At 63.0% G+C, this 56,583-nt stretch carries 53 protein-coding genes and 2 tRNA genes (1 of these 55 only partly in view); 22 read left to right on the top strand and 33 right to left on the bottom strand.

Annotation, left to right across the window (positions count from 1 at the left end):
- The 4 genes from AC72UB_RS00275 to AC72UB_RS00260 all read left to right on the top strand — a co-directional run.
- Positions 1-972 carry the 3' portion of a DegT/DnrJ/EryC1/StrS family aminotransferase gene (locus AC72UB_RS00275; RefSeq protein ID WP_505188008.1) on the top strand. Its footprint begins 195 nt before the window's first position, so 972 of the gene's 1,167 nt are visible here — the last part of the coding sequence; its start codon lies beyond the left edge, outside the window; the stop codon is at positions 970-972.
- A gap of 35 nt (positions 973-1,007) precedes the next feature.
- The gene (locus AC72UB_RS00270) at positions 1,008-1,685 is read left to right on the top strand and encodes a sugar transferase (protein ID WP_505188007.1); all 678 of its coding nucleotides are present in this window, start codon (positions 1,008-1,010) and stop codon (positions 1,683-1,685) included.
- Positions 1,686-1,952: 267 nt separating this feature from the next.
- On the top strand, positions 1,953-2,930 hold the full coding sequence (mbfA, locus tag AC72UB_RS00265) for an iron exporter MbfA (protein WP_505188006.1): 978 nt from the start codon (positions 1,953-1,955) through the stop codon (positions 2,928-2,930).
- Positions 2,930-3,622, top strand: a complete 693-nt coding sequence (locus AC72UB_RS00260; protein WP_505188005.1) for a nitroreductase family protein — start codon at positions 2,930-2,932, stop codon at positions 3,620-3,622. Before mbfA ends, AC72UB_RS00260 begins: the two co-directional genes overlap by 1 nt.
- 3 nt (positions 3,623-3,625) lie before the next feature.
- Here AC72UB_RS00260 and AC72UB_RS00255 read toward each other — a convergent pair whose 3' ends face one another.
- Genes AC72UB_RS00255 through AC72UB_RS00245 form a run of 3 tightly spaced genes read right to left on the bottom strand, consistent with a single transcriptional unit; the run spans position 3,626 to position 5,862 of the window.
- Positions 3,626-4,084: a YaiI/YqxD family protein gene (locus AC72UB_RS00255; RefSeq protein WP_505188004.1), complete on the bottom strand. Its 459-nt coding sequence runs from the start codon at positions 4,082-4,084 to the stop codon at positions 3,626-3,628.
- Positions 4,085-4,093: 9 nt separating this feature from the next.
- Positions 4,094-4,924 carry an S-formylglutathione hydrolase gene (fghA, locus tag AC72UB_RS00250; protein WP_505188003.1) on the bottom strand — a complete coding sequence of 277 codons (831 nt, stop codon included), beginning with the start codon at positions 4,922-4,924 and terminating at the stop codon, positions 4,094-4,096.
- Positions 4,921-5,862: an AEC family transporter gene (locus tag AC72UB_RS00245; protein ID WP_505188002.1), complete on the bottom strand. Its 942-nt coding sequence runs from the start codon at positions 5,860-5,862 to the stop codon at positions 4,921-4,923. The genes fghA and AC72UB_RS00245 overlap by 4 nt, the downstream gene beginning before the upstream one ends.
- 191 nt (positions 5,863-6,053) lie before the next feature.
- Here AC72UB_RS00245 and AC72UB_RS00240 point away from each other — a divergent pair, with 191 nt between their 5' ends.
- From AC72UB_RS00240 to AC72UB_RS00230, 3 genes are read left to right on the top strand one after another with little or no spacing between them, the layout of a single operon-like run.
- A complete protein-coding gene (locus AC72UB_RS00240; protein WP_505188001.1) occupies positions 6,054-7,325 on the top strand; it encodes a flavin-containing monooxygenase in 1,272 nt (423 codons plus the stop codon).
- A gap of 29 nt (positions 7,326-7,354) precedes the next feature.
- A complete protein-coding gene (locus AC72UB_RS00235; RefSeq protein WP_505188000.1) occupies positions 7,355-7,771 on the top strand; it encodes a RidA family protein in 417 nt (138 codons plus the stop codon).
- A gap of 4 nt (positions 7,772-7,775) precedes the next feature.
- Positions 7,776-8,450, top strand: a complete 675-nt coding sequence (locus AC72UB_RS00230; RefSeq protein WP_505187999.1) for a DUF1028 domain-containing protein — start codon at positions 7,776-7,778, stop codon at positions 8,448-8,450.
- Between the two features lie 6 nt (positions 8,451-8,456).
- On the opposite strand, the gene AC72UB_RS00225 is transcribed toward AC72UB_RS00230, so the two are convergent.
- The 11 genes from AC72UB_RS00225 to AC72UB_RS00175 form a co-directional block, all read right to left on the bottom strand.
- Entirely contained in the window at positions 8,457-10,142 is a 1,686-nt protein-coding gene (locus AC72UB_RS00225; RefSeq protein WP_505187998.1) for an amidase, read from the bottom strand.
- The gene (locus AC72UB_RS00220; protein ID WP_505187997.1) at positions 10,139-11,170 is read right to left on the bottom strand and encodes an agmatine deiminase family protein; all 1,032 of its coding nucleotides are present in this window, start codon (positions 11,168-11,170) and stop codon (positions 10,139-10,141) included. Before AC72UB_RS00220 ends, AC72UB_RS00225 begins: the two co-directional genes overlap by 4 nt.
- A 104-nt stretch (positions 11,171-11,274) precedes the next feature.
- Positions 11,275-12,636: a chromate efflux transporter gene (gene chrA / locus AC72UB_RS00215; protein WP_505187996.1), complete on the bottom strand. Its 1,362-nt coding sequence runs from the start codon at positions 12,634-12,636 to the stop codon at positions 11,275-11,277.
- Between the two features lie 145 nt (positions 12,637-12,781).
- Positions 12,782-12,858: transfer RNA gene (locus tag AC72UB_RS00210), tRNA-Pro, on the bottom strand.
- A 55-nt stretch (positions 12,859-12,913) separates the two neighbouring features.
- Positions 12,914-13,780 (bottom strand): DMT family transporter, encoded by an 867-nt coding sequence (locus AC72UB_RS00205; RefSeq protein WP_505187995.1) that lies wholly within the window; start codon positions 13,778-13,780, stop codon positions 12,914-12,916.
- 47 nt (positions 13,781-13,827) lie between these two features.
- Positions 13,828-14,934 carry a 3-isopropylmalate dehydrogenase gene (gene leuB, locus AC72UB_RS00200; protein WP_505187994.1) on the bottom strand — a complete coding sequence of 369 codons (1,107 nt, stop codon included), beginning with the start codon at positions 14,932-14,934 and terminating at the stop codon, positions 13,828-13,830.
- A 61-nt stretch (positions 14,935-14,995) separates the two neighbouring features.
- Positions 14,996-16,030 (bottom strand): endonuclease/exonuclease/phosphatase family protein, encoded by a 1,035-nt coding sequence (locus AC72UB_RS00195; protein WP_505188387.1) that lies wholly within the window; start codon positions 16,028-16,030, stop codon positions 14,996-14,998.
- An 8-nt stretch (positions 16,031-16,038) separates the two neighbouring features.
- Entirely contained in the window at positions 16,039-16,977 is a 939-nt protein-coding gene (locus AC72UB_RS00190) for a hypothetical protein (RefSeq protein ID WP_505187993.1), read from the bottom strand.
- A 168-nt stretch (positions 16,978-17,145) separates the two neighbouring features.
- Positions 17,146-17,751, bottom strand: a complete 606-nt coding sequence (gene leuD, locus AC72UB_RS00185) for a 3-isopropylmalate dehydratase small subunit (RefSeq protein WP_463289895.1) — start codon at positions 17,749-17,751, stop codon at positions 17,146-17,148.
- 10 nt (positions 17,752-17,761) lie between these two features.
- Positions 17,762-19,177 (bottom strand): 3-isopropylmalate dehydratase large subunit, encoded by a 1,416-nt coding sequence (gene leuC, locus AC72UB_RS00180; RefSeq protein WP_505187992.1) that lies wholly within the window; start codon positions 19,175-19,177, stop codon positions 17,762-17,764.
- 210 nt (positions 19,178-19,387) lie between these two features.
- Positions 19,388-19,528 (bottom strand): DUF3563 family protein, encoded by a 141-nt coding sequence (locus AC72UB_RS00175; RefSeq protein ID WP_505187991.1) that lies wholly within the window; start codon positions 19,526-19,528, stop codon positions 19,388-19,390.
- Positions 19,529-19,738: 210 nt separating this feature from the next.
- On the opposite strand from AC72UB_RS00175, the gene rsfS reads away from it, so the two are divergent.
- Both rsfS and rlmH read left to right on the top strand, forming a co-directional pair.
- Entirely contained in the window at positions 19,739-20,161 is a 423-nt protein-coding gene (gene rsfS, locus AC72UB_RS00170; protein WP_463289892.1) for a ribosome silencing factor, read from the top strand.
- Positions 20,162-20,164: 3 nt separating this feature from the next.
- Positions 20,165-20,638: a 23S rRNA (pseudouridine(1915)-N(3))-methyltransferase RlmH gene (gene rlmH / locus AC72UB_RS00165; protein WP_505187990.1), complete on the top strand. Its 474-nt coding sequence runs from the start codon at positions 20,165-20,167 to the stop codon at positions 20,636-20,638.
- A gap of 119 nt (positions 20,639-20,757) precedes the next feature.
- Here the strand turns inward: rlmH and AC72UB_RS00160 are convergent, their stop codons facing one another.
- The 4 genes from AC72UB_RS00160 to AC72UB_RS00145 all read right to left on the bottom strand — a co-directional run bounded on the left by AC72UB_RS00160 (position 20,758) and on the right by AC72UB_RS00145 (position 22,973).
- Entirely contained in the window at positions 20,758-21,876 is a 1,119-nt protein-coding gene (locus AC72UB_RS00160; protein WP_505187989.1) for a pyridoxal phosphate-dependent decarboxylase family protein, read from the bottom strand.
- Between the two features lie 124 nt (positions 21,877-22,000).
- Complete coding sequence (locus tag AC72UB_RS00155) at positions 22,001-22,630, bottom strand: FMN-binding negative transcriptional regulator (protein ID WP_505187988.1); 630 nt, start codon at positions 22,628-22,630, stop codon at positions 22,001-22,003.
- A gap of 73 nt (positions 22,631-22,703) precedes the next feature.
- On the bottom strand, positions 22,704-22,829 hold the full coding sequence (gene ykgO / locus AC72UB_RS00150; RefSeq protein ID WP_100196728.1) for a type B 50S ribosomal protein L36: 126 nt from the start codon (positions 22,827-22,829) through the stop codon (positions 22,704-22,706).
- Between the two features lie 69 nt (positions 22,830-22,898).
- A tRNA-Val gene (locus AC72UB_RS00145) sits at positions 22,899-22,973 on the bottom strand.
- A gap of 161 nt (positions 22,974-23,134) precedes the next feature.
- On the opposite strand from AC72UB_RS00145, the gene AC72UB_RS00140 reads away from it, so the two are divergent.
- Complete coding sequence (locus AC72UB_RS00140; protein WP_505187987.1) at positions 23,135-23,995, top strand: N-formylglutamate amidohydrolase; 861 nt, start codon at positions 23,135-23,137, stop codon at positions 23,993-23,995.
- Here the strand turns inward: AC72UB_RS00140 and AC72UB_RS00135 are convergent, their stop codons facing one another.
- The gene (locus AC72UB_RS00135) at positions 23,996-25,249 is read right to left on the bottom strand and encodes a DNA polymerase IV (protein WP_505187986.1); all 1,254 of its coding nucleotides are present in this window, start codon (positions 25,247-25,249) and stop codon (positions 23,996-23,998) included.
- Positions 25,250-25,355: 106 nt separating this feature from the next.
- Here AC72UB_RS00135 and AC72UB_RS00130 point away from each other — a divergent pair, with 106 nt between their 5' ends.
- The 3 genes from AC72UB_RS00130 to AC72UB_RS00120 are packed head-to-tail and all read left to right on the top strand — an operon-like array spanning position 25,356 to position 26,915.
- Entirely contained in the window at positions 25,356-26,237 is an 882-nt protein-coding gene (locus AC72UB_RS00130) for an SPFH domain-containing protein (protein WP_463289887.1), read from the top strand.
- Entirely contained in the window at positions 26,234-26,503 is a 270-nt protein-coding gene (locus AC72UB_RS00125) for an NfeD family protein (RefSeq protein WP_505187985.1), read from the top strand. Before AC72UB_RS00130 ends, AC72UB_RS00125 begins: the two co-directional genes overlap by 4 nt.
- Positions 26,496-26,915, top strand: a complete 420-nt coding sequence (locus AC72UB_RS00120; protein ID WP_505187984.1) for an NUDIX hydrolase — start codon at positions 26,496-26,498, stop codon at positions 26,913-26,915. The genes AC72UB_RS00125 and AC72UB_RS00120 overlap by 8 nt, the downstream gene beginning before the upstream one ends.
- Here the strand turns inward: AC72UB_RS00120 and serB are convergent.
- Entirely contained in the window at positions 26,912-27,787 is an 876-nt protein-coding gene (gene serB / locus AC72UB_RS00115; protein WP_505187983.1) for a phosphoserine phosphatase SerB, read from the bottom strand. The genes AC72UB_RS00120 and serB overlap by 4 nt on opposite strands.
- Positions 27,788-27,939: 152 nt before the next feature.
- On the opposite strand from serB, the gene AC72UB_RS00110 reads away from it, so the two are divergent.
- From AC72UB_RS00110 to AC72UB_RS00095, 4 genes are all read left to right on the top strand, one after another.
- Complete coding sequence (locus AC72UB_RS00110; protein ID WP_505187982.1) at positions 27,940-29,097, top strand: phosphoserine transaminase; 1,158 nt, start codon at positions 27,940-27,942, stop codon at positions 29,095-29,097.
- A 98-nt stretch (positions 29,098-29,195) separates the two neighbouring features.
- Positions 29,196-30,791 (top strand): phosphoglycerate dehydrogenase, encoded by a 1,596-nt coding sequence (gene serA / locus AC72UB_RS00105; RefSeq protein WP_505187981.1) that lies wholly within the window; start codon positions 29,196-29,198, stop codon positions 30,789-30,791.
- A gap of 62 nt (positions 30,792-30,853) precedes the next feature.
- On the top strand, positions 30,854-31,459 hold the full coding sequence (locus AC72UB_RS00100) for a dimethylsulfonioproprionate lyase family protein (RefSeq protein ID WP_505187980.1): 606 nt from the start codon (positions 30,854-30,856) through the stop codon (positions 31,457-31,459).
- 89 nt (positions 31,460-31,548) lie between these two features.
- Positions 31,549-32,298 (top strand): metallophosphoesterase, encoded by a 750-nt coding sequence (locus AC72UB_RS00095; RefSeq protein ID WP_505187979.1) that lies wholly within the window; start codon positions 31,549-31,551, stop codon positions 32,296-32,298.
- On the opposite strand, the gene AC72UB_RS00090 is transcribed toward AC72UB_RS00095, so the two are convergent.
- From AC72UB_RS00090 to AC72UB_RS00060, 7 genes are all read right to left on the bottom strand, one after another.
- A complete protein-coding gene (locus AC72UB_RS00090; protein ID WP_505187978.1) occupies positions 32,295-32,486 on the bottom strand; it encodes a DUF2783 domain-containing protein in 192 nt (63 codons plus the stop codon). The genes AC72UB_RS00095 and AC72UB_RS00090 overlap by 4 nt on opposite strands.
- 1 nt (position 32,487) lies before the next feature.
- Positions 32,488-34,029, bottom strand: a complete 1,542-nt coding sequence (locus tag AC72UB_RS00085) for an FAD-dependent oxidoreductase (protein WP_505187977.1) — start codon at positions 34,027-34,029, stop codon at positions 32,488-32,490.
- On the bottom strand, positions 34,029-34,238 hold the full coding sequence (locus tag AC72UB_RS00080) for a hypothetical protein (RefSeq protein WP_505187976.1): 210 nt from the start codon (positions 34,236-34,238) through the stop codon (positions 34,029-34,031). The genes AC72UB_RS00085 and AC72UB_RS00080 overlap by 1 nt, the downstream gene beginning before the upstream one ends.
- Positions 34,235-35,185, bottom strand: a complete 951-nt coding sequence (locus AC72UB_RS00075) for an MBL fold metallo-hydrolase (protein WP_505187975.1) — start codon at positions 35,183-35,185, stop codon at positions 34,235-34,237. The genes AC72UB_RS00080 and AC72UB_RS00075 overlap by 4 nt, the downstream gene beginning before the upstream one ends.
- Before the next feature lies 1 nt (position 35,186).
- Positions 35,187-36,446, bottom strand: a complete 1,260-nt coding sequence (fahA, locus tag AC72UB_RS00070) for a fumarylacetoacetase (RefSeq protein WP_505187974.1) — start codon at positions 36,444-36,446, stop codon at positions 35,187-35,189.
- 92 nt (positions 36,447-36,538) lie between these two features.
- On the bottom strand, positions 36,539-37,900 hold the full coding sequence (hmgA, locus tag AC72UB_RS00065; RefSeq protein ID WP_463290254.1) for a homogentisate 1,2-dioxygenase: 1,362 nt from the start codon (positions 37,898-37,900) through the stop codon (positions 36,539-36,541).
- 177 nt (positions 37,901-38,077) lie between these two features.
- Entirely contained in the window at positions 38,078-39,178 is a 1,101-nt protein-coding gene (locus AC72UB_RS00060) for an MFS transporter (RefSeq protein WP_505187973.1), read from the bottom strand.
- Positions 39,179-39,315: 137 nt separating this feature from the next.
- On the opposite strand from AC72UB_RS00060, the gene AC72UB_RS00055 reads away from it, so the two are divergent.
- The 3 genes from AC72UB_RS00055 to bktB are packed head-to-tail and all read left to right on the top strand — an operon-like array spanning position 39,316 to position 41,524.
- A complete protein-coding gene (locus AC72UB_RS00055; protein WP_505187972.1) occupies positions 39,316-39,738 on the top strand; it encodes a MarR family winged helix-turn-helix transcriptional regulator in 423 nt (140 codons plus the stop codon).
- The gene (gene maiA, locus AC72UB_RS00050; RefSeq protein ID WP_505187971.1) at positions 39,735-40,358 is read left to right on the top strand and encodes a maleylacetoacetate isomerase; all 624 of its coding nucleotides are present in this window, start codon (positions 39,735-39,737) and stop codon (positions 40,356-40,358) included. Before AC72UB_RS00055 ends, maiA begins: the two co-directional genes overlap by 4 nt.
- Positions 40,355-41,524: a beta-ketothiolase BktB gene (bktB, locus tag AC72UB_RS00045; protein ID WP_505187970.1), complete on the top strand. Its 1,170-nt coding sequence runs from the start codon at positions 40,355-40,357 to the stop codon at positions 41,522-41,524. Before maiA ends, bktB begins: the two co-directional genes overlap by 4 nt.
- Before the next feature lie 3 nt (positions 41,525-41,527).
- On the opposite strand, the gene pbpC is transcribed toward bktB, so the two are convergent.
- Both pbpC and AC72UB_RS00035 read right to left on the bottom strand, forming a co-directional pair.
- Positions 41,528-43,570, bottom strand: a complete 2,043-nt coding sequence (gene pbpC / locus AC72UB_RS00040; protein WP_505187969.1) for a penicillin-binding protein 1C — start codon at positions 43,568-43,570, stop codon at positions 41,528-41,530.
- Positions 43,567-49,014 (bottom strand): alpha-2-macroglobulin family protein, encoded by a 5,448-nt coding sequence (locus AC72UB_RS00035; protein WP_505187968.1) that lies wholly within the window; start codon positions 49,012-49,014, stop codon positions 43,567-43,569. The genes pbpC and AC72UB_RS00035 overlap by 4 nt, the downstream gene beginning before the upstream one ends.
- A gap of 171 nt (positions 49,015-49,185) precedes the next feature.
- On the opposite strand from AC72UB_RS00035, the gene AC72UB_RS00030 reads away from it, so the two are divergent.
- Positions 49,186-51,735, top strand: a complete 2,550-nt coding sequence (locus AC72UB_RS00030; protein WP_505187967.1) for a hybrid sensor histidine kinase/response regulator — start codon at positions 49,186-49,188, stop codon at positions 51,733-51,735.
- Between the two features lie 7 nt (positions 51,736-51,742).
- Here the strand turns inward: AC72UB_RS00030 and yaaA are convergent, their stop codons facing one another.
- Both yaaA and recQ read right to left on the bottom strand, forming a co-directional pair.
- Entirely contained in the window at positions 51,743-52,528 is a 786-nt protein-coding gene (gene yaaA / locus AC72UB_RS00025) for a peroxide stress protein YaaA (RefSeq protein WP_505187966.1), read from the bottom strand.
- 34 nt (positions 52,529-52,562) lie between these two features.
- A complete protein-coding gene (recQ, locus tag AC72UB_RS00020) occupies positions 52,563-54,611 on the bottom strand; it encodes a DNA helicase RecQ (RefSeq protein ID WP_505187965.1) in 2,049 nt (682 codons plus the stop codon).
- Positions 54,612-55,166: 555 nt separating this feature from the next.
- On the opposite strand from recQ, the gene AC72UB_RS00015 reads away from it, so the two are divergent.
- Positions 55,167-55,496: a hypothetical protein gene (locus AC72UB_RS00015; protein WP_505187964.1), complete on the top strand. Its 330-nt coding sequence runs from the start codon at positions 55,167-55,169 to the stop codon at positions 55,494-55,496.
- A 148-nt stretch (positions 55,497-55,644) separates the two neighbouring features.
- Here AC72UB_RS00015 and AC72UB_RS00010 read toward each other — a convergent pair whose 3' ends face one another.
- Both AC72UB_RS00010 and AC72UB_RS00005 read right to left on the bottom strand, forming a co-directional pair.
- Positions 55,645-56,037 (bottom strand): recombinase family protein, encoded by a 393-nt coding sequence (locus tag AC72UB_RS00010; RefSeq protein WP_505187963.1) that lies wholly within the window; start codon positions 56,035-56,037, stop codon positions 55,645-55,647.
- 24 nt (positions 56,038-56,061) lie between these two features.
- Positions 56,062-56,583, bottom strand: a 522-nt coding sequence (locus tag AC72UB_RS00005) for an IS3 family transposase (protein WP_505187962.1), incomplete at its 5' end; no start/stop codon positions are given.

Raw genomic sequence — 56,583 nt, 5'->3', positions numbered from 1 at the left:
GCAACTGCCGCGCTGCACCTCGGTCTTGAGGCACTTGGCATCGGGCCGGGAGACGAGGTGATCGTCCCAACGCTCACCTTCACCGCGACCGCCGAGGTGGTGCGTTACCTTGGTGCCAAGCCTGTTCTGGTTGATATCGACCCCGACACGCTCTGCATTGACCCGAATGCCGTCGAAGCCGCGATCACAGACGCGACCAAGGCGATCATGCCTGTCCATTTTGCAGGCCGTCCCTGCGACATGACCCGGCTGCGCGCCATCGCAGACCGGCACGGCCTTTATATCCTTGACGATGCCGCCCATGCGCTGCCCGCCTTCCATGCGGGCCACCACATCGGCACCGCCTTTGCCGATGCCACGGCCTTCAGCTTCTACGCCAATAAGACCATGACAACGGGTGAGGGCGGTATGCTGGTCACGCGTGACCCGAAGATTGCCGAACGGGCACGCATCATGCGGCTCCACGGGATCGACCGCGACGTGTTCAACCGCTTCACAGACAACAAGGCCTCCTATCTCTATGACGTCGTGGCGCCCGGTTTCAAATACAACCTCACCGACCTCGCCGCCGCCATGGGGCGCGTGCAGCTGGACCGGCTGGAGGAGTTTCTGCACAAGCGCGAAGCCGTCAAAGCCCGCTACTTTGAACGGCTAGCCCACTTGCCGCTGATCCTTCCGCCCGAGGCCGCAAGGGGTGATGTCCATTCGTGGCACCTCTTTGTCATTCAGCTTGCACTGGCGGCCAAGGTGACGCGTGACGAACTCGCGCGGGCACTTCAGACCCGCAACATTGGCATTTCGCTGCATTACCGCCCGCTGCACCGCATGACCTATTGGGCAGCGTTCACCCACGCGCGCTTCCCTGCCGCGGACGCCTATTTCGACCGCTGTCTGACCCTGCCGCTCTTCATGGATATGTCGGAAGCCGAGGTCGACTATGTCGTGGCTGCGCTGACCGAGATTCTGTCATGATGGTCCGTCTTTTCGACACGCTCTTCGCGTTCGCGGTGCTGGTGCTGACCGCGCCGCTGCTGCTGGCCACGGCAGTGGCGATCAAGCTGTCCTCTCCGGGACCGGTCCTTTACATGGCCAACCGCGTCGGAAAGGATGAAAAGCCGTTCCGTATGTACAAGTTCCGGTCGATGCATGTCGACAGCGGCGGGTCCGAGATCACGGCAACCCATGACAACCGCATCTTCGCCGCTGGAAAGATCATCCGTGACCTCAAGCTTGATGAGCTTCCCCAGATGCTGAACGTTATCATGGGCGAGATGTCTATCGTCGGCCCGCGCCCGGAATCGCCCGCGATCGTTGCCGCACATTACGCCCCTTGGATGCACGAGTCGCTAAAGGTCTTGCCCGGTGTCACCTCACCTGGCGCGATCTTTTATTACACCCATGGCGACGACCTTCTGGATGGGGATGACCCCGAAGCCGCTTATGTGGCGAACCTCCTTCAACCCAAGCTGGCGATTGACATCGCCTATTCAAACCGCGCTTCGTTTTGGTCGAATGTTTTTGTGATTTTCCATACAGTTGTCACCATCATTGCGAAGTTTTTTGGTTTAAAGGTTGGTCCGCTCGCCCGTGATTTGGTGGCAAGCAAGCAATTGCTCCACAGGTCAGCGGCGTTGCAAACACCTGAGCCGAAGTCGAACCCAGATGCGCAGAAACAGATGCCTTAGACGCACGCCACGGCCAAGTCGCGACTGGCTGATGAGGGGCGCAGCCAACCCCTGACTATCACACGGGGGTCCGCCCCGAAGACTGCCACTTGCACGGCTGCCCTCTACCGCCTGGCCCGCAAGGCAAGGCTGGACCTTTGGATCATCTTCCGCACCCTCATCCGCCGCAAAGGCCGCCATTGATCCCCATCGCCTGCGGCGTCGCAGCCCTTTTCATTTCCGCCGCCGGGGTCTTTACTGCACCAAGGTCGTTTCAGGAGACCTTCCATGCTGTCTGCCATTTCCTCCCGCCGCCGGTTTGCTGATCTGTCCGAACAGGAAATCCTCGCGCTTGCGATTTCCTCGGAAGAGGATGACGCCAGCATCTACCGCACCTATGCCGAACGCCTGCGCCCCGATTATCCCGCCTCTGCGGCGGTGTTTGACGGCATGGCCGCCGAAGAAGACACTCACCGCCGTAAATTGATTGACCTGCATCAGGTGCGGTTCGGTCAGGTCATCCCCCTGATCCGCCGCGAACATGTTGCGGGCTTTTACGCGCGCAAACCCGTCTGGCTTAACGAAACGCTGGGCCTTGACGCGATGCGCGCCGAGGCTCGGGCGATGGAGGAACAGGCGGCGAATTTCTACAAACGCGCGGCGGGGCATACCTCGGACGCGGCCACCCGCAAACTCTTGGGCGATCTCGCAGCGGCGGAAACCAGCCATGCCAGCCACGCCCGCGCGCTGGAAGCCACCCATCTTTCCGGCTCTGAAAAGGACGATGAAGACGCTGGCGCGCGGCGGCAGTTCATTCTGACATGGGTGCAACCCGGCCTTGCGGGGCTGATGGATGGATCTGTCTCAACCCTTGCCCCCATCTTCGCCACCGCCTTTGCCACCCAAGACACCTGGACCACCTTTCTGGTCGGCACAGCCGCCTCGGTTGGCGCTGGCATCTCGATGGGCTTCACCGAAGCCGCGCATGATGATGGCGTTTTGTCGGGCCGCGGCAGCCCGTGGAAACGCGGCCTTGCCTCGGGCGTGATGACCACCATCGGCGGCATGGGCCACGCGCTGCCCTACCTGATCCCCGATTTCTGGACCGCCACCATCATCGCCATGATCGTGGTGTTTGTGGAGCTTTGGGCCATCGCATGGATCCAGAACAAGTTCATGGAAACCCCCTTCGTCCGCGCCGCCTTGCAAGTGGTTCTGGGCGGTGCTTTGGTCTTTGCCGCCGGGGCGTTGATCGGAGGGGGCTGATGTATCGCAAGGGAGAGGTTCGCTATCAGGCTTTGGCGCTGCCCGACCGGGTGCAAAAGCCCAACGATCAGGCGCTGGCCGATGCGCTGGCCTTCCGCGACTACATGAAAAAACGCCACTCGGTGCGCCAGTACTCCACCCAACCCGTGCCGCAAGACATCATCACCGCCTGTATCGAGGCGGCCTGCACCGCCCCTTCCGGCGCCAATCACCAGCCGTGGCATTTCGTGGCCATCTCAAACCCGGCGATGAAGACCCAGATCCGCGAAGCCGCCGAAGAGGAAGAGCGCGCCTTTTACTCTGGCGGTGCGGGCGATGAATGGCTTGCCGCGCTGGAACCCATCGGCACCGGCGTTGACAAACCCCACCTGACCGAAGCCCCGTGGCTGATCGTGGTCTTTGCCCAACGCTTCGGGCTGACCGAGGACGGCACGCGCTACAAGAACTATTACGTGCCGGAAAGCGTGGGCATCGCCACGGGCATGCTCATCACCGCGCTGCATCAGGCGGGGCTGTGCTGTCTGGAACACACGCCGAACCCGATGAAGTTTCTGCCCGCGCTGTGTGGTCGGCCAGACCAAGAAAAGGCCGTGATGATCCTGCCGGTCGGCTGGCCCGCCGCAGATGCCACAGTGCCCGCCGTGGCCAAACGCAAAAAGCCGCGCGATCAGGTGCTGTCGGTGTTCGAATAGTCTCTATTCGGCCTGTCGTGCCTTGGACGCCCTGACCTCACGCTCCAGCACATCAAGAAACCGCGACCGATCCGCCTTGGAAAACGGCCGCCCGCCGCCTTGGCGGAAGGGGTCTGCCGACCGCAGGTCTTGCATCAAATCGCGGGTTGCCAGCGCCATGCCGATGTTGGTGCCATGCAGCACCTCGCCATTGTGCTTCACCACCCGCGCACCCTTTTCCACGCATTTCGCGGCCAAGGGGATGTCCCCCGTCACCACCACATCGCCCGGCACGCAGGCCTCGGCAATGTGCTTGTCGGCCTCATCCGGCCCGGCAGTCACATAGACGCTTTCCACCAGCGGGTTCAGACTGGGCCGGATGCCACCATTCGACACCAGCACCATCCGCACCCCATGCCGGGTTGCCACCCGCTCGGCCTCTTCCTTGACCGGGCAGGCGTCAGCGTCGATCCAGATTACCACGCGCGCGCCTCAGGCATGCAATGCCGCCCCGTGAAAGGCCATATGCTCTTCCATAAAGGTCGAGACGAAGAAATAGCTGTGATCATAGCCCTTTTGCATGCGGAACGTGCCACCCTGCCGCCGCTCGGCCATGGCCCCGGCCAAGGCCTCGGGGCGCAACAGGTCAATGAACTGATCCGCCGTGCCCTGATCAATCAGCATCGGCCCGTCAAAGCCGCGCTTTTTCATCAACAGTGTCGCATCATGCGCGGCCCAAGTGGTCTCATCCGTGCCGAGATAGGCCGTGAACTGCTTGCGGCCCCAATCGCTGGCCGTCGGATTGCAGATCGGCGCAAAGGCCGAGACCGACCGGAACCGCCCCGGAAAGCTCATCGCAATCGTCAGCGCCCCGTGACCCCCCATTGAATGCCCGGTGATGGCCTGAGAGTCCTCTGCCAAGGGAAAGGCGTTGAACAACAGGCGCGGCAGCTCATCCGTCACATAATCCCACATGCGGAAATGCGGCTTCCACGGCGCTTCGGTGGCGTTGACGTAAAAGCCCGCCCCTTGGCCCAGATCATAGGCGGCGTCATTCGCCACCCCCTCGCCGCGCGGGCTGGTGTCGGGAAAGACCACCGCCACGCCCATCTCGGCGGCCCAACGCTGCGCGCCCGCCTTCACCATCGCGTTCTCATGCGTGCAGGTGAGGCCTGACAGATACCAGATCACCGGAACCTCATTGGTCTCGGCCTCTTCGGGCAGGAACAGCCCAAAGGTCATGTCACAACCCGTAACCTGCGAGGCATGAGAGTAAACCCCCTGCACGCCCCCAAAACAGCGGTTTTCCGAAACGGTTTTCATAGCTTCCCCACCAAAGGCCCCAACAGGGCAATGACTGCCGTGACTGTCAGCACCGACACTGCCGTTGATATCAGAATCGAGGTGGACACGCGCTGCGGCGCCACCCCGTAATGCTGGGCCAGAATGAACACATTCCCCGCCACCGGCAAGGCAGCCGCCGCAATCATCACGCCCGCCGCATAGGGCTCCACGTCAAAGAGCCACAGCGCCGCCACGGCCACGGCAGCCGGATGCAGCACCAGCTTTGCAAAGGACAGCCAGACCGCCACGCCCACCCGGTCCGGGTTCTTGCCCGCCAAAGACGCGCCAATCGCAAACAGCGCGCACGGCGTCGCCGCCGCCCCCAGCGTTGTCATGAATTCGTTCACCGGCACCGGCAGGGCCCAGCCGGTTGCCCCCCAAGCCAGACCCAGAACCACCGACACGATCATCGGGTTGCGGAGCAGCCCCATCACCAGCCCGCCCAGCATGGCCAGCCCCACCGTGCCGCCGCGCAGGCCCGTGATGATGAGCGTCAAGACCGTGGAAAACACCACCAGATCCACCGCCAGCACCATCAAGACCGGCCCCACCGCCTGCGGCCCCAGCAACAGCGCCAGCATCGGAATTCCCAAGAACCCCACATTGCCAATGACCCCGGTATGCGCCTCAAACACCGCCTCTTCGCGGCCCGTTCCGCGCAGCAAGGCTGCCCCCCCCACCAGCGCCCAGATCAGGGCCGAGGCCAGCAAATAAGCCCAGACAAACCCCCATGAGAACACATCTGACAGGTCCAGATTGGCGGCAAAGCCGAACAGCATCGCCGACAGTGCAAAGTAAAAGACGAACTTGGTCAGATAGCCCGTGGCTTCGGCACTGAAAAACCGCATCCGCCCCGCAGCATAGCCAAGGGCGATAATCGCAAAGAACGGCAGGGTTTTCAGAAAGATCGCAAGCATGGGTCTTTGGTGTCATGCGACGCGGCCAAGGGCAAGCCCACAGCGTCAGACCCCGCCGCTCCCGCGCTGACTGCCTCGGCTTTTCCTAACCCAAGCATCCAAATCTATGACTTCCCCTTTCGCCAAGATTGTTCGACTGTGGCGCAAACTCTGGGGTGCGTTGCGCCACCAGACATTCGGGGGGTGCGAAGATGGCCATTGAACACACAGACACGCTGGTCGTCGGCGCGGGCCAAGCCGGCGTCGCGATGAGCGAGCATCTTGGCGCGCAGGGCATCCCGCATCTGGTGCTTGAGCGCAGCCGCATCGCCGAACGCTGGCGGTCTGAACGCTGGGATTCACTGGTCGCCAATGGCCCGGCTTGGCACGACCGCTTTCCGGGGATGGAATTCGAAGACTTCGCCCCTGATGAGTTTGTGCCCAAAGAGAAACTGGCCGATTACTTCGAGGCCTATGCCCGCAAAATCAACGCCCCCATCCGCTGCGGGGTCAACGTGACATCGGTCACCCGCCAGACCGGAAAGCCGGGCTTCTTGGTGGAAACCTCGGCCGGCCAGATTGAGGCGAAGCGCGTGGTTGTTGCCACCGGCCCCTTCCAGAACCCCCAAATCCCGGCCATCGCGCCAAAGAATGACAGGCTCTTTCAAATCCACTCCGCCCGCTATCGCAATCCCGCCCAATTGCCCGACGGCGCGGTGATGGTGGTCGGCTCTGGCTCCTCAGGCACCCAGATTGCCGATGAGCTGAACCGCGCTGGCCGCAAGGTCTATCTCTCGGTCTGCCCGCATGGTCGGCCCCCCCGCGCCTATCGCGGGCGTGATTTCACTTGGTGGCTGGGCGTTTTGGGCCTGTGGGATCTGGAAACCATGGTGCCGGGACAAGAGCATATCACCATCGCCGTCAGCGGCGCCTATGGGGGTCGCAACATCGACTTTCGCGCGCTGGCCCATGCCGGGATCACCCTCGTCGGCATGACCCAAGGCTTTGACGGCAACAAGGTGACCTTCCAGCCAGATCTGGCCGAAAACATTCAGCGCGGCGATGAAAACCTGATGGGCCTTCTCGACGCCGCCGATGCTTGGGCCACGCGCAACGGCGTTGACCTGCCGCCCGAGCCTCAGGCGCGGCAGATCCCGCCCGACCCCGATTGCCTGACCCATCCGCTGCGCGATCTGGACCTTGCCGCCGCTGGCGTAACCTCAATCATCTGGGCCACCGGCTTTACCCAAGATTTCAGCTGGCTCAAGGTTGATGCCTTCCATGAAAACGGCAAACCCCGGCACCAGCGCGGCGTATCGTCTGAGCCCGGCGTCTATTTCGTCGGACTGCCGTGGCTGTCGCGCCGGGGCTCCGCCTTTATCTGGGGCGCTTGGCAAGATGCCAAACACATCGCGGGCCATATTGCCACCCAGCGCAGCTATCTGCAGTATCACGACGCACAGGCGGGCCGCCCCTCGGCCTAACCTCCCCAACCTTCACAGCAGGACCGGTCATGGCCCATTATCGCCACCGCAAGTTCAACACCAAAGAGACCTACCCCGAGCAAAAGCTGGACAATGACCTCTGTCAGGCCGTTGTCACCATGGGCGGGCGCACGATTTACCTGCGCGGCCAGTGCCCGCAAAATCTGGATGACGCCAAAGACATCGGCAGCCACGACCCGGTCGAGCAGACCCACAAGGTCATGCAAAACATCCAGCAATTGATCGAAGAGTGCGGCGGCAAGATGGAGCATCTGGTCAAGGTGGTGGTCTATATCACCGACGTCCGCCACCGCGAGGCGGTCTACCGCACCATGGGCGAATACATCAAAGGCGTGCATCCGGTGTCGACCGGGCTGGTGGTCAGCGCCCTTGCGCGGCCCAACTGGCTGGTGGAAATCGACGGCACCGCCGTGATCCCGGATTGATCTGATGACCTTTTCGCTCGTCGCGCGCTGCGCAGAAACCGGCATGTTCGGGGTGGCGATCTCGTCCTCCTCCCCCGCTGTGGCGGCGCGCTGTTCATATGCGCGCGCGGGCGTCGGCGCGGTGGCCAGCCAAAACATCACCGACCCCACCCTTGGCCCCCTTGCGCTGGACCTGATGCAAGATGGCGCCACGGCCGCGCAGGCGATTGCCCGCATCAAGGCAGACAGCGCCTTCATCGACTATCGGCAGGTTCTGGTGATTGACGCGGCAGGCGGCACCGCCATCCATTCCGGCCCCAACGCGCTGGGCATCTGGGCCGAGGCGCAGGGCCGCGATGTCGCCTCGGGCGGCAATCTTCTGGCCAATTCCGGCGTCCCGCAGGCCATCGTCGCGGGGTTCGAATCCTCGACCGGCCATCTGGGCGACCGCCTGATCGCTGCCATGCGCGCCGGTGTCGCGGCGGGGGGCGAGGCCGGGCCAGTCCACTCCGCAGGGCTGCGACTGGTGGACAAAGTCAGCTGGCCCGTCGCCGATCTGCGCTGCGACTGGACCGACGATTGCCCAGTTGAGGCACTCGCCAGCCTTTGGGACATCTACAAACCCCAGCTTGCCGCCTATGTGCAACGCGCGCTGGATCCGCGTGCGGCCCCCTCTTACGGCGTTCCGGGCGACGAATAGCCCGCCTTACGGGCAGCGCGGCGCGGGCTTGCGATACTGCCCGGTCGCCTCAAAAGCGCAGGCCAGTTGCAGCAGCGCCAGATCATCCCAGCCGCGCCCGGCAAAGGTCAGGCCCGCAGGCATGCCGATATCGGCCATGATCCCCATCGGCACCGTGACCGTGGGAATCCCCAAATGCCGGATCGCCAGATTGCCGTTTGCCACCCAAACCCCATTGCGCCACGCCAGATCGGCCGAGGCGGGGTTCACGTCTGCATCCGCCGGGCCAACATCCGCCGCCGCCGGAAAGGCCACGGCATCCAGACCCAGCCCGTCCATCCAATCCTCAAGATCCGCCTTGCGCGTGGCCTCCAGCCCGGCAAACCCCTCGGCCAAATGCGGGATGTCGCGGAAATCGCCGGGCGGGTTGGCACGGGCATGGTCCGGGTAATGCGCGATGTCGTCGTCAAAACCCGTATACCGATCCGGCAGCGCGCCGGGCGGTTGCGGAAAGATCCGCGCGCCGTCGACCTGCGCCAGACGGTCCAGCCCCGGCTGGCCATTCGCCGCCAGAAAATCATTCCACGCCCAGACCGACAGATCGACAATCTCGCGCTTGAGGTAAGCCGCGCTCACCAGCCCGCGGGTATGAATCTTCGGCGCGCCGGGGCGGTCGCCCTCATAGTTCGTGATAACGGGAAACTCCGTCACAATTACCTCGGCCCCCGCCGCCTCCATCGCCGCCCGCGCCTGATTGACCAACGCCAGAATTGACGCGCGGGTCTCAATCCGCTGCCCCGTCGGCCCACCGATTCCGGGGCTATCGCCCGTCCCGGCCAGCGCGTCAGCGTTGACATACATCGCCGGAATCCCAATCCGCTTGCCGCGCAGCGACGCCCGCGCCGCAAGCGCGGGATAAGACGCTGGCCGATGCGCCGATGCCGCTGGAATCGCCACCCAATCCTGCATTCGCCACAGATCGCCGCGCGGGTTCGGGTCATCGGCCACGATGGCGTCCAACACCTCCAGCATATCCGCCATCGACCGCGTGTGCGGCACGACCACATCCATCGTCGGCACCAAGGGCCAGTTGCCGCGCACCGAGATCACCCCCCGCGACGGCGTATAGGCACAAAGCCCGTTGTTCGCCGCAGGTGCCCGGCCCGAGGACCACGTCTCCTCGGCCAGACCAAAGGCGGCAAAGCTGGCCGCCGTCGCACTCCCCGACCCGTTGGACGAGCCTGAGGCAAAGGCGGCAGTGAGCCAATCGGCCGAATAGGGACTTTCCGCCCGCCCATAAAGCCCGCGCTGCATTCCGCCATTGGCCATCGGCGGCATATTGGTCAGCCCGATCAGCACCGCCCCCGCCGCGCGCAGCCGGGCAATCGCAAAGGCATCATCCGTGGCGACCAGATCGGCAAAAGCGGGCGAGCCTGCGGTGGCCGGAAGCCCCCGTACCTTGTAGCTCGCCTTGGCGGTATAGGGGATGCCGTCCAGCGGCCCCAAAACCGCCCCGGCCTCGCGCCGCGCATCTGACGCACGGGCATCAGCCTCGGCTTCGTGGTTCAGCACGGGTACCGCGTTCAGACACGGCCCGGCGCTGTCATAGCGCGCAATCCGCTCCAGATAGGCCCGCAACAGCCCAAGGCTGGTGTCCCGCCCCGTCTCCAGCGCCGCGCGCAGATCGGCGATGCTCGTCTCGACAACCGTCATTTGGTCTTCCGCACCGGTTGCTGCTGCGTGATGCAATGCACCCCGCCGCCCCGCGCAAAGAGCTCGCGCGCGTCCACCGTCACAACCCGGCGGCCCGGATAGGCGGCGGCCAGAATGTCGCGCGCCCGCGCATCGGCCTTGGCCTCACCAAAGCCGCAGGCGATCACCCCGTCATTGACGACCAGATGGTTGATATAGCTCCAGTCCACAAAGTCATGCCCATCGCGCAGCGTCTCGGGCGCGGGCACGTCGATGATCTCGAACCGCCGACCCTTGGCATCGGTCGCCGCGCTCAGCAGGTGGCGAATGTCCTGCATGGTGCGGTGATCGGGATGGCCGGGGTTTGGCTGGCTGTGCAGCAAAACCTTCCCCGGCGCCGGAAAGGTCGCGACAATATCCACATGGCCCCGCGTGCCAAACGTCTCATAATCGCGCGCCAACCCCTTGGGCAGCCAAATTGCTTTTTCCACACCCAAGGTGCGCGTCATCTCCGCCTCGACCCGGCCCTTGTCGGCATGGGGGTTGCGGTCGGGGTCAAGCTGCACCGTCTCGGTCAACAGGATCGTGCCCTCGCCGTCCACATGCAGCCCGCCGCCCTCGTTGACCAACAGCGAGGACACCACCGGAACCCCTGCCAGCCCGGCGACAAAGGCGCCAAGCCCGCGGTCATGCGCGGCGCTGGTCCATTCCCCACCGCCCCAGCCGTTAAAGATCCAGTCCACCGCCGCCAGATTGCCAGCGGCATCATGCACAAAGGTCGGCCCGGTATCGCGCAGCCAGAAATCGTCGATCACCCGTTCGACAATCTCGATGCCCGACCCCAACATCCGCTTGGCCCGCGCCATCTCGGACGGATCAACGATCATCGTCACCGGCTCAAACTCGGCAATGGCATGCGCCACGGCTGTCCACGCCGCATAGCCCGCCTCGCGCGCCGCACTCTCCGCGCCCAGCGTTTCGCCCTCTCGCGGGAAGGCCATCCAGATCCGGTCTTGCCGGAAGGTCTCCGGCGGCATGGTCCAAGTCATCTCAGTCTCGACAGTCCAAAGGGTGAAAGGAAGCGGGGCAAACCTGCCCCGGTCGGGGCCGAAAGAAAAGCCCTTTCGAGGGCCGCCCTCGTCAGCACAAACCCTCAGACCAACCCCAGCGCGTGCAGCCCCAGCCCCAACGCCGCCGCCCCGCCCAAAACCTGCGCCAAACCCAGCCGCAGCCCGAACACCGCCCAAAGCGCCAGCCCCGTCAGCCCGGCCGCCGCCCAGTTGACCGTGGCCAAGACCGGCACCTCAAGGCTGACCAGACCCCACTCCACCCGCGTGACCTCTTGCCATATCACATGCACGGCAAACCATAGGGCAAGGTTCAAAATCACCCCTACCACCGCCGCCGTCACCGTGGCCAGCGCCGAGGCCAGCGCGGCATTGGCCCGCAGCCGCTCCATGAAGGGGGCGCCCAGAAAGATCCATGCAAAGCAGGGCGCAAAAGTCACCCATGTCGCCAAAAGCCCGCCCAAACTGGCGGCCCACAAAGGCTCGGCCCAGCCAGCTTCGCGCAGCGCGGCCATAAAGCCGACGAACTGCAGCACCATGATCAACGGCCCCGGCGTGGTCTCGGCCATGCCCAGCCCGTCCAGCATCTCGCCCGGTTGCAGCCAGCCATAGCCGCCCACCGCCTCTTGCGCGACCCAAGCCAGCACCGCATAGGCCCCGCCAAAGGTCAGCACCGCCATCTGCGAAAAGAACGTGGCGATGTCGGTGAACACGCTGCCCGGTGCGGCCAGCATCAACACGCCCACCGGCACCAGCCACAGCGCCAGCGCGGCCAGCCCGGCCTGAAACGCCCCGGTGCGCGCAGCAGCGTCACCGCCTGCCGCGCCCAAAAGGGTCACCGCATCATCGACATGGCTTTTGTCGCCCGCCCCATGGCCACCCCCGGCCTGAAAGGCGGTCCACCCCGCCTTGGCCGCGGTCCACCCCAGCACCGCCGCCCCGGCAACGATCAGCGGAAACGGCACCCCAAAGGCAAAGATCGCCGCAAAGGACAGCGCCGCCACCCCCCGCATCGCCCACCCCTTCAGCGCCCGCTTGCTCAGCCGCACCACGGCCTGCAACACCAGCGCCAGCACCGCCGCCTTCATCCCGAAAAACACCGCCGAGACAAAGCCGACATTGCCCCAGATCGCGTAAACCCAGCTCAACCCCATGATTGCCAGCACGCCGGGGAGGATAAACAACAGCCCCGCCACCAGCGCGCCCCGCACCCCATGCATCAACCAGCCGATATAGGTCGCCAATTGCTGCGCCTCGGGTCCGGGCAACAGCATGCAAAAGTTCAACGCATGCAGAAACCGCCCGTCCCCCAGCCAGCGCTTTTCCTCGACCAAAATCCGATGCATCACCGCAATCTGGCCCGCCGGACCGCCAAAGGACAGGGCGGCAATCCGCGCCCAAACCCATGTCGCCTCGCGCAGGGTCGGATAGGCGTGCGGCTGGGTCATCATCTCATCCATGGCTGGGCGGCATGGCTTACACCATCGCAAGGCCCCGATCTGGCCGCAACCTCTCGCAGGGTTCGGCAACAGAAACATGTCAGCGCCCATACCGCGCCCAACATCTTCAAGATCTCTGATTTCGGGATTTTACTGGTCGGAGCGAGAGGATTCGAACCTCCGACCCCCTGCTCCCGAAGCAGGTGCGCTACCAGACTGCGCTACGCTCCGACCGTGGGGCGGGGGTTACTCTGTCGCGCCACACTTTGCAAGAGGGCGCGGCGCATCAATTCGGCGCGGCGGCGGTGTTGCTGCGGGTCAGAATGAACAAGCCCGCCGCGATGATAATGCTGATGCCGACAATCATCATCGGCGTCATCGCCTCATCGAACAAAAGCCAGCCCAGAATCGCGGCCCAGATGATCTGCGAATACTGCATCGGCGCCACAATGATCGCGGGCGCATTGCGATAGGCCATGATGATCAACAGCCCACCGACAAACAGCTCCAGCCCCATAAGACCGGTCAGCGCCCAATGCTCTAGCGGCATCGGCACCCAGACGCTGGGCATCACCACGCCCACCGCCAAAAGCTGCGCGACAGCCGGATACAGCATCAAGACCCCCGGCGATTCGACGCCGCCCACCTTGCGCAGGATAATGTAATTCACCGCCCCCAAGCTCGCGGCCACCAGCGCCGCCAGATGGCCAAGGCCCAGCTCTGTCTCGCCCCCCGGCTGCAACGCGATCAGCACGCCCGCAAACCCCGCCGCAATGGCCAGACCGCGTCCAAGGCCCATCGGTTCACCCAGAAGCGGCACCGCAAGGCCTGCGATCATCAGGGGCATCAGGAAGAACACCGCATAGCTTTCCGCCAGCGGCAGCACCGAAAAGGCATAGGCCCCGATCGTGCCATTCAGCAGACCCGCCACCACCCGCACCGCCGTCAGACCGGGATAAACCGGGCGCAGCCCACCTTTGCCCGACAGCCACTGCTGCACCAAGATCAGCGGCACAAACACCAGCCCGGCGCAGAACAACACCTGCAAAGGGCTGTAGTCGGGGCCGAAAAACTTGATGGTGACGTCATACAGGCAATACAGCCCCATCGCCGCCATGCCGAAAAACGCGCCGCGCAGATGGGTGTTTATCATCGCCTGTCCTGCAAAGAAAACGGCCCCCGCGTGGGGGGCCGAAGCTGTTAAAGGCTGGCGTCCAGCGCGGCGATGATCGCATCGCCCATCTCGGTGGTCGACACCGGGGTTCCGCCCTCGGGGCCCATCAGGTCCGCCGTGCGCACGCCATCGGCCAGCACCTTTTCCACGGCCTTCTCAACCCGCGTCGCATCCTCGCCCATGCCGAACGAATAGCGCAGCGCCATGGCAAACGACAGGATGCAGGCAATCGGATTCGCCTTGCCCTGACCGGCAATATCGGGGGCCGAGCCATGCACCGGCTCATAGAGCGCCTTCGGGCGGCCATTGGCCATCGGCAGACCAAGGCTGGCCGAGGGCAGCATGCCCAAAGACCCGGTCAGCATCGCCGCCATATCCGACAGCACATCGCCAAAGAGGTTGTCGGTGACGATCACGTCAAACTGCTTGGGCCAACGGCACAGCTGCATCGCGCCGTTGTCGGCATACATATGGGTCAGCTGCACATCCGGGTATTCGCGGTCATGCACTTCCTGCACGACTTCACGCCACAGAATGCCCGATTCCATCACATTGGCCTTCTCCATCGAGCAGACCTTGTTGTTCCGCTTGCGGGCCAGCTCAAACGCCGACCGGGCAACACGGGCAATCTCGCTCTCGGTATAGCGCTGGGTGTTGATGCCGACCCGCTCATTGCCCTCTTTGAAAATCCCGCGCGGCTCGCCAAAGTAAACGCCGCTGGTCAATTCGCGGACGATGACAATATCCAGACCCGCGACAACCTCTTTCTTCAAGCTTGAGAAATCGGCCAGCGCGTCAAAGCACTGCGCCGGGCGCAGGTTCGAAAACAGGTCCATTTCCTTGCGCAGGCGCAGAAGGCCGCGCTCGGGCTTCACGCTGAAATCCAGCACGTCGTATTTCGGCCCGCCCACGGCACCCAAAAGCACCGCGTCCACCGCTTGGGCCTTGGCCATGGTGTCGTCATGCAACGGCGTGCCGTGCTTGTCATAGGCGCAGCCGCCGACAAGATCTTCGCTCACGTCAAAATGGACGCCGCGCTTGGCCCCCATCCAGCCGATGATCTTTTTCACTTCGGCCATGACTTCGGGGCCGATGCCGTCACCGGCAAGGATAAGAAGGGAAGGGTTGGCCATCGGGCGCTCCTGCAAGATTGGTTGCGGTTGGCCTAGCCAAAGGGGCGCGCAGGGTCAAGCGTCAGGGCAGCGCCAGATCCACCCAAATCGGGGAATGGCGTGACGCCGCGGCAAGTGTCGCCGCCATTGTGTCACTGTCGGGCGGCCACAGCACCGCCGCAGCCCGCATCGCCAGATCAGCCGAGGGCAAGATCATACTCACCCGCAACCCGCCCAAGCCGTCATAAAGTGCGGTATCCAGCGCCGCATCACCGGCCTGCCCCGGCTCCATCCGGCCATGATCGCCGCGCGGTTGGGGGTCTTGCAGGGCAGGGTGGGCCAGCAGCGCGCGCAGCGCCTTCGGCCGACCGTCGCCATCCATCGGATCAAGGCTCGCCTGCCCCAAGATCACGAACGGCCCCTCAGGCGGCGGCATCGGCAGCCCGCCCTCCAACATCCGCAGCCAAAACGCCGCCTCATCATGGTTGCGCCGCCCGTTGCGGTCTTCTGGCCCGTCAAACACCGGGGGGCTGGCATAGAACACCAAAAGCCGCAGGCTGTTCCCCCCCGGCAGCACAATCGGCACCTCATAGGCCCCGGTTGTGTGCAGCCGCTGAAGATCGCGGGCCGGGTCATCTTCGGGCATCAGATTGCCCGGCAGATCCGCCCACAAAAACCCGCTGAAATCGCGGACATCTGGCCCAATCGGCAGCCGCGACAGCACCGCAATCCCGCCCTCACCCGCAAAGCGGCCCCAACCTTGGGCATCGCGCGGCTCACCCAACTGTCCGTTGCGGTCCAGATCGCGGCCCGTCGGCACCCCGGTGTTCGGCCTTAACGCCAGACGATAGGGATAGGCCGCGCCCGCCGCCGCCAACCGCCGCTCCAACGCATCCAGCGCCTCACACCGCAGGTCGTAATCCACCCCGGTCAGGACCAGCACATCGGCATTCAACGCGGCTATCACCGCCACCACGGCGGCGCGCTGCGGTGGCAGATCCTCTTTCCTCAGATCATGCAGCAAAAGCCCCGGACCTGGGGCGGAAAGATCGGCATTATAGGTGGCAATCCGCAGCACATCAGCCTGCGCGGCCAAGGCCCAAAGCCAGAGCGCCAGCGCCGCCGTCAGGCCGCCGCCAACCCCTCGCGCGCGACCTGCGCCCGGTTGGCCCTGCGCCGCTCGACAATCATGTCGGCCACCCGCGCCATCGCAATGCCGCGCATGAACAGGCTGGCAGGAAGAAAAGCCCATGCGGTTATCGTCCAGATCAGGGTTTGCGACGAGGTCATCGACAAAGGCTCAAACCCGCTGGACGAGATCATCACCACTGCCGGGGTCAAGAATGGCAGCAGAAAGCCTAACGCAATGTTAACGCGCGCATCCCGTTGCAGGCGCATCACCACATCGCCGCCCGTGGTCGGATCAAAGGTCGGCAGGTTCGTCCACACATTGAACGCCCGCCCGCGCGACGGCCAGTTGCCCGACTTCAGCGCAATCAAAAACACCGCCAGCGACACCAGCGAGATCAGATAGGCCATCCCCGCCGCCGTCCGCACCGAGGCGACCTGCTCGGGGGATGCCCCCTGCGCCATCATCAGCGTCGCCAGCCGCACCGGGCTATAGGGGAAATCCATCGACACCCCAATCAACGTGCCCACCGCATCGGTGAACTCGGTCAGGGTCGAGGGCATGATCTTGCCCCGCTCAATCGTCGACAGGAAAAACACCGTCGCAAACAGCATCAAGAACCGGATGCGGTTAAAGGGCGGGGCATCGCGGAATTCTACAAGGCTGGGATAGGTCGAATTGTATTCAACAAAGGTCAGCAGACCCAAAAACAGCGCCACCAGCGCCACCATCTGCTTGGTGTCGGTCGTCACGTCCATCAACAGCATCGAAGGCGTTGCCACCAATACCATGATCAGGACCGCGCGCGTCAGCGCACCTGTCAGTTGTGAAACCACTGCCTTCTCACCCTCAAACCGGTCGAAGCTGGTGCTTTGCCAACCTCTTGTTCCGATGTTGTCCCGCGCTTTATGGCGGATTGCCTCAATCTTGCCCAATTTGTGCCTTCTTTCGACGAATCCCGCAATCAGTTGTTCCAATATGAAGGCGCAGTTGGGCGATTTCGGGGAAGGGGTGTCGCCGGATTGCATCAAACTTGGGGTCAAAAGAAGGCCGCCCTGATTGTTTCCAACCGGGCGGCCCAAGATGTTGTGGCTATTGGCTTATCACGCCCAGGGGCGCAGCGTCGCAACCTTTGCCTCAAAGCTGTCAATTGCGGCGGCCTTTTCCAGCGTCAGACCGATATCGTCCAACCCGTTCATCAGGCAATGCTTGCGATGCGGGTCCACCGCAAAGCCAAAGGACTGCCCGTCCGAGGTGGTGACCGTCTGCGCCTCAAGATCCACCGTCACGCGGGCATTCGCCCCTTTGCGCGCATCGGCCATCAGCACATCCACCTCAGCTTGCGGCAGGATGATGGGCAAAATCCCGTTCTTGAAGCAGTTGTTAAAGAAGATATCGGCAAACGAGGTGGAGATCACACAGCGAATGCCGAAATCCAAAAGCGCCCAAGGCGCATGTTCGCGCGACGATCCGCAGCCGAAATTGTCGCCCGCCACCAGAATCTCCGCACTGCGATAGGCGGGCTGGTTCAGCACGAAATCGGCAACCTCATTGCCCTCGCGGTCAAAGCGCATCTCGTCAAACAGGTTCTTGCCCAGACCAGACCGCTGAATCGTCTTCAGGAACTGCTTGGGAATGATCATGTCCGTATCGATGTTGACCAAGGGCATCGGTGCGGCAATGCCGGTCAGTTTGGTGAATTTTTCCATGATCTGATCCTTACACCTTTTCGCCCATCATCTCGCGCACATCGGTCAGATGACCGGTGATCGCGGCAGCCGCGGCCATGGCCGGGCTCATCAGATGGGTGCGGCCCTTATAGCCTTGCCGCCCCTCAAAGTTGCGGTTCGAGGTGGAGGCGCAACGCTCCCCCGGTGCCAGCTGGTCCGGGTTCATGGCCAAGCACATCGAGCAGCCCGCCAAACGCCACTCAAAGCCCGCATCGATGAAGATCTGCGCCAGACCCTCTTCTTCGGCTTGGGCGCGCACAAGACCCGACCCCGGCACAACCATCGCCCGCTTGACCGCAATCTTCTTGCCCTTCAGCACAGCTGCAGCAGCCCGCAGGTCTTCGATCCGGCCATTGGTGCAAGACCCGATGAACACGGTATCAATCTTGATGTCGGTCAGCTTCTGGCCCGGCATCAGACCCATATAGTCGATCGACCGCGCCGCAGCCTCAACCTTGCCACCGGCAAAGCTTTCGGGCGCAGGCACGGTTCCGGTGATCGGCAGCACATCTTCCGGGCTGGTGCCCCAGGTTACGACGGGGGCAATATCCTCGCCCTTGATCGTCACCACCTTGTCGAAATGCGCGCCCTCATCGGTGAAGAGGGTCTTCCAATAGGCCAGTGCGGCTTCCCACTTGGCACCTTTCGGCGCGTGCGGGCGGCCCATGCAATAGGCAAAGGTTTTCTCATCCGGCGCGATCAGACCAGCACGCGCGCCGCCCTCAATCGCCATGTTGCAAACGGTCATCCGGCCTTCCATCGACAATTCGCGAATCGCCTGACCGCAATATTCGATGACATAGCCGGTGCCGCCCGCCGTCCCAGTTTCACCGATCACGGACAGGGTGATGTCCTTGGCGGTCACTCCGGGGCGCAATGACCCGGTGATCTCCACCTTCATGTTCTTGGCCTTGCGCTGAATCAGCGTCTGGGTGGCCAACACATGCTCCACCTCTGACGTGCCAATCCCATGCGCCAAGGCACCAAAGGCGCCGTGCGTGGCGGTGTGGCTGTCGCCGCACACCACGGTCATGCCGGGCAGGGTCCAGCCCTGTTCCGGGCCAACGATATGCACGATGCCCTGACGCACGTCCGACACCGGGTAATAGTTGATGCCGAATTCCTTGGCATTGGTGTCCAGCGCGGCCACCTGCACACGGCTGTCCTCGGTCATGGTCGCGGCATTGGCGCGGTCCAGCGTGGTCGGCACGTTGTGGTCCGGCACCGCGATGGTCTTTTCGGGCGCGCGCACCTTGCGGCCCGTCATCCGCAGCCCTTCAAAGGCTTGCGGGCTGGTCACTTCGTGGACCAAATGGCGGTCGATATACAGCAGGCAAGTGCCGTCATCGGCCTGATGGACAACGTGATCGTCCCAGATCTTGTCGTAAAGTGTGCGCGGAGCCATGGCTCATCCCTTTTGGAGTTGGCTGTGATTGAAGAAAACGACCGTAGGGTGCGCTTCATGCGCACCACACATCAAAGTCGTGCAAGGACAGACCGATCCAAAGCGGTGAACCGCCAAGGCAGGCGATCGTGATCGGCAATGTCGAAAAAGCGGGTCATGTCCCGCGATATACGCGCGAATCCCCGGCCGATCAATCGCAATGCGTTGGCCTTAGCGGGCGGCGAATTTCCCGCCCGCAATCTCACGCTCACGCCGCTCAAGGTCATAGCGGCTGACCGCTTCGCTCAGATAGGCCAACTCAGCCTCGCGGCGGCTCGGGCGCTGGCGCAGGAATTCGAGGATAAATCGCATGTCACTCTCCATTCAGCCTCCCCCGCTCAATATGCTGCATCGCAGCGATTCCAGTTAGGCCACCCCCCGCAAAGGCGCCATGCAGCCCCAGCATGGCTTGCATCTTTGCCCGCTTCGCGGTATCCGCGCGCCTTCGCTGCCGTTGAGAAACCCGTACCCCGGTGTTACTCTGGCACCATGCCCGGTGCCGGGGACCGACAGGCACGCCCTATGGAGGACCTGGTCCTGTCTCATTCTGATCCCGCGACCGGGCTTCCGGTTGGCCCACGCGACGCCCGGCCCGCTGGCGACTACACGTCCGAAGAATTGCTCGCCGCCGTTCTGGCTTCGGTGGATGATGACAAGGCCGAAGACGTCGTGCAGATCGACCTGCGCGGTCGGTCCGATGTGGCCGATTACATGGTCATCTGCTCGGGCCGCTCCTCGCGTCAGGTCGCGTCGATTTCCGAAAAGCTGGCCGACCGTCTGAAAGAGCAGTTCCGGATTCTGGCCAAGATGGAAGGCAAGGAAACCGGCGACTGGGTGCTGATCGATTCGGGCGATGTCATCGTGCACGTCTTCCGCCCCGAGGTTCGCGAGTTCTACCAGCTTGAAAAGATGTGGATGCCGGGCTCTGCCCACCGCGGGGCCTAAGCCTTGCGGGTGCATGTCTGTGCCGTGGGGCGCATCCGGGCTGACCAGCCTGAGCGGGCGCTGTTTGAAGATTACCACATGCGGTTCAACCGCACGGGCAAACCTCTTGCCCTCGGCCCGATGATCGAGATCGAGGTTGAGGACAAGAAGGGCGGCGGCATGGCCGCCGAAGCCGAGCTTTTGGCCCGCGCCGTGCCTCAGGGCGCGGTTCTTGTCACGCTGGATGAGCGCGGCAAACTGCTGACCAGTCCCGAATTCGCCACCCAACTCGCCCGCTGGCGCGATGCCGGGCGGCAAGATGTGGCCTTCGTCATCGGCGGGGCCGACGGGATTGACCCCAGCCTTCGCGCCCGCGCCGATTTCTCGATTTCTTTCGGCCAGATGGTCTGGCCCCACATGCTCGTCCGCGTCATGCTGGCCGAACAACTCTATCGCGCGGCGAATATCCTGTCCGGTGGGCCGTATCACCGGGCTTAAGGCTTTCAGGTCTGGTGCTCGCCGCCTGACAGAAAGCAGCCAGTTGCCGCTTCAAGCCCATCTTTGACCGACTGCTACGACGTGCATGAACGGCTGGCTCACACGCGACCGCGCAGGCCTTACCTCAGCGATTCTTCGATCCGCGCCCAGACCGCCTCGATGTCGGCATACATGTTGGCGGCAACTTGCCGAACATAGGGTTCCCCTCCAATCGCGGTTCGCGAGGCGGTCGCGCCAAGATGCTTGATGACGGCTTCGGTGTTTCCGTCGACAGGCCGCCAGTTCACCACTCCGGTCTCTGGTCGCTGCCGCAGATGGCAGCGCGGATCATCCTCCAAACGATTGGCAAGCTCTTCCGACACGGCGACCAGTCGCTCGATCCGCTCCGCCAGCCCCGTCTTTCCCCAAGCAAGCAGTGTTCCAAGCAGCGCAACCCCTGCCGCGCCACGAGACCCCTGCACGCCCACATTGGGCACCGCCAGATAGGATCCGCCAAAGCTGATGGCACTTTGCATGGCCGGGTCGCGGAATAGGACCATGGCCGAGTCCTTCGGCTGGAAAAACCACTTATGCGCCGACACCGCGACGCTCTGTGCCCGTTCGATCCCGTCCAACCGATTGGCATGGCGCGTCAGACGCAACGGACCGGCCCAGGCGGCATCCACATGCAGCCAAGCCGCATCTTTTCCAAGCTGAAGGTCGTCGATTGCCCCGCGGCCCGTGGTTCCCGCCGTCAGCACAAGAGCTGCGTCCTTCAAGGACGGCATGCGGTCGGCGTCGATGCGCCCCGCCGCATCGGTCGCCACGGGTGAGAACGGCATGCCCAGAATGCTCGCAGCCTTCGGCACCGAGATATGCGCATCAGCAGACGCCACCACATGCCGCGCGCCATGCTCACGCGCGCACCACAAAGCGGCAAGATTGGCGATGGTCGACCCGGCGCACATATGCCCCGCCCCCATTCCAAAGAAGGGTGCAAGCCAGTTAATCACCTTCCGTTCAGCCTCGGTCGCAAAGGGGCTCAGATCGGGATGAAGCAAATTCTGATTTACGCTCGCATTCAGTCCGATCAACCGCGCCGCCACCCCGGCTGGCGCAGGGTCCATATGGGCAAGCGCTGCAGGATCCCCGAGCGCGGCCGAACGCGCTTCCACGATGCGTTTCATGTGATTGAACGCCTCGTCCTCGCCTGTTCCATGGTCGGGCAGTTCGCTGGGTATTTCCAAATGCTGCGACATGCCTCGACGATCCGTTCTTTTGCTTGGCAGATGAAGCAAGAACCTAGCCGGATGGATTCACCGGGTAAACGTCCAATAGGCTTGCTGCTTTACGCAAATCCTTCGCTGATCGCGCAAGACCAGATCACTGCCCCAGATCGCCCACCCCCCGCATCAACCGCGCCAGTTCCGTCCGGGGTGACGGCTCGTCCCAGCCCTCCAGCCCCGCCACGGCACCCGCCCTTTGCTCGGGCGTCTTGTTCTGCCCCAGCTTCCACGTGCCCTCGACGCCCTCGATCACCAACCGGAACGGCAGAATCATCCGCATCATCCGGATCATCGCCTCGTCTGACATCTTGGCGCTGGTCCACGGCCGCTTCGGCGCCAGCCGCCCCTCGAACATGGCCGACAGCTCATCCGCCATCGGGCGCAGCGCCGCGTCCGGCAGCGGCTCCAGCCGCCCGCGCAGATGCACGGCGACATAGTTCCACGTCGGCACCTGATCCACCGCGCCATACCAATCGGGCGAGATATAGCTCTCCGGCCCCATCACCGCCAAAACCGCCGGCGCGGGCAAGGCACTGCGCGCAATCGCGTTGGACCGCGCCAGATGGATCAGCGCTGAAAGACCACCGCTTTCGGTCACCACAAACGGCACATGCGCCATGATCGGCCCCGCATCGCCATTCAGGCACAGCGTGCCAAAGCCACGGGCCTTGGCAAAGGCAAGGCTGTCCTCGGCGGAAACCTGTCGAAAGGCGGGATTGGGGTGCATGGGAAACCTCTGAAATGAAAAAGCCGCCCCGGGTTTCCCCACAGCGGCCCAATCATGCTTGCTGTCGCAAAACTCAGCCCTGACGGGCCTTGTAGCGCTTTTGCGTCTTGTTGATCACATAGACGCGGCCTTTACGGCGCACAATCTGGCAATCGCGGTGACGCGTCTTCAGCGAGCGGAGCGAGTTCGCAACTTTCATCGGCCTTCTCCTCTACGCGGCGCGTCTGCGCCGATTGAAAACAACGTGCCCCCTTTCGGAAGCGGTGAATGGTGGGCGGTACTGGGATCGAACCAGTGGCCACTACGATGTCAACGTAGTGCTCTACCGCTGAGCTAACCGCCCACGTTCCAGCCTGATTCCACCTGTGCCCAAAGAAAAGGACGCGGGCGGAACCGCGTCGGATGGACGGGGCTATAAACAGAGTCGCAGACACGTTCAAGGGGTTTCGACATTCCCGCTTTTGGCCTTATATCAATCAAGTGACAGGAGTGTATGTGTTTCCCATGACGGCCGACGTGTTTCGCCTTGACCAACCCGCGCGGCAGACAACCGCCGTGATCTTCGCCTCGCCACACAGCGGGGCGCGGTATGATGCGGGGTTTTTGGCCCGAACCGTGCTGTCGCAGGCGCAGATCCGCTCTTCTGAAGATGCCTTTGTGGATAGGCTGTTTTCCTCAGCCACCCGGCACGGCGCGCCCCTGCTGGCCGCCCATGTGCCGCGCGCCTATCTCGACCTCAACCGCGCGCCCGATGAACTCGATCCCGCTGTGATCGACGGAATCGCCCGCGCGCCGCACAACCCGCGCGTCTCCTCTGGCCTTGGGGTGATTCCCCGCGTGGTGGCCGGAGGCCGCGCCATCTATCGCGGCAAGCTCCCCTTGGCCGAGGCCGAGGCGCGGATTGCCCGCTGTTGGCACCCCTATCACCGCGCCCTGCGTGATCTGGTCGAAAGCACCCATGCCCAGTTTGGTCAGGCCGTGCTGATCGACTGCCATTCGATGCCACATGAGGCGATTGAGCATCACAGCCGCCCCGGCCGCCCCGCGCCTGAGGTGGTTCTCGGCGACCGTTTCGGCGCCTCTGCCGCCCCTTGGGTGATCGATGCGGTCCATGCCGTCTTTCAGGCCGAAGGCTTTCGCGTCGTCCGCAACACCCCCTTTGCCGGGGCCTTCATCGCCCAAAGCTATGGCCGCCCCTCTGCGGGCCGCCATGTCGTGCAGATCGAAATCGACCGCGCGCTTTATATGAACGAAGCCACCATCGAGCCCCTCCCCGACTTTCCCCATTTTACCGAACGTATGGCGCGGGTGGTGCAGCAGATTGCCAGCATCGGGCGGCAAGAGATCCCACTCGCCGCCGAATAATCAGCGCAAACTGCGTCCCTTCACAATCGCATCCGGCCCGAACTTGGCGCGAATGGCATCTGTGGCGCGCTCCGCCTTGGCCCGGCGCTGGGCGTCAGGGTCCAACAAATCCCCCAACAAATCCGCCTCCGCCTCGGGTGCCAAATCGGCAATCCCCACCCCAATCAGCCGAAACGGCCCCTTACTTACCTCGGGCTGAAACAGATCCCGCGCCGCGCGGTAAATCCGGTCGGTCAACTGCGTCGGATCGCTCAATCCATGACGGCGCGAGATCAGCTGAAAATCGCCCTTCTTCAGCTTCAGCGTCACTGTTCGGCCACTTAGGGCCTTTGCCTTCGCCCGATCCGCCACCTGCTCGGCCAACCGCCACAAATGGCCATCCAGCACATCCGCGTCGGCGGTGTCCTCAAAAAACGTGGTTTCCTTGGAAATCGACTTCACCTTCTCATCCCGGCTGACGCGCCGCCGATCCTCGCCCCGCGCCAGATGATACAGTCGCTCGCCCATAGACCCGAACCGCGCCACCAGATCGGCCCGGTCCCAGCGCAAGAGATCGGCAATCGTGCGAATGCCTGCCTTTTCCAAGGCACCTTGCGCCGCCGTGCCTACCCCCCAGATAATCCGCACCGGCTTTGGTCGCAGGAAATCGGCCGTCTCCGCCCGGCCAATCACCGAAAACCCGCGCGGCTTGTCGAGGTCTGACGCGATCTTGGCCAGAAACTTGTTGTGCGACAGCCCGACAGACCCCGTGACGCCCAACTCCGTCTCCATCCGCTGCACCAGACGTGCCAGCATCACCGCAGGCGGCGCGCCATGCAGCCGCGCGGTGCCGCTCAGGTCCAGAAACGCCTCGTCCAGCGATAGGGGCTCAATCGACGGGGTCATCTCCTCCATCATCGCCCGAATGGCCCGGCTGACCTCGGCGTAAACCCCCATCCGGGGCTTCACCACCACGGCATCCGGGCACAGTTTCATCGCCTGAAACATCGGCATGGCCGACCGCACGCCGTGAATCCGCGCCAGATAACAGCAGGTCGACACCACCCCCCGCTGCCCGCCGCCCACAATCAACGGCACGTCTCTCAGGGCCGGATTGTCTCGCTTTTCCACGCTGGCATAAAAGGCATCGCAATCCATATGGGCGATGGACAGGCTGAAAAGCTCGGCATGGCCAATCACGCGCGGGCTGCGGCAGGCGGGGCAGCGCGCGGCCTCGTCAAAACTGGTCAGACAATCGCGGCAAAAGGCAGGCATGGGGCCAAGTATCTGCAACTTGCGCGCGGCTGTCCATGCGGCTTTCCCTTGCACCGCCGCCACTTCGCACCCATCTTGAGACGAAGTTCATCAAAGGGCAGTTCACATGGATATTGACCAGTTCATCGGCACCGGTGCGGTTTACCTCGCCTTGGCGATCTTCCTGATCGTCACGATCTTCAAGGCGGTGCGCATCGTGCCGCAGTCGGAAAAATATGTCGTCGAACGCTTTGGCCGCCTGCGCTCGGTCTTGGGGCCGGGGATCAACTTTCTGGTCCCCTATCTCGACCGCGTCGCGCATAAGGTCTCGGTCTTGGAGCGCCAACTCCCGAACGCCCGCCAAGACGCCATCAGCGCCGACAACGTGCTGTTGCAGGTGGAAACCTCGGTGTTTTACCGCGTGACCGAACCCGAAAAGACCGTCTACCGTATCCGCGATGTCGATGCCGCCATCGCCACCACCGTGGCGGGCATCGTGCGCTCTGAAATCGGCAAGCTGGAACTGGATCAGGTCCAATCCAACCGTGCCCAGCTGATCGAGCGTGTGCGCGAACAGGTCAAGGCCATGGTCGATGACTGGGGCGTCGAAGTCACCCGCGCTGAGATTCTGGATGTGGCGCTGGACGAACAAACCCGCAATGCCATGCTGCAACAGTTGAACGCCGAACGCGCCCGCCGCGCCCAAGTGATGGAGGCTGAGGGCAAGAAACGCGCCGTCGAACTCGCCGCCGACGCCGATCTTTACGCCGCCGATCAGGCCGCCAAAGCCCGCCGCATCACCGCCGACGCCGAGGCTTACGCCACAGGCGTCATCGCGGGCGCGATCAAGGAAAACGGTCTGGAAGCCGCACAGTTTCAGGTCGCGCTGAAACAGGTTGAGGCATTGCAGGCCATCGCCGCAGGGACAGGCAAGCAAACCATCCTCGTCCCCGCCAACGCGCTTGAGGCTTTTGGCGATGCCTTCAAAATGCTGAAAGGGCGCGCATGATGTGGAATGTCTGGTGGGTCTGGATCGTCGCAGGCTTTTCGCTGGGGGTGCTAGAGATTCTGGCCCCCGGCTACATCTTCCTCGGCTTCGCCATCGGCGCGCTGGTGACCGGCGGGCTTCTGGGCCTTGGCGTGTTGGGTGGTTCCCTGCCACTCCTCTTGGTGGTCTTTGCGCTTCTATCGCTGGCCTCATGGTTCGTCCTGCGCCGGGTGGTCGGCGTGGCTCCGGGGCAAGAGAAAATCTGGCACAAAGACATCAATGACTGACTTCGTCGGCGCCAAAGCGGCGCTGATCTGCGGCGATGCGGTGCTGACCTATCTGCGCGATGACCGCCCCGGCCTGCCATGGCCCGCCCATTGGGACCTGCCCGGCGGCGGGCGCGAAGGGGCAGAATCCGCCGAACAGTGCCTGTTTCGCGAGGTGATGGAGGAATTCGCCCTCCCCCTCACCCCCGCCCACCTGACATGGCGCGCCAGCTTTCCAGCCCTGCACAGCCCCGGCCATCACGCCATCTTCTTCGCAGGCCACATCACCGCATCTGAGGTGTCAGCCATCCGCTTTGGCGATGAGGGTCAAACATGGCAGATGATGCCGCTCGCCCAATGGCTCACCCACCCCCGCGCCGTGCCAGACCTGCCCCGCCGCACCGAAATCGCCCTGCGGGAGCTGGCGCGTTAGGCCAGAAACTCCTCGCGCCGATAGCCTTGCAAGTAGAGCAGCGCCGTCAGATCGCCGTGGTTTACCCGCACCGCACACTCTGCCTGCACGCTTGGCTTGGCATGCAGCGCCACGCCCATCCCCGCCAGCCCCAGCATCCCCAGATCATTCGCCCCATCGCCCACGGCGACAGCGTCAGCCGGTGAAATCCCCAACCGCGCCGAAATCTCCTCCAGCGCCTGCACCTTCGCCGCGCGGCCCAAGATCGGCTCTGCCACCGCCCCGGTCAAACGCCCAGCCTCGACCAACAGCGTATTGGCCCGGTTCTCGTCAAACCCCAGAACCCCCGCAATCGCCCCGGTGAACGCGGTAAACCCGCCCGACACCAGCGCCGCATAGCCCCCATGGCCGCGCATGGTGGCCACCAGCGCAGGCCCCCCCGGCATCAGCGTGATGCGGTCGCGGATCACCCGGTCAATCACCGCCTCCTCCAGCCCCCGCAAAAGCCCCACCCGCGCGCGCAGCGCGGCGTCAAACGCCAACTCGCCATTCATCGCCCGCGCGGTGATCCCGGCGACATAGGGCCCCACCCCCGCCTCATCGGCCAACTCGTCAATGCACTCCTGCTGGATCATCGTGCTGTCCATATCGGCAATCAGCATCCGCTTTTTCCGCCCCACGGCAGGCTGCACGGCAAGGTCGATCCCCATCGCCTGAAGCCCGTCCCACACCTCCCACAGGTTCGCAGGCATCGCCTCCAGCGCAAACTCCGCCGCCACGCCCGGATCCAGCCAAACGGCATCCCCACCCCCCCAAGCATTGCGCAAAGACTCAACCGCCACGCGGTCAAGCTTCGGGGTTTCCGGGTTGGTCAGCAGGGTCGCGATGAACATCAAAGGTTTCCGATAGTGGAGATTTGCGTCGTTTTTCGGGGATGATGCGGCGCTTTAGCGCGATTTTTTCGCTTGTGCCACCCCGAAAGCCCCGATACCCCCATCCGTGGGACACCCTTCCCCAACGAAGGGCTTTTAGCTGAGAGGCTACCATGACTGATCTGACCGCACCGGCATTGCGCCCGGCGAATCCGCGTTTTTCCTCTGGCCCTTGCGCCAAAATCCCCGGTTATTCTCTTGATCTGCTTGGCGACGCGCCCCTTGGCCGCTCGCACCGCGCCGCTGTCGGCAAGGCCAAGCTGCGCGAGGCCATCGACCTCACCCGTGAAATCCTCGGCGTCCCCGCCGATTACCGCATCGGCATTGTGCCCGGCTCTGATACCGGTGCGGTTGAGATGGCCATGTGGTCGCTTCTGGGCGCCCGGCCTGTCGAAATGCTGGCCTGGGAAAGCTTTGGCGAAGGCTGGGTCACCGATGTGGTCAAACAGCTTAAACTGGATGCCACCGTCAAAACGGCCCCCTATGGCCAGATCGTTGACCTCACCACCGTCGATTTTGACCGCGACGTCGTGTTCACATGGAACGGCACCACCTCGGGCTGCCGCATCCCCAACGCCAACGCCATCCCGGCCAACCGTCAGGGCCTGACCATCTGCGACGCCACCTCCGCCGCCTTCGCGATGGAGATGGACTGGGCGAAACTCGACGTCACCACCTTCTCATGGCAAAAGGTTCTGGGCGGTGAGGGCGCGCATGGCATGCTCATCCTGTCCCCCCGCGCGGTCGAGCGGCTAGAAACCTACACCCCCGCTTGGCCCCTGCCAAAAATCTTCCGCCTCACCTCCAAGGGCAAGATCACCGAAGGCATCTTCGTGGGCGAAACCATCAACACCCCCTCGATGCTGGCGGTGGAAGATTACCTCGTGTCGCTGAAATGGGCCAAATCGGTCGGCGGGCTGACCGGGCTTGTCAACCGCGCCCGCGCGAACGCCCAAGTTATCTGGGATTTCTGCGCCCAAAACCCATGGCTGCAAAATCTGGCCGAGACGCCCGAGATTGCCTCGACCACCAGTGTCTGCCTCAAGTTCAACGATGCCCGCATCAAGGACGGCGAGGCTTTCGCCAAAGCGGTCGCCAAGCGGTTGGAAAAGGCTGGGGTCGCCTATGACATCGGCGCCTACCGCGACGCGCCCGCAGGGCTCCGCATCTGGTGCGGCTCGACGGTGGAAACCGCCGATGTCGCCGCCCTGATGCCGTGGATCGCCCACGCGTTTGAGGCCGAAATCGCGGCACAAGCCCAAGCCGCCTGACCTTCCCTTTTCATTGCGCCCGCGTCCGGGCCCTGTCGGTACAAAGACCAGACAAATGCCAGACGCGGGCCATACGCAAACCAGACAGGATATTTCCCATGGCACCCCGCGTTCTCGTCTCTGACGAACTCTCCGAAACCGCCGTTCAAATCTTCCGCGACCGTGGAGTCGAGGTCGATTACATGCCCAAACTGGGCAAAGACAAAGAGAAACTGGCCGAGATCATTCACCAATATGACGGCCTCGCGATTCGCTCGGCCACCAAGGTGACCGAAAAGCTTTTGGCCAATGCCACGAACCTGAAAGTCGTGGGTCGCGCTGGGATTGGCGTCGACAACGTCGACATTCCGGCCGCCTCCAAAAAGGGCGTGATCGTGATGAACACGCCCTTCGGCAACTCTGTCACCACCGCCGAACATGCCATCGCGATGATGTTCGCCGTGGCCCGCCAACTGCCCGAGGCCAACGCCTCAACCCACTCTGGCAAATGGGAAAAATCCCGTTTCATGGGGGTGGAGCTCTTCAACAAAACCCTTGGCGTCATTGGCGCAGGCAACATCGGCGGCATCGTTTGTGACCGCGCGGTGGGGCTGAAGATGAAGGTCATCGCTTATGATCCCTTCCTGTCCGAAGAACGCGCCAAGGCGCTGGGCGTCACCAAGGTGGAGCTTGATGAGCTCTTGGCCCGCGCCGATTTCATCACCCTGCACGTGCCGCTCACCGACAAAACCCGCAACATTCTGGGCCGCGAAAACCTCGCGAAAACCAAGAAAGGCGTGCGGATCATCAACTGTGCGCGCGGTGGCCTGATCGACGAAGCCGCCCTGAAAGACGCGCTGGACACAGGCCATGTCGCCGGTGCCGCGCTGGATGTGTTCGAAACCGAACCCGCAACCGAAAACCCTCTATTTGGTCACCCAAACGTGGTCGTCACCCCACATCTTGGGGCATCCACCACCGAAGCGCAGGAAAACGTCGCCCTGCAAGTGGCCGAACAGATGGCAGATTACCTGCTGACCGGGGCCGTTTCCAACGCGCTCAACATGCCCAACGTCACCGCCGAAGAGGCCGCCATCATGGGCCCTTGGATCAAACTTGCGGCACATCTTGGGGCCTTTATCGGCCAGATGACCGATGAACCGATCAAAGCCATCAACATCTTGTATGATGGCACCGTTACGGACATGAATCTCGCCGCTCTTAACCAATCGGTAATTGCTGGTGTGCTAAAAGCCCATAACCCCGACGTGAATCTGGTGTCCGCACCTGTCGTGGCCAAGGACAAAGGCATTCTGATTTCGACCACCCGGCAGGACAAGACCGGCATCTTCGACGCTTATATCAAGGTCACCATGGTCACCGACAAGCGTGAGCGCTCGGTGGCTGGCACGTGTTTTTCCGATGGAAAACCGCGGTTTATCCAGATCAAGGGTATCAACATCGATGCTGAAATCGGCCAGCACATGCTCTACACCACGAATGAGGACGTGCCCGGCATCATCGGGCTTTTGGGCATGACCATGGGCAAGAACGGCGTCAACATCGCCAACTTTACCCTTGGCCGTTCCGGTGTGGGACAAGATGCGATTGCCATCCTTTATCTCGATCAGGCGATTGACCCAAAGGTCGTCGAAACCCTTGAATCGACGGGGATGTTCCAGCAGGTCAAGGCCTTGCAATTCGAAGTGGCATAAGCCAGCGTTCAGCGGCCGGGGTCCAACCCCGGCCGACATCACGCCGACATCTCAAGGCACCCATGCCAACCCTGACCCCACTGCTTCTCGCCCTCGCCGACCTGACCGAAGCCGAGCCTCGGGCAGCGGCACAGGCGACCGCAGATATCTTGCGCGCCGCGGCAAGCACCCACAGCTTCGCCCCTGCCCCGAGCTCGGTGCTGGATGAGGAGATCAAGGCGGCAGCACTTGGCGCAAACGCCTTGCCCTGCGCGGCTCTTGTGGCGCAGGCGGCCGCTTTCCTGCCGTGGCAAGCAAGTCCGGCTGCAGCGCTGCAACCCGGCCACTTGGCCGCCAGCAAAGCCGTGGTCACACTGATCAGTCCCGAAGGCCCCATCCACGCCCCGGATCTGCGTTTTGGTCTTTTTTATCAAGCCCCTGGCGTCTACTACCCGCTCCATGCCCATGAGGCTGCGGAAACCTACACGCTCTTGGCCGGAACCGCCCCGTGGCAAGCCGGCGACACCCGTCGCGTCCTTGGCCCCGGCGACAGCATCTATCATCCGCCCCAGATGCCCCATGCCATGCGGGCCGGTCCCGAAGGATTTTTGGCGATGTGGCGTTGGTCTGGGGATATCGGGTTTGACAGCTACCGCATGCTGCCCGACCCGGAAGCCACGGGCGTTTAGAATCCACCTTGCCCCTTCATCTGTTCCCAAATATCCCACGGGGGTCCGGGGGTGTGACCCCCCCCCTCCTTTCCAACAGGAACCCCGGAATGAGAACCTACGCCATCGGCGACATTCACGGCCAGCTTGACCTTCTCAAGGCCGCGCATGACCGGATTGCCGCCGATCAGGACCGTCACGGCGCCGCCCCCATCGTTCACATCGGCGATCTGGTGGACCGGGGCCCGGATAGTCCGGGCGTGATTGAATATCTGATGGCGGGCCATGCCCGGGGTGAAGATTGGGTCACGCTTTTGGGCAATCATGACCGGATGTTCGCGGGCTATCTGCGCGATCTTCATTGGCGCGACCCGCGTCTGCGCGTCGATCTCAGCTATCTGCATCCAAAGATCGGCGGGGCCGTAACCCTTTCAAATTACGGCGTAAAGAACCCCGCTGATCGCCCTCTCCCCCTGGTTCATGCCGAGGCGGTCGCCGCCGTGCCGCAAGCGCACCGCGATTTCATCGAAAGCCTGCCCACCAGCTTTGCCCGTGGCGAGGCCTTCTTTGCCCACGCCGGCATTCGCCCCGGTGTTCCCTTTGATCAGCAGACCGATGATGATCTGTGCTGGATCCGCGATGGCTTTCTGGATGACCGCCGCGATCATGGCGCGTTGATCGTCCATGGCCATACCCATCTGGCGCAGGTCACCCATTATGGAAACCGCTTGAACCTTGATTCCGGCGCGGCCTATGGTGGGCCGCTTTCAGCCGTTGTGATCGAAGGGCGCGCAGCGTTCTTGTTGACCGCGCAAGGCCGTAAGCCGCTGCCGATCACCCCGGATGCGCCAATCCGTTAAGCCCCGTCGCGCGCCAAAGCCAAGGCCGCGTCAAGCGTGGCGGCATCGCCCACATGATTGGCCAAGATAAGCACCAGCCGCGCGTTCAGCGCGTGGCTTTGCGCCTCGGTCAGGCCGCGGTGGGTAGCCAGCAGCTTGGCATAGAACCCATCCGCATCTGCCATGTTCGGTTTGGTCATCAGCGCCATCTCATGCCCCCCAAGCAGCCGTCATCGCCGCTGTAATCTCATCCGCCTTGGCCGAAATCCAGCGGGCGGCCACCACCTGATCGGGGCGGATCAGGTAAATCGCCTGCGCCTGATCGCCCAGATAGCGCCGCTTCAAATGGTCGTTCACCGCAGGCGCAAGACTGCGCGCGCCCGGCACGGCGGGGGCATCCTGACCCAAGGCCAGCACTACGAAATCCCGGCCCAAAGCCTCCAAAAGCCAGCCGTCCCCCAAGGGCGCATCGGGTGCCACGGCACCCGGCCGAGTGGCGGTCGGCAGATCGGCATCCGGTGCGGTCAAGGGATAGGTGCAGGGCCGCGACAGCCGGCCCGAGTTCACCATCGGCCGGGCAAAATCGGCCCTGCTGGCCAGATGCAGCACGGCATCGCGGAACAACCGTTCGACGCCATCTTCGGGCGACATAAAGCGTGTGGAGCGGGAAGAGTTCATCAGGTTCTCATCCGCGCCATAGATCCGCTCGCGGTCATATCCGGAAAGGATTTCAGCCGCTTGCGTGCCCTTGACCACGGCCGCCAACCGCCAGCCCAAAGCATCAACATCCTGCAACCCGCCATTGCCGCCGCGCGCCCCAAAGGGGCTGACGATATGGGCGGAATCGCCGACAAACAGCACCGGCCCATGCACGAAACTGCGCAGGCGGCGGCACTGGAAGGTGTAGATCGATGTCCAATCCAGCGTGAAATTCTTGTGCCCGACCACCTTTTCGATGCGCGGAATGATGCGCTCGGGTTGTTTTTCGACCTCGGGATCGGTGTCCCAGCCCAGTTGCAGGTCAATCCGGTAGATGTTGTCAGGCTGCTTGTGCAACAGCGCTGATTGACCGTTGTGAAAGCCGGGTTCAAACCAGAACCAGCGTTCCGAGGGGAAGTCGGCCTCCATCTCGATATCGGCAATCAGGAAGCGTTCTTCAAAGAGCTCGCCCTCAAACTCCAGCCCCAGCATCCCGCGCAAGGGGCTGCGCGCGCCATCACAGGCAATGACCCAATCGGCCTCAAGCGCATAGCGGCCATCGGGGGTTTCCACCGTCAGCACCGCATGATCGGCCCCGCGGTCAACCGCGACCACCTTGTTTTTCCAGCGCAGATCAATGTTCAGCGCTAGGGCGCGGTCGACCAGATATTGCTCGACGTAATACTGCTGCAGGTTCACGAAGGCGGGCATCTTGTGGCCGTCTTCGGGCAGAAGATCAAAGTTGAACACCTCGCGGTCGCGGTGGAAGGTGCGGCCCACTTGCCACGTCACGCCCTTTTTGACGCAAAGCCCGCCCACACCCAGCCGGTCCAGAATTTCAAGGCTGCGCTTGGACCAGCAGATCGCCCGGCTGCCGACCGAGACAACGTTGTTGTCATCCAGAACAACGCTGGCGACCCCGTGATTTGCGAGTTCGATCGCCATGGCAAGGCCGATGGGCCCAGCCCCGACGATGGCCACCTTGTGGCGCGGTTCGGGGGCGGTCAGGCCGGGCGGGGCGGTGTAGGGAAAGGGGCGATAGTCGTAAGGCATCAAGGATGATCCCGCTTAACAAGGCGCCAAATGGACAAAGCCAGCGTGCCGCCGAACAGGGCGACGGCCACGCCAACCACTTCAACAAGGGCCGGGCCGTCTGGCACGCCGCGTTTCCAGACCACAAAGCCAACAAAGGCCAGCCCAAAGACCGAGACGATGGCGCGGAAGATCAACTCACCCCGCGAAGGCCCGAACTGCCGGCTCATCCCTGCAAAGCCGCCCACATGTCCTGATCACGCTGCGCGGTCCAGATCCGGGGGTGGTCAATGCCGCGCGCTTCGTCATAGGCGCGGGCAACGTTGAAGGGCAGGCAATGTTCGTAGATCGCATAGTCCTTGAACTTGGGGTCGCAGGCGGCGCGGACAGCGTCCCAAGCCTCTTTAAGGCTGCCGCCGCGCGCGGCCACCTTTGCCGCCGGGCGATAAGTGCTTTCGACAAAATCCGCCGTCGCATCCAAGGCCTTCGCCACCATCTCTCGGCCAATCAGCGCATCGCCCCGGCCCGGCGCAATGGCCACCGGATCAAAGCCTGCGATGTTGTTCAAGGTATCGGCCCAATCGTTGAAATACCCGTCACCGCAATAGCAGGCCGAGTGGTACTCGACGATATCGCCGGTGAACATCACCTCGGCATCGGGCACCCAAACCACGGCATCCCCAGCGGTATGGGCGCGGCCCAGATGCATGATCTCAACCTTGCGCTTGCCCAAGTAGACAGTCATCGCCTCAGAGAATGTCGTGGTCGGCCATGTCAGGCCGGGAATTTCCTCATGGCCTTGGAACAGGCGCGGAAAGCGGCCGAACTCGGATGCCCAATCCTCGGCCCCGCGCTCCTCGACCATGCCGCGCGCGGCCTCCGACATGATAACCTCCCGCGCGCCGTAAGCGCTGGCACCCAGCACGCGCACGGCGTGGTAGTGGGTCAGAACCAGATGCGAAATCGGCTTGTCCGTGACGCCCCGGATACACTCAATCACCTTGCGTGCAAGGCGCGGGGTGGCCTGTGCTTCAACCACCATCACGCTCTCATCGCCAATGATGACGCCGGTGTTCGGATCACCCTCGGCGGTAAAGGCGTAAAGGCCGGGGCCCACCTCGGTGAACGAGGTTTTCTTTTCCGAAAGATCGCCTTGCGATGCGAATGCCTTGGCCATGTCAGCTCCTGTCATAGGGGTTTGCCAGCGCAGGCGTCACCTTGCCCGCGCAATCGCCAAACCCGATCCGATATCCGTCGCCCTGTGCCGCCCCGCGCAGCACAAGCGTGTCATTGTCCTCGATAAAGGTCCGCGTGCCACCTTTGATGGCGATGGGCTCCTTGCCGCCCCAAGACAGTTCCAACAGGCTTCCGCGGCTGTCTTTGGTTGGGCCCGAGATGGTGCCTGACCCCAAAAGATCGCCCACGGTCATGGCGCAGCCGCTGGTGGTGTGATGCGCGAGCTGCTGCGGGGCGGAATAGTACATTTCCGCATAATTGGTGCGGGCAAGGATGGTTTCCTCACCACCTTCTGGCGTCAGGCCGATCTCCAGCGCGATGTCATAGAGCATCGGTTTGGGTTCGGCCAAATAGGGCAAAAGCGGTTTGTCGCGCGCCGGTGTCGAAACCCGGAACGGCTCCAGCGCGGCCTTCATCACCACCCAGGGGCTGATCGTGGTCGCAGTCGCTTTGGCCTGAAACGGCCCCAAGGGCTGATACTCCCAAGCCTGAATGTCGCGCGCTGACCAGTCGTTCAACAGAACATAGCCAAAGATCATCGCATCGGCCTCGGCCACCGTCACCGGATGGCCATGGGTTGACGCCTGCCCCACCACCGCGCCCATCTCCAACTCAATGTCAAACCGGCGCGAGGGCTGGAAGGCCGGCACCTCATGGTCGGGCGATTTGACCTGCCCCCAAGGGCGGCGCACCTCGGTTCCCGAAACCACAACGGACGAGGCCCGACCGTTATAACCAATCGGAATATGCAGCCAGTTCGGTGGCAGCGCGTTCTCGGCCCCGCGAAACATCGTGCCGACGTTGGTCGCATGATGGCGGCCCGCGTAGAAATCGGTGTATTCGGCCAATAGGAAGGGCATGTGCAGGCGCGCACCTGCACGCGGCACCAGATGCGGCTCCACCTGCGCCCGCGCCCGTGACCCTTCTGCCAAAAGTGCAGTAACTGAGGCGCGGAGCGCAGCCCAAACCGCAGGCCCGGCCTCCATCACCTCATTCCAGAACGGCACATCAAAGAGCGGGCCTTCCGAGACGCCAATGATGCCCTCCTCCTCCAGCGCGGCCAGATCCAGGATGAAATCCCCAATCGCCATGCCACAGCGCGGCTCTTGATCGCCAAGTGAAAACACCCCGCAAGGCAGGTTGTTCAGCGGAAAATCCGTGTCGCCATTGGCGCTTTCGACCCAAGACCGCATCAATCCCATTATCCGCGCTTCCTTCCCTACCAGACCCGAGACGGGCTCTGCCTTCAAGGCGGTTCAAATATCCCGGGGGCGCGGGGGCTGGCCCCCGCTCCTCATTTCAGCCCGGGCGTGCCGTCGAACTTCTTCTCCAAAGACCCCCAACAATCAATGTAATCTTCCTGCAAATGCCCTGCCGTGGCGGCAAAAGGTGTCAGGTGCTGCGGAAAGCGGGTTTCGAACATAAAGCTCATGGTCTCGGTCAGCTTTTCTGCCTTGAGATCCGCATTCGACGCCCCTTCAAAGGCGGTCTTGTCCGGCCCATGCGGCAGCATGCAATTGTGCAAGGACATGCCGCCGGGGACAAAGCCCTTGGGCTTGGCGTCATAGATTCCATAAATGTTGCCCATCAACTCGGACATCACGTTCTTGTGGTACCATGGCGGGCGGAAGGTGTTTTCGGCCACCATCCAGCGGTCGCGGAACAAGACAAAGTCGATGTTCGCGGTGCCTTCGATGCCGCTCGGCGCGGTCAAGACGGTAAAGATCGACGGATCGGGGTGGTCGAACAAAATCGCGCCGACCGGGCAATAGGTGCGCAGGTCGTATTTCAGGGGCGCGTAGTTGCCATGCCATGCCACCACGTCCAGGGGCGAGTGGCCGATCTTCGTCTCATGGAACTGGCCGCACCATTTGACGGTGACGGTTGAGGGCACCTCGCGATCCTCAAACGCCGCCACCGGCGTCTTGAAATCGCGCGGGTTGGCCATGCAATTTGCCCCGATGGGGCCGCGCCCCGGCAGGGTGAACTTCTGGCCGTAATTCTCGCAGACAAACCCCCGCGCAGGGCCTTCCAGCACCTCCACCCGGTAGACCAGCCCGCGCGGCAAGATGGCGATTTCCTTTGGCTCCAGATCAATGATCCCAAGCTCGGTGCAGAACCGCAGACGGCCCTCTTGCGGCACGACCAACAGCTCACCATCGGCCGAGAAGAAGTATTCGTCCTTCATCGACTGGTTCACCAGATACATGTGGCTGGCCATGCCAGTCTGGGTGTTCACATCACCCGCCGTTGTCATGGTGCGCATGCCGGTGATCCAGGTCAGCGGCTGATCTGGCACGGCCACCGGGTCCCAGCGGTATTGGCCAAGCGAGATGATGTCGGGATCAATCAGCGGGGCCGATTTCCAATGCGGCACGGCGATTTTCTTGAACCGATGCGTGTGCTTGACCGAAGGCCGGATGCGGTAGCACCAAGTGCGTTCGTTCTGATGGCTGGGCGCGGTAAAGGCGGTGCCGGACAGCTGCTCGCCATAAAGGCCGTAGTTGCACTTTTGGGGAGAGTTCATGCCCTGCGGCAATGCACCCGGAAGCGCCTCGGTTTCAAAGTCATTGCCAAAACCGGGCATGTAGAACTCATGCGTGCCAACGGGCGAGACCGCCCGAACCATGCCCGAAGGGATATTCTGCGTGTTCATCCGAAGACCTCGCACAATGGTTGAGGGATATATGAGTCTTTGATCCATTAAATATCGTTGCAGCTGCAACGAAGTCAACTCTCGTCACCTAATCTTGGTTCTTAAGGCTTAGGCTCTAATGGGGTGGGGTCACGCCTTGGGGGCATGGCGCGGTGCTGTTGCGGGTCTCGACAGATCTCAGCGGCGCAAAAGCCGTGGGGCGGCCAGAAGGGCCGCAACCAACAACAGCGACGTCATGCCAAGGACGATATAGAAAAATCCGTTTGGCCCAAGATGGCCAAGTGCTTGCGTGACCACAATCGGTTGCACAATCGCACCGCAGAGACCCGCGCCCAGCATGATCGCCGACACCCGCGTGCTGGGGCCCATGCGCGCCAGTCCGGTCAAATAGCCGCCATAGAAAAAGAGCCCACAGCCAAACCCCAAGAGCGGAAACAAGATCGTCGGATCCCCGCCCAGAACAATGCCCGCCGCCAAAGCCGCGGTCAGAGCCGTTGCGCCGATATACAAGAGGAAGGCCGGTACAATGTTCGCGATGAACACAATCGTCAGGCGCGCAATCAAATAGGCAATAAAGAACAGCGACAAAAGCGCGGTCGCTTGGGCTTCGCTTTGACCGGCGATCACCAAGGCGGTTGGACCAAGGCCAACCAGACTGGCTTCCATCCCAATTCCCAGGGCCGCAAAGCCCAGAACCGGCCAATCTATCCGCAGCGGTCCCGTTTCGGCTTGGGCTTGAACTCGGGTATCTCCCATCCCGGTCGTGGCAACGAAGATCAGCACTGTAAGGGCGGTGAACAGCCAAAAGGTGAGTGCCGGATCGCTGTTAAAGGCCAGAAAGATCTGCGGTGCTGCGATGGCCCCTAAGGTGAAGATGGCGTTGAGAAGGCTCATCATCGCCGGTCCACGGGGGCCATAGGCCGACAGCACGCGCGGATTGTAGACCGCCGCGATGACCCCATAGCCCGCGCCGAACAGTGTGCCACCCAGCAAGACCAGCGCCCAATTGTTCATCAGCGCCAAAAGGGCCGTCCCGATTGCGGCCAGCGCCAGCCCCGACTTTGGCCCAAGTTGGGTGGGCAAGAAATAAACGGCGATGACCGCTGCCAGACAGCCGCCCCAGAACAAGGACAACAACCAACCGACCGACGACACGTCCAGCCCGAAGGTCTTGGCATAGCTGGGCAAGACCGGCCCAAAGATGGCCTGCGCCATGCCCAAAAGCACAAAGGCGGCCAGTCCGGTTGCCAAAAGCAGAAATTTTGTGCCGGTGTTCATGGTCCTGCCAAAAGCTGTCTTTGGTGCCCTAATCGGCGGCATGGCCAAGGTCAATCGGCTTTGCGCGGATCCCTGAACGCCCTTGCGCGACCGGCGGCTTGCGGGCAGGCTTTGCCTGTGAACTGCCGGGTGCCGCCATGAGTTTTGACCTCTCTGACTTCCTGCCTTACCAGCTTGCTGTGGCCTCCAGCCGAATCTCGCGGCAATTCGCCGAGAGGTACAAGGCTGAGTTTGGCCTGACGATCCCGGAGTGGCGGGTGCTGGCTCATTTGGCGCAATCGGATGCGGTGTCGGTGCGTGAAATCCATGCGCGGGTGGATATGGACAAGTCCAAGGTCAGCCGCGCAGCGGCGCGGTTGGAAGCCGCTGGCTTGATCGAAAAGCGCGAAAACCCCGAGGATCGGCGTTTATTGGACATGCGGCTGACGGCCAAAGGCGGCGCGCTGATTGCGCGCATCGTACCGATTGCCGACGCTTATCAGGCTGAGCTTTTGGCCCTGCTTGGCCCCGATGCCGAGGGCTTCCAAACCGGCCTCCATAGACTTTATGAGGACAGATGACCCGGCTTTATGACTACTGGCGGTCCTCCGCCTCATACCGTGTGCGCATGGCGTTGAACCTTTTGGGCGAGGGGTTTGAAGCCATTCCGGTGGACCTTTTGCAGGCCGAGCAGGTGGGTGCTGCGAATATGGCGCGCAATCCGCAAGGCTTGGTGCCCTCGGTTGAAATCGACGGGCTGACGCTGACGCAGTCCTTGGCGATCATCGAGTATCTGAACGACACGCGCGGCGGTCTTTTGCCCGCCGATGCGGCAGGGCGGGCGCGGGTGCGTGCGCTGTCTTATGCGGTGGCGATGGAGATTCACCCGATCTGCAACCTGCGGGTTGGACGCTATGTCGAAGCCGCCTCGGCCGGGGCGATCACCATGGCCGGGTGGCAGAAAAAGTTCATCGGCGAAGGGTTGGTGGCGGTTGAGGGGATGCTGAACCATCCTGCCACCGGGCGGTTTTGCCATGGCGATCAGATCACCATGGCCGATCTGTGCCTGTTGCCGCAGGTCTATAACGCCCGCCGCTGGGAGGTGGACGTGACGTCGCACGTGCAAATCTGCCGGATCGTGGCAGAGTTGGAGGCGATCCCGGCGATTGCCGCCGCTCATCCCGACAAGGTGAAACCATGACCGATGTCTATATCCTTTCCGCTGCCCGCACTGCGATTGGCGGCTTTGGCGGCAGCCTTTCGGCCCTGTCGCCGATTGATCTGGCCACCCATGCTGCACAGGCCGCCATTGCCCGCGCGGGCATTGAGGCGGGCCAGATTGGCACATCGGTTTTTGGCCATGTGCTGAACACCGAGCCGCGCGACATGTATCTCAGCCGTGTGGCGGCGATGAAGGCCGGGGTGCCCGAGGGGGCCGTGGCGATGAACGTCAATCGGCTTTGCGGGTCGGGCGCGCAGGCGATTGTCTCGGCGGCGCAGATGCTGATGCTGGGCGATGCTGACATGGCGCTGGCCGGGGGTGCCGAGTGTATGAGCCGGGCGCCCTATATCCTGCAAGCCGCGCGGTTTGGGCAGAAGATGGGGGACACCAAGGCGCTGGACATGATGACCGGCGCGCTGACCTGTCCTTTTGGCACCGGGCATATGGGGATTACGGCCGAGAACGTGGCGGCAGAGGGCGGGATCAGCCGCGCCGACCAAGACGCCTTTGCGCTGGAAAGCCAGACCCGCGCTGCGCGTGCGATTGCCGAGGGGCGGTTTGTAGATCAGATCGCGCCGATCGAGATTGCCAGCCGGAAAGGGCCGGTGACTTTTTCAGTAGATGAACACCCCAAGGCCACGACGGCCGAGGCTTTGGCGGGATTGCGCCCGGCCTTTCAGAAGGACGGCACGGTGACGGCGGGCAACGCGAGCGGCATCAATGACGGTGCGGCTGCCTTGGTGCTGGCGCGTGAGGCGGCCTTGGGTGGATTGACGCCACGGGCGCGGATCATGGGCTATGCTGTGGCGGGCGTCGCGCCGCGTGTCATGGGGTTGGGGCCCATTCCGGCGGTGCAACAACTGTGTGCCAAGCTGGGGATCAAGCCTGCCGATTTCGATGTGGTAGAATCGAATGAGGCCTTTGCCGCGCAGGCGATTGCGGTCAATCGCGGGTTGGGATTGGACCCGGCGCGGGTGAACCCGAATGGCGGCGCGGTGGCGCTGGGCCATCCGGTGGGGGCGACAGGGGCGATCATCACCGTCAAGGCGCTGCATGAGTTGGAGCGGATCGGGGGCAAGATCGCGCTGGTGACTATGTGCATCGGCGGCGGTCAGGGCATCGCCTTGGCGATTGAGCGGGTCTGACGCCTATCGCAGCCGCACCGTTGCGCGGGCGGATCGGCCTGCCGCGTCGATCACCGAAAGCGTGACAAAGCCCTGACCAAGGCCGGGCAGCATCACCGCCCGGTCGCGCAGCGACAGCGCCACCGGAGCGCCATCAGCCAGCCATGTGAAGGGGGCGGTGCCGCCTTCGACCTTGGCCAGAAGGCCGGCGGGCAAGAGTTCCACCTCGGCGCCATCGGGGGGAAAGGCGACGGTGGGGTCATCGGCGGCGGCCTCAAAGGCGGCAGAGCGGTTGCGAAAGCGTTGCAGGGGTTGGGGGAGTTGGGCATTGGCGACCAGAAGCGTCGCCGGGGGCGCGGGTGGCTGTGGGTCGAGCGCGGGCTTCAGGCGCGCGAAGGCCTGAAACAGTACGGGTGCGGCCAGATCAGCCCCGAACACACCCGGCACCGGCGTGCCATCGGGCCGCCCCATCCAGACCCCAATCACATGCCGCCCGTCATAGCCAATCGCCCAAGCGTCGCGGTGGCCATAGGAGGTGCCGGTTTTGTAAGCCAGCCGGTTCTGTGGCGCGCCGGGCGGCGGGGCGAGCCCTGCCAGAATGTCGCCGACGAACCATGCACTCGTCGTGGCCAGCAGGCGCTGGCCCTCCTCGTGCGGGGTGTCCGTGCGCCAGCGCAGCGGCAGCGTCGCCCCGCCGCGCGCGATGGCGGCGTAAAGTTGCACCATGTCTTGCAGCGTCACGCCAATGCCGCCCAAGGCGATTGCCAGCCCCGGTTGACCTTCGGGCATGTCGTACCGCACCCCGGCCTTGTCCAAAGCGGTCAGCAATCGGGCGGGGCCAAGGGCTTCGGTCAGGGCCACAACGGGGATGTTCAGCGATTGCTGCAACGCTTCACGCGCCCGGATCGTGCCGCGATACTGGCGGTCAAAATTCTGCGGGCGGTAGCCGGAGAAATCGCTCGGCCGATCTTCGATCAGCGTCTCGGGATGGGCCAGCCCTTCGTCAAAGGCCAGCCCATAGACCAAGGGTTTCAGCGTGGAACCGGGGCTGCGCAAGGCTTGGGTCATGTCGACAAAGCCCGCGCGGGCATCTTCGGTGAAACCTGCTGAGCCGACCGAGGCAAGGATGTCGCCGGTCTGATGATCGGCCACCACCAGCGCGATTTGCAGCCTGTCGCCTTGGCCGGCAATCCCTTCGGAAGCCAGTGTTTCCAGCGCAGTTTGCAGGCTGCGGTCCAGCGTCAGGTGGTGGGTTTGCGCGCTGGGGTCCTGCGTGCGGGCGCGGTCAGCGAGGTGGGCGGCCAGGGCGGGAAAGGGTTTGCGCGTGGCAGGGACTGGTTCGGTGCGGGCCGCCTTGGCCTGATCGGCCTCGATCAGCCCGTCGGTTTCGGCACGCGCCAGCACGCGGTCGCGCGCCGCTGTTGCGCGGGCAACGTGGCGGTCGGGGCGGCGGGTTTCGGGGTTTTGCGGAACGGCAACCAGAAGGGCGATTTCGGCGGGGGTCAGGCGTTTCGGTTCCTTGCCGAAGTACGAGAGCGTCGCTGCGCGAATGCCTTCCAGATTGCCACCATAGGGAGCGAGCAGCAGGTAAAGGCCAAGGATGTCGTCCTTGGTCAGCCGCTGTTCCAGCGCCCAAGCCACGCGCATCTGGCGCAGCTTGCCCGACACCTCTCCGGTCGTGCCTTCTTCCAACAGTCGCGCCACTTGCATGGTCAACGTGGATCCGCCCGACACCACCCGCCCATGCCAGACCGCCTGCGCAACGGCCCGCGTCATGGCGCGACCGTCCACCCCGTTGTGGGACAAGAACCGTTTGTCCTCATAGGCCATGAGGGCGGTGGCAAAAGCCGGGTCCACCTGATCCGGCGTGACCGCCAGCCGCCAGCGGCCATCGGCCACGGTATAGGCGCGCAAAAGCGTGCCCTCGCGGTCCAAGACCTGCACTGATGTGGCCAGCGCCAAGGGGGGCAGGCGGGTGTCGTCGATCCAGATATCCACCCGGTCGCGGGCAAAGGCGGCAAGGAACAGCCCTGCCGCCAGCCAGAAGATGCCCCGCGCGCGCATCATTCCACGATGATGACGCGCCCGGTGTCGGACCGGCCCGTCATGTCTGGCCGATACATATCCTCAACCGAGGCGGCGGGGTGGTGGAAGCTGCCCGGCGACACGGCACGGACCACATAGGCCAGTTTGAAGGGCTGGTTCGAATAGCGGTCAATCGCGGTGAGGAACCGATCTTGGCGGAACTCGCGATGGGCAACTTCGGATTCGAGCCCCAGCCAATCCAGCGCCTCAATAGCGCCTGCGGAAATGAGGTTGGGGTTGTCGATTTCAAACCCGGCTGGAAGCGGGTCTGACACCATCAGCCGCGCCTCACCCCGGCCAAAGGGGGTGACCTCAAGCACGGTGACAAAACGGTCGCCCACCTTCACCGCGTCCAGCGTGACGGGTTCGCCCTGCAAGGTGAAATAGCTGCGGCTGATGGCATAGCCGGTGCCGCCTGCGGGTTCAGGTTCTGACGGCACACCGTAGGTGGTGAGGGTGAGCACCGTGTCGGCGTCGCTGTCGTTCTTGACCTTCACCGGCGCGGTGTTGGTGGCGTCCAGCACCTTGACCAAGGGGCCAGAGGCTGGGACGCCGTCGATGGTGATGCCTTTGGCACCGGCGCGGTCAATCAGCGCGTTGGCGGCCAAAAGCGCCCATGTCGCCTCTTGGGTCGAAAGGCCCCGGTCGGTGATCAGCTGCATGGTCAGCGCCTCTTGATCGACCACGGCGCTGCCTGCCTCGGCCGCCAGCGCCAGAACGGCGGCAGCGTCGCGGAAGTTGGTGCCATAGTCGGCGCGGAAGATCTGTTCCATGTCGGGGCCTTGCAGCGCCTCCATCGCCGCCGCTGCCTGACGGAACATGGCATCGGCGCGGGGTTGGTCACCATAGGCGGCAAGGGCTGCGCCCAGTTGTGCCATGGCGGTGGGGGTGGCAAAGGCATCGCCCTTGACGTCGGCGTAATAGCGCAGATCGCCCACCGCCGCCGCGCCTTCGCGGGCCAGCACCATCAGCGCATAGGCCAGCGCTTCACCGCCACTGTCGAAATCGGGGTGATAGTTGACCTGATTGCGCAGGTTGTCCAAGGCGCGGCGCAGGGCCAAATCCGGCACCACAAAGCCGCGCGCTTTGGCGCGTGACAGGAAGTCGGTGACAAAGGCATCAAGCCACATGTCACCGTCCGACGGCCCCCAGAGACCAAAGCCGCCGTTGGAGGACTGGTTCATCAGGATTTCGGTGATGCTGTCTTCCACCCGGGCTTTGATGTTGTCGGCCTGCGGCAGGTCGAGTGCTACGGCGACCTGATCGAAGTACAGCAAAGGCAACGCCTTGGAGGTGATCTGTTCGGTGCAGCCATAGGGATAGCGGTCCAGCGCGGCGAGGATGCCCGGCGCGTTGATCCGCGCCAAGGGGCCAACGGCCATCGTCGCGCGGCCTGAGCCGGGGACAAGCCCAGCAAAGGCGTTGTCGTCAAAGGTGAATTCCTGGCCCTTGGCCAGCGTCAGGCGGCTGACGCGCACCACCTGTGGATCATTCATTTGCACTGGCACGGTGAGCGTCTTTTTCAACTGCTTGCCATCTGGCGTGGTTAGGTTGACGTCGATGGTCTGCAGCCCGATCTCGCCCGCCGTCAGTTGCACGGCAAAGACCGCCTTGGCCTTGTCGCCCAGATCAAAGCCTGAAGGCACCTGTCCCAAGGCGAGCCCCTGCGACGAGACGTCCAGGCCCATCCGGCCCGTGGGGCCGGTGGCGTGGACGATCTCGAGGAGGAGGCGGCTTTCATCGCCCGGCGACAGGAAGCGCGGGATTGAGGCGGTGACGACGACCGGATCGCGCACCAAGACATCGGCACTGGCCTGACCGACCCCGGTTTTGGACCATGCCACGGCCATCAGTTTCACCGTGCCGTTGAAAGAGGGCAGGTTGAACGAAGCCTTGGCCAGCCCATCAGGGCCAACGGTGATGGGGCCGGAGAAATAGGCCGCCAGCACTTCGGTGGGCGGCGGCGATTGTAGCCGAGCCTGTGCGCCTGCGTCGCCGCCGGATCGCACTTGGCCTTCGGCACCGTTCAACCCGTCAATCAATCGGCCATAGACATCGCGGATGCCGACGCCCAGTTTGCGCTGGCCAGAGTAATGGCCCTGCGGGTCTGGCGCGGCAAAGCCTGTGAGGTTCAGGATGCCCACGTCGACAGCGGCCAGCGTGACATAGGCCGTCTCACTGGCGGCCACGCCTTCAACCTTGACCGCCACCTCAAGCGGCCCGCGCGGGGCGGCCTCAGCCGGGGCTTTGATGGTGGTCGTCAGCGCCCGCGCGCCGGGGTCAATCGCGGCATGGGTTAGCCCCAAGGCCCGCGCTGGGTTGCGGCCTGCGGCCACGTCCATCGGCCGCAGGACCGAGGCGGTGACATAAACGCCTGCACCCCAATCATCGGTGACGGGAAGCTGGATCAGGTTTTCGCCCTTGGTCACCTCGACCGCCTGCATGGCGACGAGGCGGTTGGACAGCACGGTGATCAGCGCCGTGCCCGCCGCGCGCGGCACCAGCCGCAAGGTGGCGGTGTCGCCGGGTTTGTAGGCGGGACGGTCCAGCGAAAGTTCCAGTGTGTCAGGCGTGGCGGAGGCGTCGGCGGACGCATACCAACCCGCGTAGAAGGTGGTTGAGGTTGCGGCCTGCACATCGCCTGTGGCTTCGACGAGAATCTCATATTCCCCCCATTCAACCGGCACAGCGATTTCAGAGGCCTCGGCGGTCAGGGTCACTTCCCCTTCGGCCACGCGGTTGCGCGAGGTGACGGGCTCCCACATCCAATTGCCGTTTTGCTGATACCACTGATACTGTGTCTCAACCCGGTTCACGGTGTAGCGCAGCGTCATGGCCATGGGTTTCAGATCGGCGCCAATGCCGATCAGGCTGAACCGCGCCTCGGCACCTTCTGGGGCCACGCCGTCAAACATGGGTTTGATGCCGATCATTGGGGACGAGGGCGCCAGAAGCTGCGTCACCTGCCGTTCGACCGGGCGGCCCGAGCCTTCGGCGACGCGGACGATGGCGCGCATCTCCAGGGGGCGGGCGGGGTCATCCACCTGTGGCAGGGGCAGCGCGATCGTGGCCTTGCCATCTATATCGGTGCGGATGGGGGAAAAGCTGTCCATCACTGCTTCAAAGGGTTGGTCGTGACGGCCGATCAGATAGCCGGGGAAGGCGGCAAGTTCGGGGGCCGCGCGGAGGAGTACTTCACCCTCAACCGCCAGATCAGCGCCGGGCGCGCCAAAGAGATACTTCGCGTCAACCGTCAGATCGGGCGTGTCGCCAAGGCGAATGTCCAGGTTGGCCAAAGCCAGCGTAAAGTCGATGCGCTCGGGCAGGAAATCTTCGACTAAGAAGGTTTTCGAGGTCAGCGCCGCGCTGTCCAGATCAGCGAACACCTCCAGCCGCCAGACCCCACGCGGGGCGCTGCCAGCAATGGGCATCTGGAACACATGACCGCCTGCGCCCGCATCGGCCACCAAGGCGCGCGAGTATTCCACGCCATCAGGTCGTTTGAGGATCGCGGTCAGCGGCAGACCTTCCACCGCACCCGCCTGCGCATCACGGGCAAGGGCAGTGGCAAACACCGTTTCGCCCGCGCGGTATGCGCCCCGGTCGGTGGTCAGGAACACATCGACCGGCGGTGCGGCTTCACGACCTTCGACCCCACGGTCTGACAGGTCAAACTCGGGGTCGGTCAGCGACAGGAAGGCCAGATCGCCGCTGCCATCCTTGGCCACGATGAGCGCGGGGGCCGCCGAACCCGTGCCGCGTGTGAGGCCCGCATCAAAGCGCGCATAGCCCATTGCATCGGTCACGGCAGAGCCCAGCACCTCATTGGCGCGCGACAGCATGTCGACCGTCACACCCTCTTTCGCCCCCGCCGTGCCCAGTGCGCGGACAAAGACATGCAGGCCATCAACTCCAGACAGGCTGGTGAGCCCCAGATCGGACACCACGAACCACTGCCATCCCGCGGGCACAAGATAGGGGTCAACCCCCGGCACGCTGGCGCGTAGGGCGTAAACCCCCGCCGGTTGGCCCGCCAAGGCTTCAGACAGCGGTAGGCGGGTGGTCAGATCCTTGTTCACCTCTTGCGGCACCGAGGCGGAACCGGTCCAGATTTCGGTGCCCACTTCGGCGCTGAATTCCCATTCCTGATCGTTGCGCATCGGTTGGCTGAAATAGCCGTTCTGCACGGCGCGCAGCAGGTTGCGGTCAGTCACGCGATAGAGCGTCAGGTCCAGCTTGTCGGTGTTCACCGTTTCCACCGGAACGGCCACCGTATCGCTGCGCGGCAAGACATACCCCCGGCCCGGAAAACGCACGCCCGGATTGCGGTCGCGGACATAGGCGGTGATGTCCACTGACTTGGCCAAGACCTGCCCATCGGCTGAGGGAAGCCCTTCGCGGAAGGTGACGGTCTGGCGGCTGCCATGGGCGACCCCTTCGACACAAAGCTGACGCCAGCCGTCATAGCTGACGGTCAACCCTGCCGCGGGAAGCTGAACGAAAGTGGCATAGTCGACCCCGGTTTTCACCAGATCTTCTGAAAACCCGAGGCAGATGCGCGGACGCGCGGAATCGGCCTGAACATCGGTGGCCAGAATCCGGAATCCGTAAAGGCCAGCCGCCACCTCCAGCGCTGCGGCGGTGTCGTCGCGGGGCTGCAACGCCTGCGCGAGCCGCAGCGCTTGCACGGTGTCGCGGCCCCGGTCGATGGTTTCAAGCGCCTGCCCCATCTGGACAAGAATCGTATGCTGCAAGGCGGGGTTGTCGGCCCGCAGATAGGCGTTGACGGCAGCAAAGAAGGACTGCTCGTGATAGGATCGGCGGTTGCTCTCGTCTGCTTGCCCGGCGGCATAAAGCAGGCGGGCATATTCCGCCCAATCGCTGGCCGCATCGGTCAGGTTCAGCCCTGCGCCCAAAAAGCGGCTGGCGGCGGCGGGGTCACCCATGGCCTCGGCATCAAAGGCCGATCGGAAATGCTCCTCGGCGCTGTAGGGACCAGTCACATGGGCATTTGCAAGGGTTTCGGCCTGTTGCACGACCCCCGGCACCTCCCAGCTTTGCACGAAGTTGAGTTCGGTCAAGCGGGTCTTGGCGCGGGCCTCTGCTTCCGCTTCGGCATTTAGCACGAAACCCGATAAGGCCCCATTGAAGGGCATGGCCGCCCCGGGGGCTGACTTTGGAAAACAGGCGCCTTTCAGGCTGTTGAAGGTAAAGGCGGTGCAGGACGGGTTTGTCAGGCAGGCCCGTTGGCAGGCCTCGAGCGTGGTGTCGAAAATCGATTGCAGATCGCCACCCGGCATGTCGGTGTTATCGGTCAGAACAAGGCGGCGTTCAGGGATCAGATCTTGGGCTATGCCGGATCCAGCAAAGGCTAACACTGCGGCACCTACCGCGCCGACAAAGGTAATTGTCCGGAACGCACGCATTGAAAAACCCCCGAGTCTGAATGGGGAAAGTCTGACACGCAGGGCCCTGTGCACGCAAGCTGCGTTACGGCTTGCCCTGCCCCATCGTCGTTAAGCCCGTCTTCATACTGTTCCGCCAATTTGGCCCGGCGCGCCGCTGGGATGTGGCGCAAGTTCGTGCAGGATGGACGGATGGAGATCGCGGAACGCTTGGCGAAAGAGCGGCGGGCAAGGCTGGCCGCCGAACGGCTGCTGGACCAGAAAAGCCGAGAGCTGTTTGCCGCCAATGAAAAGCTGGCACTGCATGCCCGTGCCTTGTCGGACCAGATCGTCGAACAGCGGCAGGTGGTAAAATCTGCGCTGACCGAGGCTGAGCTTTTGAAGGGTCAGAACAGCCAAGTGAAGGGCGATCTGGACCGCGCCCACTCGGCGGCGGTGATGGCCGAGCGGCGGCTTTGGGATTCGATCAACACCATCCCCGATGGCTTTGCGGTGTTTGATGCCAATTCCTGCCTTGTGGCGGCCAATTCGGCCTATCTTGCCGCCTTTCGCGGCACCGATATCGCGCTGGGCGCCACCTATGGCGATATTCTACGCATTGCCGCCTGCAATGGGTTGATCGAACTGGCAGGCGAGGCGGCCGAGGATTGCTGCGCCCGCATGCTGGACCGCTGGCAGGGTGAGGTGATCGAACCGGTGGTTGTCCCACTGCGCGGCGGCGTCTGGCTGCGGTTGGTGGACCGGCGCGCGCGCGACGGCGACCGCGTCAGCCTCGCGCTGAACATCACCGAAGAAATGCGCATCTGGGCCGCGATTGAGGCGATTCCAGATGGATTTGTGCTGTTTGACAGGGAGGAACGTCTTTTGGCTTTCAATCACCGCTACCGCGACATGTTCCCCGACAGCGCCGAGGCGATGGTGCCCGGCGCATCCTTCGAAGACCTGTTGCGCCATGGTCTGCGCAGTGGCCACGTTCCCGAAGCCGTGGGGCGTGAGGAGGATTGGCTGGCCGAACGGCTGGCCCAGATGCGGCATGCGGATGGCATCACCGAATGTCAGCTGTCGGATGGCCGCTGGATCGAAGAGCATGACCACCGCACGCCCGATGGTGGCCGCGTGGGCTTGCGCCGAGACATCACCGCGCAGCGCGATCAGCAAGCCGCGCTTGAGGCTGCCCGCGCCGAGGCGGAGGCCGCGAACCGTGCCAAATCGGCCTTCCTTGCCAATATGTCCCATGAAATCCGCACGCCGATGAACGGTGTCGTCGGCATGGCGGAACTGTTGTGCGATACGGCTTTGTCCGAGGAACAGCGGCTGTTCGCTGAGACCATCCGGTCGTCGGGCGAGGCGCTATTGGTCATCATCAATGACATCCTTGATTACTCGAAGCTTGAGGCTGAGAGGATGACGCTTTACCCCGAACCCTTTGATCTGGAGCGGACGATCCACGAAGTCACCATGCTGTTGCAGCCGCGCGCGCGGGAAAAGGGCATCGATCTGATGATCGATTTCGACATGTTCCTGCCCACCCGCTATGTCGGTGATCCGGGGCGGCTGCGGCAGGTTCTGACCAACCTCATTGGCAATGCGGTGAAGTTCACCGAAAGGGGCCATGTTCTGGTGCGCGTGGTCGGGCTTGAGGATACGCCGGGCCGCCAGCAGGTGCATGTCACGGTGGAAGATACCGGGATTGGCATCGCGCCGGAAAACCTTGATCACATCTTTGGCGAGTTCAATCAGGTGGAAAGCCAGTCGAACCGCAAGTTTGAAGGCACGGGGTTGGGCCTTGCCATCAGCCAGCGTCTGATCGAACGGATGGAGGGCGCGGTCTGGGTCGACAGTGAGGTTGGCAAGGGGTCATGCTTTGGCTTTCGGCTGACCTTGCCGGTGGCCGAAGAGGTGGTTCAACCGCGCCGCCCCATCCCGATCAAGCGCGCGCTGGTGGTGGATGACCAGTTCATCAACCGCACCATTCTGGAACGCCAGCTAGTGCCTTGTGGCATTGCGGTGACCCTATGTCGTTCGGGGGGTGAGGCGCTGGTCGCGCTGGAAGCGGGCGGTTTTGATGTGGTCATCACCGACCATGACATGCCCGAGATGGATGGGTTGCAACTGGCCAGCCGCATTCGCGCGGCGGGTCATGGGCTGCCTTTGGTGTTGCTGTCCTCCAGCCCCGCCAATGCGCGTGAAGGGGCGGGGGCCGAGCATCTGGCGGGCATCCTGCAAAAGCCCATCCTGCGGGCGGATCTTTATCGCAGCTTGCAGGCGATCACAGGCACCAATTTGCCCGAAACGCCCATCGTTGCCGCCCCACCGTATCCGGGTGAGGTGCGCAAGATGCGGGTTCTGGTGGCCGAGGACAACCGCACCAACCAGTTGGTGTTTCAAAAGATGGTGCGCGACATCGACATTGATCTGGTCTTTGCCGACAACGGGGTAAAGGCCGTGGCGCTGTGGCAAAGTTTCCAGCCTGACATGATTTTCATGGACATCTCGATGCCCGAAATGGATGGCCGCGACGCCGCGCGGGCCATTCGTGCCGCCGAGGGTGGGTCCGCACATGTGCCCATCGTGGCGCTGACCGCCCATGCGATGGAAGGTGACGCGGAGGCAATTCTGGCCGCTGGGATTGACCGCTATATGACCAAACCGCTGCGCAAACAGGCGATCACTGCCACCTTGGCCGACTTTTGCCCGCAGGGGGCCTTGCCGATTGCGGTGGCGACCGAAAACGCGGCGTGACGGCGGGTCAGGCTGCCGCTGCCTCGGGGGCCTGACGGCTGAACACCAGCCGTGTCGCATCAGATTGATCGGCCCGGAAGGTATAGCCGCCGATGCCAAAACCACGCAGGTCGGCCGGGTCGGTAAGGTGGTTGTCGGCAATGAACCGCGCCATGGCACCGCGTGCCTTTTTGGCCCAGAACGACACGATCTTGGCCTCACCAGCCTTTTCTTCCAAGAATACGGGGGTGATGATAGGCAGGCCCAAGGCCTTGACATCCACCGCCCCGAAATACTCGGTCGAGGCGCAGTTGACCAAGGCCTTTGCGCCCATCTCGGCCGCCAGCGATTTCAGCGCCTGCGCGGGCTTTACCCCCCACCATCCATAAAGATCCGCCCCGCGCGGGTTGGCCAGCCGGATACCCATTTCCAGCCGGTAGGGCTGAATTCCGTCCAAAGGCCGTAAAAGCCCGTAAAGGCCGGAGAGAATCCGCAGATGCCCCTGCGCCCAGCGCAAGGCGTCTGGCTCCATCGTCCGGGCCTCAAGCCCGGCATATGTGTCACCGTCAAACAGGAAGGCCGCCGCTTGGCCCGTGGCCTTGGGGTCAAAGCTGGCAAAGCGGTCGCGGTTCAGCGCGCCCAGCTTGGGCGAGATGTCCATCAGCCCGCAAAGATCATCAGCCGAAAGGCCGCGCGCCAGCTTGGCCAAGGCGGCCGCATCGGCGGCATATTCGGGCTGGGTCAGCGAAAACCCTGCGGGCAGGGCGTGGGGCTTTTCATTCATCCGCTTGGCGGGAGAGATTACGGTCAGCATCATTCGTCTCCTATCAGGCAGAACCTAGCCCGGATCAGCCCTCGCGCAAGACCTCAAGAAAGGCTGTACCAAAGCGGTCGGTTTTCAACTCGCCCATGCCTTGAATGGCCTGCATTTCCCCCAAGGTCGAAGGGCGGCGTTCGGCGATCTGGCGCAGGGTGGAATGGGTGCAGGACAGATACTTGCCGGTTCCATCATCGCCGCGCGACAGGGTCAGTTGCACCTCGGCCAGCCGGTCAAACAGGGCGCCTGCATCGCGCCCGACCAGCGCCTTGCGCGCCGGGTGCAGGGCGGCAGTCTCGGCCCCGGTGATGACCGACAGAAACAGCGCGCCATAGCTTTCCAGCTTTTTCGCCCCCACCCCGGTGATGCCCATCATCTCATCCAGCGTCATCGGGCGTTTTTCGGCCATTTCAATCAAGGTGCGGTCGGGGAAAATTACGTAGGCTGGGGCGCCTGCCGCCTCGGCCAAGGCGCGGCGCTTTGCTTTCAGGGCGGAGAGCAGACTTGCATCTTCATCGGCCACTTGGGTTTTGACCGTATAGCCCGGCCGGGCCTTCTCCACCGTGTCACGGCGAAGGGTGATGTTTGCCTCGCCGCGCAGAATGGGGCGGGCGGCATCGGTCATGCGAAGCGCGCCGAAGCGGTCGCCATCGGGGCGGACCAGATCGCGGCCCATCATCTGGCGAAAGACCGCGCCCCAGGCCGGTTTGGACAGATCCTTGCCCACCCCAAAGGTCGGCAGCCCATCGTGGCCCTTTTCGCGGACCTTGGCCGTGGCGTTCCCGGTCAGGATATCAATCAGATGGCCCGCGCCGAACCATTCGCCAGTGCGCAGGATCGCCGACAACGCCTTTCGCACGGCGTCGGTGGCGTCGAACAAAACGGCGGGGCGGTCGCACAGGTCGCAGGTGCCACAAGGCTGGGCCTCTTCACCGAAATAGCCCAACAGAACCTGCCGACGGCAGGCCATCGCCTCGGCCAGACCCAAAAGCGCGTTCAGGCGGGCGTGATCGGCGGCTTTTCGGTCGGGCGGGGCCAGCCCCTCGTCAATCTGGGTGCGGCGCAGGCGAATGTCGTCGGGGCCGTAAAGGGTAAGCGTTTCGGCCGGAGCGCCATCGCGGCCCGCGCGGCCGATTTCCTGATAATAGCCTTCGATGGATTTTGGCAGATCAGCATGGGCAACCCAGCGGATATCGGGCTTGTCGATGCCCATGCCGAAAGCAATGGTCGCCACCACGATCAGCCCATCTTCTTGCTGAAAGCGAATTTCGACATGGCGGCGGGCCTCGGCCTCCATGCCGCCGTGATAAAAGGCGGTCGCGTGCCCCTCGGCACGCAGGGCGGCGGCGAGGGTTTCGGTTTTGGCCCGCGTGGCGCAATAGACAATGCCCGATTGCCCGCGGCGGGCGGCGGCAAAGGCCAGAATCTGGTCGCGCGGGCTGTCCTTGACGGCAAAGGCAAGGTGGATGTTCGGCCGGTCAAAGCCGCGCAAGAAACTGTCGGGTGCGACGCCGTCAAACAGGCGGGTGACAATCTCGGCCCGGGTTTCTTCGTCCGCCGTGGCGGTGAAGGCGGCCAAGGGCACGTTCAAGGCGCGGCGCAACTCGCCGATGCGCAGATAATCGGGGCGGAAATCATGGCCCCATTGGCTGACGCAATGCGCCTCATCCACGGCGATCAGCGTGCAGTTGATGCGCCTGAGCATTGGAAGGGTTGCGCCTGAGGCCAGCCGCTCTGGCGCCATGTACAAGAGTTTCAGCCGCCCCTCATCCAGCGCTGCGAACACTTGTTCGGTTTCTTCCTCGGTGTTGCCCGAGGTGAGCGCCCCCGCCTCAACCCCCGCCGCGCGCAGCGCCCGGACCTGATCGCGCATCAGCGCAATCAGCGGCGAGATAACCACCGTCACCCCGTCTCGGCACAGCGCAGGAAGCTGAAAACACAAAGATTTTCCGCCACCCGTTGGCATGATCGCCAGCGTGTTGCGCCCGGCCAGAACGGCATTCACAATCTCTTCCTGTCCGGGCCGAAAGCCCGGAAAGCCGAAGATCGAATGCAAAAGCACTGTGGGGTCGGCGGCCATGGGCGGTGAAAGCATCCCTTGGGGATAGACAAAGCTGGTTAAGGCGCGGTTAACGCACATGTAACAAAAACAAAGGCTTATGTGTTCATTTAGGTTCCATCAGCTTATCCATTGTAGGTTCCTATCTCGTAGCTAGATGTCAGTCGCCCATTTCCAGTAAATGGTCAGTAACCCTTTTCTGTGGTCACCTACAATAGTCCCTCCAACTGTCACATCATCGGCTAACAGGCCATCTCAAGTCTTTGGTGTAGTTACATGGAGAACAGGCGAAGACCTTCTGCTTACGTGACCAAGTATATTGTAGCTACACCAGAACCTTGGACCTCTCTGCCACCCAAAGCAGATTGAAATTTTTGTTTCGGATGGAGGCAGGGCAACCAGTGGCAAGTGAATCCTACGCCAGATTTTCCAAGGGTCCCTAGGCTGAGCCAAGGCATCTGGGCTTTCTGATTGCCATACCACCGCAGATACAACTCATCGAAATACGCTTGTTAAACCGGCAAAATCACGCGATCCTGACTTTAGGGGATTGGTCGGCACGGGAAGGCAACATAAATGCGCGGCAAGGGTGACATTATGTACAGCAAGGTTTTCGTTTGTTCTTGCGTTTTAGCCCTAAGTGGTTGTGTCGAAAACGTTACTAAATTGGAGAGTGCAGCTTCTGAAAGCTATCGATCACCATCTTCAACTACGGAAAGCACTTCCTTCGACGCCAAGCTAAATGCACCTGACGGAATGCCAGACGGTTTTATCCCGCCAACCGGCATTGCGACACAGGCACTTGTGGGTTACATCAACCCGTCGACGGGTCAGACTTGGACGGCTCCTAGTGGTGGATACACTGCACCAGATGGCTGGGTAGTAGATCAAAACCCTGTTGAATAACTTGTCATTCGCGCACGGTTGACGGTCTCCGAGGCTGCATACTTGAAAGCATGCGTACCATGGCTTGCCATACGGCTAACGGGCTTACGCTGTAGAGATATGTTTTGCGTAAAATCAATGCTCCATTTGGCCGATTGATCTGTAGCTATCAACCCCAAAGCCCAAGCCGATAGACGCTCTGGCGAGACACCCCAAGCCGCCTTGCAATCTCAGAAGCACCCAAGCCGTCAGCGACCAGCTTCTTTACTGCATCTTCACAGATAGTGGCTCGACGGCCACGGTAGGTGCGTTGTTCTTGGGGCAACAAGGCATCCTTCGCTTTAACTACAGCAATCCCTTCCTTCTGACGTGACAACATCGTCTTACGTTCCCACGTCGCAAAAGCCCCCAGCATCGTGAGCATCAACTCGTTTCGAGCATCATCTTGCCCACCGAACTGCAAGTTGTCCGACACAAACTCCAGACGACAGCCTTTGCCAGTGATGACACCTACCAAATCCAGCAAGTCCTTAGTTGAACGTGCCAGTGAGCTACTCCCCAACTCTTGGACAGCTTTCCGGGTTGTTTAAGCTACTGCCTGCACCTGCTGATCGGTTTCAATGCGGTTAAAGTAGACCACGGCGGGCGGTTGGCCGCCATGGGCAGTGTGAGGGCGTTGGTGGTTGTAGAAGGTGATCCAGCGCCCGATGCCGACCCGTGCCTGCGATCCGGTTTCCCAGGCGTGCAGATAGACGCATTCATACTTCAGGGACCGCCACAGGCGCTCGATGAAGATGTTGTCGATGCAGCGCCCTTTGCCGTCCATAGAGATCCGGGTGCCAACCCGTTTCAGCCTGTCAGTCCAGACGAAGGACGTGAACTGGCTGCCCTGATCCGTGTTCATGATCTCGGGCGGGCCGAACTTATGGATCGCCTCGTTCAAAGCCTCCACGCAGAAGTCGGCTTCCAGCGTGTTGGATATCCGCCAGGCCAGCACCTTGCGGGTATACCAGTCCATGATGGCGACCAGATAGAGGAAGCCACGGCGCATCGGGATGTAGGTGATGTCAGCACACCAGACCTGATTGGGCCGCTCCACCCGTAGCCC

Source organism: Allotabrizicola aquatica (SeqCode) (assembly GCF_965194375.1).
GTDB lineage: Bacteria > Pseudomonadota > Alphaproteobacteria > Rhodobacterales > Rhodobacteraceae > Tabrizicola_A > Tabrizicola_A aquatica.
This window is presented reverse-complemented; position numbering and strand designations above follow the sequence as displayed.

Coding starts and splice junctions, on each gene's coding strand:
- AC72UB_RS00240 (WP_505188001.1), top strand. CDS start 6,054: ATGGCCATTGAACACACAGACACGCTGGTCGTCGGCGCGGGCCAAGCC.
- AC72UB_RS00015 (WP_505187964.1), top strand. CDS start 55,167: ATGCGCGGCAAGGGTGACATTATGTACAGCAAGGTTTTCGTTTGTTCT.
- leuD (WP_463289895.1), bottom strand. CDS start 17,751: ATGGAAAAATTCACCAAACTGACCGGCATTGCCGCACCGATGCCCTTG.
- AC72UB_RS00060 (WP_505187973.1), bottom strand. CDS start 39,178: ATGAACACCGGCACAAAATTTCTGCTTTTGGCAACCGGACTGGCCGCC.
- AC72UB_RS00130 (WP_463289887.1), top strand. CDS start 25,356: ATGGATATTGACCAGTTCATCGGCACCGGTGCGGTTTACCTCGCCTTG.
- AC72UB_RS00090 (WP_505187978.1), bottom strand. CDS start 32,486: ATGGCGCTGATGACCAAACCGAACATGGCAGATGCGGATGGGTTCTAT.
- pbpC (WP_505187969.1), bottom strand. CDS start 43,570: ATGATGCGCGCGCGGGGCATCTTCTGGCTGGCGGCAGGGCTGTTCCTT.
- AC72UB_RS00160 (WP_505187989.1), bottom strand. CDS start 21,876: ATGTCGCAGCATTTGGAAATACCCAGCGAACTGCCCGACCATGGAACA.
- bktB (WP_505187970.1), top strand. CDS start 40,355: ATGACCGATGTCTATATCCTTTCCGCTGCCCGCACTGCGATTGGCGGC.
- AC72UB_RS00205 (WP_505187995.1), bottom strand. CDS start 13,780: ATGATAAACACCCATCTGCGCGGCGCGTTTTTCGGCATGGCGGCGATG.
- AC72UB_RS00085 (WP_505187977.1), bottom strand. CDS start 34,029: ATGCCTTACGACTATCGCCCCTTTCCCTACACCGCCCCGCCCGGCCTG.
- ykgO (WP_100196728.1), bottom strand. CDS start 22,829: ATGAAAGTTGCGAACTCGCTCCGCTCGCTGAAGACGCGTCACCGCGAT.
- serB (WP_505187983.1), bottom strand. CDS start 27,787: ATGTTCATCGCGACCCTGCTGACCAACCCGGAAACCCCGAAGCTTGAC.
- serA (WP_505187981.1), top strand. CDS start 29,196: ATGGCACCCCGCGTTCTCGTCTCTGACGAACTCTCCGAAACCGCCGTT.
- AC72UB_RS00225 (WP_505187998.1), bottom strand. CDS start 10,142: ATGACGGTTGTCGAGACGAGCATCGCCGATCTGCGCGCGGCGCTGGAG.
- fghA (WP_505188003.1), bottom strand. CDS start 4,924: ATGAAAACCGTTTCGGAAAACCGCTGTTTTGGGGGCGTGCAGGGGGTT.
- AC72UB_RS00235 (WP_505188000.1), top strand. CDS start 7,355: ATGGCCCATTATCGCCACCGCAAGTTCAACACCAAAGAGACCTACCCC.
- AC72UB_RS00230 (WP_505187999.1), top strand. CDS start 7,776: ATGACCTTTTCGCTCGTCGCGCGCTGCGCAGAAACCGGCATGTTCGGG.
- mbfA (WP_505188006.1), top strand. CDS start 1,953: ATGCTGTCTGCCATTTCCTCCCGCCGCCGGTTTGCTGATCTGTCCGAA.
- leuC (WP_505187992.1), bottom strand. CDS start 19,177: ATGGCTCCGCGCACACTTTACGACAAGATCTGGGACGATCACGTTGTC.
- AC72UB_RS00155 (WP_505187988.1), bottom strand. CDS start 22,630: ATGCACCCCAATCCCGCCTTTCGACAGGTTTCCGCCGAGGACAGCCTT.
- hmgA (WP_463290254.1), bottom strand. CDS start 37,900: ATGAACACGCAGAATATCCCTTCGGGCATGGTTCGGGCGGTCTCGCCC.
- yaaA (WP_505187966.1), bottom strand. CDS start 52,528: ATGCTGACCGTAATCTCTCCCGCCAAGCGGATGAATGAAAAGCCCCAC.
- recQ (WP_505187965.1), bottom strand. CDS start 54,611: ATGGCCGCCGACCCCACAGTGCTTTTGCATTCGATCTTCGGCTTTCCG.
- leuB (WP_505187994.1), bottom strand. CDS start 14,934: ATGGCCAACCCTTCCCTTCTTATCCTTGCCGGTGACGGCATCGGCCCC.
- AC72UB_RS00080 (WP_505187976.1), bottom strand. CDS start 34,238: ATGAGCCGGCAGTTCGGGCCTTCGCGGGGTGAGTTGATCTTCCGCGCC.
- chrA (WP_505187996.1), bottom strand. CDS start 12,636: ATGACCCAGCCGCACGCCTATCCGACCCTGCGCGAGGCGACATGGGTT.
- AC72UB_RS00245 (WP_505188002.1), bottom strand. CDS start 5,862: ATGCTTGCGATCTTTCTGAAAACCCTGCCGTTCTTTGCGATTATCGCC.
- AC72UB_RS00100 (WP_505187980.1), top strand. CDS start 30,854: ATGCCAACCCTGACCCCACTGCTTCTCGCCCTCGCCGACCTGACCGAA.
- maiA (WP_505187971.1), top strand. CDS start 39,735: ATGACCCGGCTTTATGACTACTGGCGGTCCTCCGCCTCATACCGTGTG.
- AC72UB_RS00125 (WP_505187985.1), top strand. CDS start 26,234: ATGATGTGGAATGTCTGGTGGGTCTGGATCGTCGCAGGCTTTTCGCTG.
- AC72UB_RS00095 (WP_505187979.1), top strand. CDS start 31,549: ATGAGAACCTACGCCATCGGCGACATTCACGGCCAGCTTGACCTTCTC.
- AC72UB_RS00140 (WP_505187987.1), top strand. CDS start 23,135: ATGACGGCCGACGTGTTTCGCCTTGACCAACCCGCGCGGCAGACAACC.
- fahA (WP_505187974.1), bottom strand. CDS start 36,446: ATGGGATTGATGCGGTCTTGGGTCGAAAGCGCCAATGGCGACACGGAT.
- AC72UB_RS00135 (WP_505187986.1), bottom strand. CDS start 25,249: ATGCCTGCCTTTTGCCGCGATTGTCTGACCAGTTTTGACGAGGCCGCG.
- AC72UB_RS00030 (WP_505187967.1), top strand. CDS start 49,186: ATGGAGATCGCGGAACGCTTGGCGAAAGAGCGGCGGGCAAGGCTGGCC.
- AC72UB_RS00110 (WP_505187982.1), top strand. CDS start 27,940: ATGACTGATCTGACCGCACCGGCATTGCGCCCGGCGAATCCGCGTTTT.
- AC72UB_RS00035 (WP_505187968.1), bottom strand. CDS start 49,014: ATGCGTGCGTTCCGGACAATTACCTTTGTCGGCGCGGTAGGTGCCGCA.
- AC72UB_RS00175 (WP_505187991.1), bottom strand. CDS start 19,528: ATGCGATTTATCCTCGAATTCCTGCGCCAGCGCCCGAGCCGCCGCGAG.
- AC72UB_RS00075 (WP_505187975.1), bottom strand. CDS start 35,185: ATGGCCAAGGCATTCGCATCGCAAGGCGATCTTTCGGAAAAGAAAACC.
- AC72UB_RS00055 (WP_505187972.1), top strand. CDS start 39,316: ATGAGTTTTGACCTCTCTGACTTCCTGCCTTACCAGCTTGCTGTGGCC.
- AC72UB_RS00220 (WP_505187997.1), bottom strand. CDS start 11,170: ATGACTTGGACCATGCCGCCGGAGACCTTCCGGCAAGACCGGATCTGG.
- rsfS (WP_463289892.1), top strand. CDS start 19,739: ATGGAGGACCTGGTCCTGTCTCATTCTGATCCCGCGACCGGGCTTCCG.
- AC72UB_RS00260 (WP_505188005.1), top strand. CDS start 2,930: ATGTATCGCAAGGGAGAGGTTCGCTATCAGGCTTTGGCGCTGCCCGAC.
- AC72UB_RS00120 (WP_505187984.1), top strand. CDS start 26,496: ATGACTGACTTCGTCGGCGCCAAAGCGGCGCTGATCTGCGGCGATGCG.